This is a genomic window from Litorilituus lipolyticus, assembly GCF_006439335.1.
GTDB classification, from domain to species: domain Bacteria; phylum Pseudomonadota; class Gammaproteobacteria; order Enterobacterales; family Alteromonadaceae; genus Colwellia; species Colwellia lipolytica.
Genome location: NZ_SAWY01000001.1, coordinates 115,344 through 173,014, shown reverse-complemented (window position 1 = coordinate 173,014; position 57,671 = coordinate 115,344). Strand labels below are relative to the sequence as shown.

Annotated in this window: 54 protein-coding genes (2 of these 54 cut by a window edge); 26 read left to right on the top strand and 28 right to left on the bottom strand. The window is 37.7% G+C overall.

All coding sequences use genetic code 11. From position 1 onward, the window contains the following. Positions 1-1,663, top strand: the 3' portion of a protein-coding gene (gene hscA, locus EPA86_RS00805) for a Fe-S protein assembly chaperone HscA (RefSeq protein WP_140600920.1). It extends 200 nt beyond the left edge of the window; 1,663 of the gene's 1,863 nt are visible here — the last part of the coding sequence; its start codon lies off the left edge, out of view; its stop codon occupies positions 1,661-1,663. Positions 1,664-1,669: 6 nt separating this feature from the next. Then, on the top strand, positions 1,670-2,008 hold the full coding sequence (fdx, locus tag EPA86_RS00800) for an ISC system 2Fe-2S type ferredoxin (RefSeq protein ID WP_140600918.1): 339 nt from the start codon (positions 1,670-1,672) through the stop codon (positions 2,006-2,008). A gap of 229 nt (positions 2,009-2,237) precedes the next feature. On the opposite strand, the gene EPA86_RS00795 is transcribed toward fdx, so the two are convergent. Beyond that, on the bottom strand, positions 2,238-3,833 hold the full coding sequence (locus tag EPA86_RS00795; RefSeq protein WP_140600916.1) for an AbgT family transporter: 1,596 nt from the start codon (positions 3,831-3,833) through the stop codon (positions 2,238-2,240). A 287-nt stretch (positions 3,834-4,120) separates the two neighbouring features. Continuing rightward, positions 4,121-4,927, bottom strand: a complete 807-nt coding sequence (locus EPA86_RS00790; protein WP_170309522.1) for a TIGR02285 family protein — start codon at positions 4,925-4,927, stop codon at positions 4,121-4,123. A 729-nt stretch (positions 4,928-5,656) separates the two neighbouring features. Here EPA86_RS00790 and EPA86_RS00785 point away from each other — a divergent pair. The 3 genes from EPA86_RS00785 to EPA86_RS00775 all read left to right on the top strand — a co-directional run bounded on the left by EPA86_RS00785 (position 5,657) and on the right by EPA86_RS00775 (position 9,634). Next, positions 5,657-7,528 carry a methyl-accepting chemotaxis protein gene (locus EPA86_RS00785; RefSeq protein ID WP_140600912.1) on the top strand — a complete coding sequence of 624 codons (1,872 nt, stop codon included), beginning with the start codon at positions 5,657-5,659 and terminating at the stop codon, positions 7,526-7,528. Between the two features lie 76 nt (positions 7,529-7,604). Then, positions 7,605-8,747, top strand: a complete 1,143-nt coding sequence (locus tag EPA86_RS00780) for a porin (protein WP_140600910.1) — start codon at positions 7,605-7,607, stop codon at positions 8,745-8,747. Between the two features lie 119 nt (positions 8,748-8,866). Continuing rightward, positions 8,867-9,634, top strand: coding sequence for a substrate-binding periplasmic protein (locus EPA86_RS00775; RefSeq protein WP_140600908.1), 768 nt, complete (start codon positions 8,867-8,869; stop codon positions 9,632-9,634). A gap of 55 nt (positions 9,635-9,689) precedes the next feature. On the opposite strand, the gene EPA86_RS00770 is transcribed toward EPA86_RS00775, so the two are convergent. The 4 genes from EPA86_RS00770 to EPA86_RS00755 all read right to left on the bottom strand — a co-directional run bounded on the left by EPA86_RS00770 (position 9,690) and on the right by EPA86_RS00755 (position 14,388). Then, complete coding sequence (locus EPA86_RS00770; protein WP_140600906.1) at positions 9,690-10,310, bottom strand: hypothetical protein; 621 nt, start codon at positions 10,308-10,310, stop codon at positions 9,690-9,692. 494 nt (positions 10,311-10,804) lie between these two features. Further along, positions 10,805-11,926 (bottom strand): glycine cleavage system aminomethyltransferase GcvT, encoded by a 1,122-nt coding sequence (gene gcvT, locus EPA86_RS00765; RefSeq protein ID WP_246058184.1) that lies wholly within the window; start codon positions 11,924-11,926, stop codon positions 10,805-10,807. A gap of 59 nt (positions 11,927-11,985) precedes the next feature. Beyond that, positions 11,986-13,368: an alanine/glycine:cation symporter family protein gene (locus EPA86_RS00760; protein ID WP_140600902.1), complete on the bottom strand. Its 1,383-nt coding sequence runs from the start codon at positions 13,366-13,368 to the stop codon at positions 11,986-11,988. A 390-nt stretch (positions 13,369-13,758) separates the two neighbouring features. Beyond that, positions 13,759-14,388 (bottom strand): helix-turn-helix domain-containing protein, encoded by a 630-nt coding sequence (locus tag EPA86_RS00755; RefSeq protein WP_140600900.1) that lies wholly within the window; start codon positions 14,386-14,388, stop codon positions 13,759-13,761. A gap of 493 nt (positions 14,389-14,881) precedes the next feature. On the opposite strand from EPA86_RS00755, the gene EPA86_RS00750 reads away from it, so the two are divergent. The 12 genes from EPA86_RS00750 to EPA86_RS00695 all read left to right on the top strand — a co-directional run bounded on the left by EPA86_RS00750 (position 14,882) and on the right by EPA86_RS00695 (position 29,885). Further along, entirely contained in the window at positions 14,882-16,177 is a 1,296-nt protein-coding gene (locus tag EPA86_RS00750) for a serine hydroxymethyltransferase (protein ID WP_140600898.1), read from the top strand. Between the two features lie 129 nt (positions 16,178-16,306). After that, the gene (gene gcvH / locus EPA86_RS00745; protein WP_140600896.1) at positions 16,307-16,693 is read left to right on the top strand and encodes a glycine cleavage system protein GcvH; all 387 of its coding nucleotides are present in this window, start codon (positions 16,307-16,309) and stop codon (positions 16,691-16,693) included. A 50-nt stretch (positions 16,694-16,743) separates the two neighbouring features. Beyond that, entirely contained in the window at positions 16,744-19,602 is a 2,859-nt protein-coding gene (gene gcvP / locus EPA86_RS00740) for an aminomethyl-transferring glycine dehydrogenase (RefSeq protein WP_140600894.1), read from the top strand. Positions 19,603-19,689: 87 nt separating this feature from the next. After that, positions 19,690-20,805: a porin gene (locus EPA86_RS00735; protein ID WP_140600892.1), complete on the top strand. Its 1,116-nt coding sequence runs from the start codon at positions 19,690-19,692 to the stop codon at positions 20,803-20,805. A 252-nt stretch (positions 20,806-21,057) separates the two neighbouring features. Next, on the top strand, positions 21,058-21,444 hold the full coding sequence (locus tag EPA86_RS00730) for a BlaI/MecI/CopY family transcriptional regulator (protein WP_140600890.1): 387 nt from the start codon (positions 21,058-21,060) through the stop codon (positions 21,442-21,444). Then, a complete protein-coding gene (locus EPA86_RS00725) occupies positions 21,444-22,412 on the top strand; it encodes a M56 family metallopeptidase (RefSeq protein ID WP_140600888.1) in 969 nt (322 codons plus the stop codon). Before EPA86_RS00730 ends, EPA86_RS00725 begins: the two co-directional genes overlap by 1 nt. 155 nt (positions 22,413-22,567) lie before the next feature. Beyond that, complete coding sequence (locus tag EPA86_RS00720; RefSeq protein ID WP_140600886.1) at positions 22,568-23,842, top strand: TolC family protein; 1,275 nt, start codon at positions 22,568-22,570, stop codon at positions 23,840-23,842. A gap of 10 nt (positions 23,843-23,852) precedes the next feature. Further along, on the top strand, positions 23,853-25,094 hold the full coding sequence (locus tag EPA86_RS00715) for an efflux RND transporter periplasmic adaptor subunit (RefSeq protein WP_140600884.1): 1,242 nt from the start codon (positions 23,853-23,855) through the stop codon (positions 25,092-25,094). A 15-nt stretch (positions 25,095-25,109) separates the two neighbouring features. Next, positions 25,110-28,253 (top strand): efflux RND transporter permease subunit, encoded by a 3,144-nt coding sequence (locus tag EPA86_RS00710; protein WP_140600882.1) that lies wholly within the window; start codon positions 25,110-25,112, stop codon positions 28,251-28,253. Positions 28,254-28,299: 46 nt separating this feature from the next. After that, positions 28,300-28,968, top strand: a complete 669-nt coding sequence (locus EPA86_RS00705; RefSeq protein WP_246058190.1) for a HupE/UreJ family protein — start codon at positions 28,300-28,302, stop codon at positions 28,966-28,968. A 20-nt stretch (positions 28,969-28,988) separates the two neighbouring features. After that, on the top strand, positions 28,989-29,501 hold the full coding sequence (locus EPA86_RS00700; protein ID WP_140600878.1) for a hypothetical protein: 513 nt from the start codon (positions 28,989-28,991) through the stop codon (positions 29,499-29,501). A gap of 24 nt (positions 29,502-29,525) precedes the next feature. After that, entirely contained in the window at positions 29,526-29,885 is a 360-nt protein-coding gene (locus EPA86_RS00695) for a DUF6488 family protein (protein ID WP_140600876.1), read from the top strand. A gap of 94 nt (positions 29,886-29,979) precedes the next feature. Here EPA86_RS00695 and EPA86_RS00690 read toward each other — a convergent pair whose 3' ends face one another. Beyond that, a complete protein-coding gene (locus tag EPA86_RS00690; RefSeq protein ID WP_140600874.1) occupies positions 29,980-30,822 on the bottom strand; it encodes an isopenicillin N synthase family dioxygenase in 843 nt (280 codons plus the stop codon). Positions 30,823-31,131: 309 nt separating this feature from the next. On the opposite strand from EPA86_RS00690, the gene EPA86_RS00685 reads away from it, so the two are divergent. After that, entirely contained in the window at positions 31,132-32,679 is a 1,548-nt protein-coding gene (locus tag EPA86_RS00685; protein ID WP_140600872.1) for a methyl-accepting chemotaxis protein, read from the top strand. A gap of 119 nt (positions 32,680-32,798) precedes the next feature. Here EPA86_RS00685 and EPA86_RS00680 read toward each other — a convergent pair whose 3' ends face one another. From EPA86_RS00680 to EPA86_RS00670, 3 genes are all read right to left on the bottom strand, one after another. Then, a complete protein-coding gene (locus EPA86_RS00680; protein WP_140600870.1) occupies positions 32,799-33,317 on the bottom strand; it encodes an NUDIX hydrolase in 519 nt (172 codons plus the stop codon). Between the two features lie 2 nt (positions 33,318-33,319). Then, on the bottom strand, positions 33,320-34,426 hold the full coding sequence (locus EPA86_RS00675; RefSeq protein ID WP_140600868.1) for a YCF48-related protein: 1,107 nt from the start codon (positions 34,424-34,426) through the stop codon (positions 33,320-33,322). A 152-nt stretch (positions 34,427-34,578) separates the two neighbouring features. After that, a complete protein-coding gene (locus EPA86_RS00670; RefSeq protein WP_140600866.1) occupies positions 34,579-35,445 on the bottom strand; it encodes a LysR substrate-binding domain-containing protein in 867 nt (288 codons plus the stop codon). 174 nt (positions 35,446-35,619) lie between these two features. Between EPA86_RS00670 and EPA86_RS00665 the strand changes: the two genes are divergently transcribed. Then, a complete protein-coding gene (locus EPA86_RS00665; RefSeq protein ID WP_140600864.1) occupies positions 35,620-36,750 on the top strand; it encodes an S-(hydroxymethyl)glutathione dehydrogenase/class III alcohol dehydrogenase in 1,131 nt (376 codons plus the stop codon). Between the two features lie 37 nt (positions 36,751-36,787). After that, the gene (gene fghA, locus EPA86_RS00660; protein ID WP_140600862.1) at positions 36,788-37,627 is read left to right on the top strand and encodes an S-formylglutathione hydrolase; all 840 of its coding nucleotides are present in this window, start codon (positions 36,788-36,790) and stop codon (positions 37,625-37,627) included. Positions 37,628-37,712: 85 nt separating this feature from the next. On the opposite strand, the gene EPA86_RS00655 is transcribed toward fghA, so the two are convergent. Together EPA86_RS00655 and EPA86_RS00650 are read right to left on the bottom strand one after the other, a co-directional pair. Next, positions 37,713-37,916: a helix-turn-helix transcriptional regulator gene (locus EPA86_RS00655; protein WP_140600860.1), complete on the bottom strand. Its 204-nt coding sequence runs from the start codon at positions 37,914-37,916 to the stop codon at positions 37,713-37,715. Beyond that, positions 37,913-38,323: a hypothetical protein gene (locus tag EPA86_RS00650; protein WP_140600858.1), complete on the bottom strand. Its 411-nt coding sequence runs from the start codon at positions 38,321-38,323 to the stop codon at positions 37,913-37,915. The genes EPA86_RS00655 and EPA86_RS00650 overlap by 4 nt, the downstream gene beginning before the upstream one ends. Positions 38,324-38,540: 217 nt before the next feature. Here EPA86_RS00650 and EPA86_RS00645 point away from each other — a divergent pair, with 217 nt between their 5' ends. Next, positions 38,541-38,927 (top strand): response regulator, encoded by a 387-nt coding sequence (locus EPA86_RS00645; RefSeq protein WP_140600857.1) that lies wholly within the window; start codon positions 38,541-38,543, stop codon positions 38,925-38,927. A gap of 31 nt (positions 38,928-38,958) precedes the next feature. Here EPA86_RS00645 and EPA86_RS00640 read toward each other — a convergent pair whose 3' ends face one another. The 10 genes from EPA86_RS00640 to EPA86_RS18510 are packed head-to-tail and all read right to left on the bottom strand — an operon-like array spanning position 38,959 to position 48,559. Next, positions 38,959-40,194 (bottom strand): EAL domain-containing response regulator, encoded by a 1,236-nt coding sequence (locus tag EPA86_RS00640; RefSeq protein WP_140600855.1) that lies wholly within the window; start codon positions 40,192-40,194, stop codon positions 38,959-38,961. A gap of 16 nt (positions 40,195-40,210) precedes the next feature. Continuing rightward, positions 40,211-41,260: a protein-glutamate methylesterase/protein-glutamine glutaminase gene (locus tag EPA86_RS00635; RefSeq protein ID WP_140600853.1), complete on the bottom strand. Its 1,050-nt coding sequence runs from the start codon at positions 41,258-41,260 to the stop codon at positions 40,211-40,213. Next, positions 41,250-41,747: a chemotaxis protein CheD gene (locus tag EPA86_RS00630; protein ID WP_140600851.1), complete on the bottom strand. Its 498-nt coding sequence runs from the start codon at positions 41,745-41,747 to the stop codon at positions 41,250-41,252. Before EPA86_RS00630 ends, EPA86_RS00635 begins: the two co-directional genes overlap by 11 nt. After that, positions 41,741-42,595, bottom strand: a complete 855-nt coding sequence (locus EPA86_RS00625; protein WP_140600849.1) for a CheR family methyltransferase — start codon at positions 42,593-42,595, stop codon at positions 41,741-41,743. The genes EPA86_RS00630 and EPA86_RS00625 overlap by 7 nt, the downstream gene beginning before the upstream one ends. 17 nt (positions 42,596-42,612) lie before the next feature. After that, the gene (locus EPA86_RS00620; protein WP_211664882.1) at positions 42,613-44,325 is read right to left on the bottom strand and encodes a methyl-accepting chemotaxis protein; all 1,713 of its coding nucleotides are present in this window, start codon (positions 44,323-44,325) and stop codon (positions 42,613-42,615) included. Between the two features lie 59 nt (positions 44,326-44,384). Continuing rightward, the gene (locus EPA86_RS00615) at positions 44,385-44,897 is read right to left on the bottom strand and encodes a chemotaxis protein CheW (protein WP_140600847.1); all 513 of its coding nucleotides are present in this window, start codon (positions 44,895-44,897) and stop codon (positions 44,385-44,387) included. 13 nt (positions 44,898-44,910) lie between these two features. Next, positions 44,911-47,094 carry a chemotaxis protein CheA gene (locus tag EPA86_RS00610; protein ID WP_140600845.1) on the bottom strand — a complete coding sequence of 728 codons (2,184 nt, stop codon included), beginning with the start codon at positions 47,092-47,094 and terminating at the stop codon, positions 44,911-44,913. Next, on the bottom strand, positions 47,091-47,432 hold the full coding sequence (locus EPA86_RS00605) for an STAS domain-containing protein (RefSeq protein ID WP_140600843.1): 342 nt from the start codon (positions 47,430-47,432) through the stop codon (positions 47,091-47,093). The genes EPA86_RS00610 and EPA86_RS00605 overlap by 4 nt, the downstream gene beginning before the upstream one ends. Before the next feature lie 32 nt (positions 47,433-47,464). Further along, positions 47,465-47,827 (bottom strand): response regulator, encoded by a 363-nt coding sequence (locus tag EPA86_RS00600; RefSeq protein WP_140600841.1) that lies wholly within the window; start codon positions 47,825-47,827, stop codon positions 47,465-47,467. 36 nt (positions 47,828-47,863) lie between these two features. Beyond that, a complete protein-coding gene (locus tag EPA86_RS18510; protein ID WP_425462558.1) occupies positions 47,864-48,559 on the bottom strand; it encodes a methyl-accepting chemotaxis protein in 696 nt (231 codons plus the stop codon). 903 nt (positions 48,560-49,462) lie between these two features. Between EPA86_RS18510 and bfr (EPA86_RS00590) the strand changes: the two genes are divergently transcribed. Next, on the top strand, positions 49,463-49,951 hold the full coding sequence (gene bfr, locus EPA86_RS00590) for a bacterioferritin (protein WP_140601063.1): 489 nt from the start codon (positions 49,463-49,465) through the stop codon (positions 49,949-49,951). Between the two features lie 8 nt (positions 49,952-49,959). Then, positions 49,960-50,427, top strand: a complete 468-nt coding sequence (gene bfr / locus EPA86_RS00585; protein WP_140600837.1) for a bacterioferritin — start codon at positions 49,960-49,962, stop codon at positions 50,425-50,427. Positions 50,428-50,434: 7 nt separating this feature from the next. On the opposite strand, the gene EPA86_RS00580 is transcribed toward bfr (EPA86_RS00585), so the two are convergent. From EPA86_RS00580 to EPA86_RS00560, 6 genes are all read right to left on the bottom strand, one after another. Further along, positions 50,435-50,629, bottom strand: coding sequence for a (2Fe-2S)-binding protein (locus EPA86_RS00580; protein ID WP_140600835.1), 195 nt, complete (start codon positions 50,627-50,629; stop codon positions 50,435-50,437). 176 nt (positions 50,630-50,805) lie between these two features. Then, the gene (locus tag EPA86_RS18275) at positions 50,806-51,120 is read right to left on the bottom strand and encodes a hypothetical protein (protein ID WP_246058183.1); all 315 of its coding nucleotides are present in this window, start codon (positions 51,118-51,120) and stop codon (positions 50,806-50,808) included. A gap of 117 nt (positions 51,121-51,237) precedes the next feature. After that, on the bottom strand, positions 51,238-51,675 hold the full coding sequence (locus tag EPA86_RS18270) for a hypothetical protein (protein ID WP_246058182.1): 438 nt from the start codon (positions 51,673-51,675) through the stop codon (positions 51,238-51,240). Positions 51,676-52,041: 366 nt separating this feature from the next. After that, positions 52,042-54,108, bottom strand: a complete 2,067-nt coding sequence (locus EPA86_RS00570) for a M13 family metallopeptidase (protein ID WP_140600834.1) — start codon at positions 54,106-54,108, stop codon at positions 52,042-52,044. Positions 54,109-54,344: 236 nt separating this feature from the next. Further along, positions 54,345-54,968, bottom strand: coding sequence for a TetR/AcrR family transcriptional regulator (locus EPA86_RS00565; RefSeq protein ID WP_140600832.1), 624 nt, complete (start codon positions 54,966-54,968; stop codon positions 54,345-54,347). A 35-nt stretch (positions 54,969-55,003) separates the two neighbouring features. Further along, positions 55,004-56,230 (bottom strand): threonine/serine exporter family protein, encoded by a 1,227-nt coding sequence (locus EPA86_RS00560; RefSeq protein WP_140600830.1) that lies wholly within the window; start codon positions 56,228-56,230, stop codon positions 55,004-55,006. A gap of 136 nt (positions 56,231-56,366) precedes the next feature. Between EPA86_RS00560 and EPA86_RS18160 the strand changes: the two genes are divergently transcribed. The 3 genes from EPA86_RS18160 to EPA86_RS00550 form a co-directional block, all read left to right on the top strand. After that, positions 56,367-56,543 (top strand): hypothetical protein, encoded by a 177-nt coding sequence (locus EPA86_RS18160; protein WP_170309521.1) that lies wholly within the window; start codon positions 56,367-56,369, stop codon positions 56,541-56,543. A 114-nt stretch (positions 56,544-56,657) separates the two neighbouring features. Continuing rightward, positions 56,658-57,428: a class II aldolase/adducin family protein gene (locus EPA86_RS00555; RefSeq protein WP_140600828.1), complete on the top strand. Its 771-nt coding sequence runs from the start codon at positions 56,658-56,660 to the stop codon at positions 57,426-57,428. Between the two features lie 52 nt (positions 57,429-57,480). Then, a protein-coding gene (locus tag EPA86_RS00550) for a mandelate racemase/muconate lactonizing enzyme family protein (protein ID WP_140600826.1) crosses the window boundary here: on the top strand, positions 57,481-57,671 show its beginning. It continues 985 nt past the right edge of the window; the window shows 191 of its 1,176 coding nt (coding positions 1-191); its start codon is at positions 57,481-57,483; the stop codon falls past the right edge of the window.

The window sequence follows — 57,671 nt, the reverse complement described above, 5'->3', positions numbered from 1 at the left end:
CTATCAAGCACAGCAGCTTAGTGTTAAAGACGCAAAAAATACCATTACTTCGGCGAAACGCTTAATTGGCCGTTCTTTATCAGATATTCAAAGTAAATATCCTTCTTTACCTTATGACTTTTGTGGTGATGAAAACCACCCAGAGATTGTGACTAGACAAGGTAAAGTTAACCCTATTCAAGTTTCATCAGATATCCTAAAAACTTTAAATGCCCGTGCAGAATCAGCTTTAGGCGGTGAATTAACGGGTGTGGTTATCACTGTACCTGCTCATTTTGATGATGCACAACGACAAAGCACCAAAGACGCCGCTAAACTTGCTGGAGTTAATGTACTGCGTTTATTAAATGAGCCTACTGCTGCAGCAGTGGCTTATGGATTAGATTCAGGGCAAGAAGGGGTTATTGCTGTTTATGATTTAGGTGGCGGTACGTTTGATATTTCCATTTTGCGTTTGAATAAAGGGGTTTTTGAAGTATTGGCCACAGGCGGTGACTCCGCATTAGGTGGTGATGATTTTGATGTAGCCGTTGTTGATCACCTTATCGAACAAGCAGGATTAACAAGACCTTTCTCGCCAGAATTAGAGCGCCAATTAATGCAGCAAGCTTGTGCTGCCAAAGAAAAATTAACAACAGCTGATGTAGTAAATATCACTTTAGCTTTAGATAATGGCAATACTTGGCAAGGTGATTTAACGAAAGATACCTTTAACCAGTTGGTTTTATCATTAGTGAATAAAACGTTACGCGCTTGTCGACGAAGCTTAAAAGATGCCAATATTAGTGTTAATGAAGTTATTGAAGTTGTCATGGTTGGCGGTTCTACACGTGTTCCTTTAGTGAGAAGTGAAGTTGAAAAATACTTCAAGAAAACTCCGTTAACGTCGATAGACCCTGATAAAGTTGTCGCAATAGGAGCCGCAATTCAAGCCGATATATTAGCAGGTAATAAACCAGATAGTGACATGTTGCTGCTTGATGTTATCCCGCTTTCTCTTGGGTTAGAAACCATGGGTGGCCTAGTTGAAAAAGTTATCCCACGTAACACCACAATACCTGTGGCTAAAGCACAAGAATTTACCACCTTTAAAGATGGTCAAACGGCAATGGCTGTTCATGTTTTACAAGGTGAACGAGAATTAGTAGACGACTGTCGTTCATTAGCACGTTTTGAGTTGCGTGGTATTCCAGCGATGACAGCAGGTGCAGCTCATATTCGTGTAACCTTCAAAGTAGATGCTGATGGTTTGTTGTCTGTTTCAGCCATGGAAAAATCTACCAAAGTGGAATCAAGTATTGAAGTTAAGCCATCGTTTGGTTTAGACGACAGTAAAATTAGTCAAATGATCAAAGATTCAATGACCAATGCAAGCGAAGATATGCAAGCACGTATGTTAAAAGAGCAACAGGTTGAAGCTGCGAGAGTTATAGAGTCGGTTCAAGCAGCATTGGCAGATGACGGGCGCTTATTAAGTGCTGAAGAAGTAACAGTCATAGAAAACGATTTAAAAATGTTGGCTCAAACAAGCCAAGGTAACGATACCAAAGCAGTAGAAGATGCTATTGAAGTGGTTAATCAAAGTACGGCAGTTTTTGCCGAAAGACGAATGGATAGCTCGATAAGTAAAGCGCTATCAGGACAATCAGTAGATAAGGTTTAGTACACCATGCCAAAAATAATATTTTTACCTAACGAAGACTTATGCCCTGAAGGCGCTGTTGTTGAAGCAGAGAAAGGCGAAAGCGTACTGAACGTCGCTTTAAAAAACGATATTGGCATAGAGCACGCTTGTGAAAAAGTGTGTGCCTGTACTACATGTCACGTTATTATCAGAGAGGGTTTTGATTCTATTGAAGAAAGTGATGAGCTTGAAGATGACATGCTTGATAAAGCATGGGGTTTAGAACCTGATTCTCGTTTAGGCTGCCAAGCCATCGTTGCAGATGAAGATTTAGTAGTAGAGATTCCAAAGTATACGGTGAATATGGTCTCTGAAAGTCACTAGTTAGTTAACTAGATAAGTTTTTTAGAAAGGGCAATAACAGCGATGTTATTGCCCTTTTTTTGTTTATGATTGATATGGGCGTTATAGTTCTTTAACGCTATGCTTTTTCGTTTTAGATACCTAAGTCAATTCAAACTATAAGTATCGATAAATTATATTTTGGCGTTAGGAAACTGTTATATTTCTGAACATTAAGCCGCTACATAGCGGCTTTATAAAAAGTTACCTATTAAGGCTGATAATAAATCGGTGATGCAGGGCCTACAGGTAAGCCAAAACCAAAGACCCATACATAGAATAGTGTAACCCAGCCAACTAAGAATACGATACTGTAAGGCAGCATAGTCGCAACTAATGTACCTATGCCCACATCTTTTTTGTACTTAGCTGCAACGGCTAAAATCAAACCAAAATAACTCATCATTGGTGTGATCAAATTTGTTACTGAGTCCCCAATTCTATAGGCCGCTTGAATGGTTTCAGGTGCATAGCCAATTAACATTAACATTGGAACAAAAATAGGAGCTGTTGCTGCCCATTGCGCTGATGATGAGCCTAAACTTAAATTGATTAAGGCACACATTAAGATAAAGCCAATAAACACTTCTGGTCCGGTTAAGCTTAATGCTTGTAGTAGCGCTGCTCCTTTAATAGCGATGATCGTACCAAAATTTGTCCATTTAAAGAATGCAACAAATTGAGCTGCAAAAAATACCAATACAATATAAAGTCCCATCGAACTAATGCTTTTTGCCATTGCGTCAATAACATCACGATCATTTTTCATTGTGCCTACTACTTTTCCGTAAACAAAGCCCGGAATGGCGAAGGTAATGAAAATAAATGACACAATGCCTTTTAAAAAAGGCGAACCGGCAACTAAACCTGTTTCAGGATTACGTAATATCCCGTTTTCTGGCACGATACTTAGTGCTAATAAAGCACTCATTAGCAAGAAAGTCACTCCAGCCCAGCGGAGTCCTTTTTTCTCTAGTGGTGAAATTTTTTCAACCGTATTCTCTGATAGATCTATGCTGGCTTCACTTGGGTCATATTTACCTAAACGTGGTTCAACAATTTTTTCTGTAATTACGGTGCCTAAAATAGCAATGAGAAACGTTGAAACTATCATGAAGTACCAGTTGGCTTCAGCACCAACAACGTATGTAGGATCTATCATTTGTGCTGCTGGTGTGGTTATTCCAGCAAGTAACGGATCAATTGTGCCAAGTAGCAGGTTAGCGCTGTAGCCACCTGAAACCCCAGCAAATGCGGCTGCTAAGCCTGCAAGGGGGTGTCGGCCAAGGCTGTGAAATATCATTGCCGCTAAAGGAATGAGTACAACATAACCTAACTCGGATGCTGTATTTGATAAAATTGCCGCTAAAACTATCATAAAAGTAACAAGGCGTTTAGAGGCGCCCATTACCATATTTCGCATTGTCGCAGACAATAACCCTGAATGTTCGGCTACACTTACCCCTAATATAGCAACCAGCACGGTACCTAGTGGAGCAAAGCCTGTAAAGTTGGTGACCAAACCAGTAACAATTCGATGTAAGCCATCAATTGACAAAAGGCTAACCACTTCAATGACTCCATCAGGTGCTCTGCCTTTTGCGCCAATTGGTCGAGGATCTACAGCGCTAAGACCAAACCAATCTGCAATACCACTGCCAACGATTATGGCTACACAAAAAATAGCGAAAAGGGTAATAGGGTGTGGAAGTAGATTTCCAAGAAATTCAACAGTAGATAAAAAGCGATTAAACAAACCATTTTTATTTTCATTATTGGGATTGTTTTCAGTAACCGAAGAACTCATAAATTAGTTTTCTCACATTATTAATTTAGTGAGAGAAGATAGCATGAACTGCTCTGCTGCTCTAGTCGTATACTATTAGTAACTAGGTATCTTATTAATTAAGCCTTAAATGTTTCGTTGTATTTAAATAATTGATTTTTATTCAATGATGGGAAGTACGTCTAAAACCGTGGAAACTAAAGTCTATTTAACTGCTAAAACTACAGTATTACTTGAAGCATTCATTACTCAACTGGTCGCTGTTTTAAAAGCTTTCATCAATTTCGTTACGCTTTAGTGTTGAGTCGTTATTGCGCATTCAAAAAATCATGGCGATAAAACTGTTTAAACGCTTCTTTGTTAGTTTCTTCTGGCCACCAATGGTTCATCCTAGAAATAAAATCTGCTTGCTGACGCTGTTTTAATAATACTTTATTAACTTTTCCTATTACTGACTTACCCCAAGCGGTTTTGCTACAAGCTACACTGCCAAGGGTGTATTCGCTTAAACCCTTAATGGTAAATGAGCTGAAATCAGTACTTTGATGGTATGTTTGAAAGTAATTGAGTTCAAAGGGATAAGCAAAAGTAAAATCGATCCGATTTTTTTCAAGTAACCGAAATAGTCTAGTGTTGTCTTCAGCACTCATTTGGGCATGAGAGTAATTATTTTTTTGCTGCTTAATTGCTTCATCAATGAATGCACCATATGAGCGACCTTTTACCGTCGCAAATATTTGTCCACTCTTAAAAAGAGTTTTCAGTTCGATGGGTTCTTTAATGTTTTGTTCATTAGCCCGTTTTGTGGTCATAACTACTCGCATAGAAGGCGTAATTGTAACTGGAATAGAAAAGTATGCGTGTTGTTTTCTTTGCTTAGTAACAAATAACAAAGGGTGACAAATGTTCTTCCCAAGTTTCATATCATGAAATAATTTATCTAAAGCGCTGATTGATGTTAGGTGTTGATATTCATTAAGGTTCTCTATTAAAGAATCTCGTATTTGGTCGATAAAGCCCTGTCCTTGATAGGGACCATGCAAAATGGAAGCAGGAGGTCTATGGTCTGTTTGCCAATAAATAATACCCTCTTGAGCAGAAATAGTCGGAGTCATAACCAGCAGATAAACTAGTAATAGGCTTTTAAAAATGCGGTTTCTTTTATGGTAGTTGATAGGAAACATTAATATGAATTAACACCTCAAACGCGGCTATTTCTGATAATAATCATCTTATGAAAATAACTTTAGTCTTGCTAGTGGTCAAAATAAAGGTAATAGAGTATTGATAATGCCATGTAATAGTCAATTTTTACAAAAGTTAATGGAAACAGCTATTCACAAGAGTGATTTATCTGCGGATTGATAGTTATAAAGTTGTCTGTGGATTCTTTAATCGTCGCTATGAAAAAGGTGAGTGTTATTTTTATATACTACAGGTGAATAAAACGGACTGTTATTAATTCGAAAGAAAATTAAGTTAAAGTTGATTCGCTTAAACAGGCAAGAATAAAGCATTGTTTATGATGTTTATAACTTTAATATTGATTGCATTATTTATAAATAAGCGTTGAATCAAATAGCATGCTCTACATTTTCAGTATTTTTTCTCTTGAAATAACAACATGGTTTGAATGATAAAAACAATATGTGATGTGAAAGTAGCCAGAGTAAAAGTTTTATTTTAAAAAATTTTATGCCCTTATCAGTAATTAAAAAATACTCAACTATAATCAAATGTAACTTAGATGTAACCTCTCTAAATTCTTGGAGAATAGTTAGTGTTCTATTGTATATCTAAAAGACACAATAATTTTCAAATTAGACTTTTGTTAAGGAAATAATATGAAGTTTGTTCATAAAATTGCCGCGGCATCTTCAGCACTATTGATTATTACTATTACGTTATTGAATACCACGCAGTATTTGAACTTAAAGTCAGAATTAAATACCACAACCGATGAAAGTATCGTTGATATTGTTCACGGTGTAAAAAATACTATTGCAGCCGAACTTGCAGGTAAAAAAGCTATTGCAAATTATGCTACGTCAATAATTGAACAAAACCCTACACGAGAAAACATAACGCAAATAATAAGAATGCCTGATATAAAGGAAGCCTTCCTACTAATAGGTGGGGGTTATGAATCTGATGGCACTAATTTTAAGAGTAATCCTAATTGGGATCCCGGAGAAGGCTGGGACCCAAGAGTTCGTCCTTGGTATATTGAAGCTAAAAAGAAAAATCAACTCATAATCACTGAGCCATATGCTGATTCTGCAACAGGTGAAATATTGATTTCTATCGCGACTCCAATAAATCAGTCAAACAACTTCTTTGGTGCAATATTTTTTGATTTAAGTTTATCGAGTTTGTCTAAGCTAGTGAATAGTGTGAAATTATTTGATGCTGGCTATTTGTTTATTGTTTCTGAACAAGGCGTTGTTATTGCTCACCCTGAAGGGAAATATAATGGAAAGAAAATGTCGGAATTCTTGCCTAACTCTTCGATAAACACTGGCAAAATGAAATCAGTAATAATCAATGATGAGGAGTATGATCTTCGCTTTGTAAAAGTGCCGAATCAGGACTGGTATATTGGTGTATTGTTAAATGAAAAAGTAGCTCACCAATCTGTTTATACTATGAGAAATAATGCGATAGTTTATGGGGTAGTCGCCTTAATCATAAGTATTATCACACTAAGATACTTAATGCGAAAACTATTAAAACCGTTAGATGACCTAAATGATGCGATACAAGATGTGGCATCAGGTAATGGTGATTTGACGAAACGTTTATCAACAAAAACAGATAAAGAGTTTGCGGAACTTGCTTCAGGCTTTAACGTATTCACAGGTAACTTACAGGAACAAGTTAAACGATTGAAATCTTCAGGGAAAGATATACTCGAAGGCACTGAAATTACAGAGAGAGGGGCATCTCAATCAAACGAGGCTATGACAACTCAAATGCAAGAAATTGAACTTCTTGCTACCGCAATGCATGAAATGGCAACAACAGCTTCTGACGTTGCTGCTAATGCTCAAAATGCAGCTTCAGCTGCTCAAGAAGCTGAGGATTCGACTCAAATGGGATCCGATATTGTTAATAAAACGACAGAATCGATTAATGTCTTATCCGATAAGATTGAACAAGCCGTAAAAGATGTTGTGATATTAGAAGATGCTGCTCACAGTATTGAAACAATTTTGCAGGTTATTAATGATATTGCTGAGCAAACAAATTTACTCGCCTTAAATGCCGCAATTGAGGCTGCACGTGCTGGCGAGCAGGGAAGAGGTTTTGCTGTTGTTGCCGATGAAGTTAGAACCCTTGCTTCAAGAACTCAAGAGTCTACTACTGAAATAAGAACCATGATTGATAAGCTACAACAAGGCACATCTACTGTTTCACAAGCAATGAAATCAAGTCAGGATGCAGCAAGCGGCACCGTTGAACAAGCTGAGAAAACAGGTGCGGCACTGCATAGCATCTATGATGCAATTAAACTAATTAATGATATGAACATTCAAATTGCATCTGCTGCTGAAGAGCAAAGCTCTGTGGCGGAAGAAATAAACTCAAACACAGTTAAAATTAAAGATTTATCGAATTCAGTATCAGAGCATACCCATAGAACGAATGATGCTATTCAAATGCAAACAGTTAGTGTTAGAGAACAGAACGAAATATTGGATAAGTTTAAGGTTTAATTCGCTTGAATTATTGAGAATCATTTAAGTGAAAATTAACCATAATTAATAGTACTTTTGACCCAGGAGTCTAGGTATGTTGCTTAACAAATTTAGCTTGGCTTTAATCCTTTCATCTATGGCTTTTTCTGCAAATGCTAATACAACAGAAAAAGAAATTGAATTATTAAAGCAACAATTAAAAGCGATCAATGAAAAACTATTACAGCTAGAACAAAAAGAAAAATCTGAAAAAAACACTTTGCCTAAAAGTGAAAAAAATGAAGTTATAAAAGCAAAGGTTAATAATGCTTTTGTGCCTAATCGTGATGTGAAAGTCTATGCATCATTACGCCCAACTTTTGGGTATATAGATGAGTACGGCGAAAAGTTTTGGGATGTGCGTGATGCTCTGTCAAATGCAGGGTTAAAATCTACTTATAACTTTAAAGAGGGTTGGCAAGCGACTCTACATGGTGAGTGGAGTATTGATCTCTCTAACAATGCTGATTTTGGTAAAGCTAGACAAGTTTATGTCGCACTTGATAGCCCAATGGGTAAGTTTGGTATTGGTAAGCAACGCCCTGTCCAGTATACGTTTATAGCTGAGTATGTTGATATTTTTAACCATAGCAGAAGCCCATTCGCGTATGATCGTGAAAGTCCATTTTTTGTTAATAATTTAGTTACATATCAGAAAAAATATAATTATTTTACCTTTATGCTTGCAGGTCAGTTTGATGGTGCAGGTGGCAACGATAATGATGATTTTTTTAATGGCGGTATAAGTTATGATGTTGGAAATCTGCACTTAGGTGTGGGCTACATAAGTAAAGATGTATTAACTGATAATGATTTTACAGTGGGAGAAGACAAATTTTATGCTGCGTCTTTAGCCTACACTTTTGATAATGATTTATATATCGCTATGGCATATCAAGATGTTGATTATCAAAGGAATACATTAATAGACAGAGAGGGGCACACTTTTGATGTGAGTTTAGCTTACCCTATTAATCGTTTCTTTAAAGTGAAAACTGGCGTGTTTGACTTTGAAGATGGCTATAACGACATTCAAACTCAGGATCATCATGGCGCAAACTTGACATTTGAATGGTTACCCGCTGATAGTTTAAAATTTCATATAGAATACCTCTACCGAGATTTCGAACAAATGGCTGATTTTAGTTCTATTTCTGTTGGTTTTCGTTATGATTATGCTCAAACATGGAAATTTTAATTAATGTTCAATTTACACTCTGTATTTGTGTAAAAAGTACTCATTCGTTTGTCAGTATTTGCTAGGTAATCACTTAGCTTACTGAATATATTCAATGAAGGTACTCTTTATGAGGTGATATGAATAAGATACTTCTCGTTATAATTTTAAGCTTTTACTCTGTTTCAACTCAAGCGTGTAACGAACATGATGCCAAAACGCTTTTAAGTGAGCTGCAATGGCAAACAGAAGACTACCCACCATTTAATTTTCGTGATGAAACAGGCAGATTAGTTGGTATTTTTCCTGAAATATTATTGCTTGCCTATCAAGACCTCAATATTTCTTTGTACACAGAAGAGATAGATATTATTCCATGGGCAAGGCTATTGTTTAATATGAAGCATTACAGTAAGTATGCTGCTTTTTCTATGGTAACGACTAAAGAGCGGGCGATTGAATACCAATTATTGCCCTTACCTTTTGTTGTGAAGTCGTCCATTATGGTGCTCAAAGCAAATAAAAAAAAGTTTAAACAAAAGAATTTAGATGAATTAGCTATTGGTGTAGTTAGAGGCGATATAGGGCAAGCATTACTAGACAGAGAGAAAATCAAAGCGTTCCAAGTCGAAACCAACTCAGCGTTGAGTATGTTAAAAATGCTAAGTTTACAGCGTGTTGATGCTATTGCTTATGCTGAAGATGTTGCTTATTTTCAGTTTAATAAATTAGCCATTGAAAAAGATTCAATTGTACCTTTTATTTCATTAGATGAAGGATCGAATATCAATTTTGTTTTTCATAAAAGCATGCCAAAGTGTGCCATTGAATTATTAGCAAAAAGTATTGAAAAACTACATAAACAGGGAAAAGTGGACAAGATTAGAATGAAGTATATTCAATCATAATCAATAGTATAATCACTAAGCTCTATTAATCTAAATGATAGATGTGTAAGAATTCCTACTCATTACATGTTAAAGCAATAAAGTCTTCTCGTTGAAACAAGTTATCATATCTACTTTCTAAGTATTCAGTTTGAATAGTCCATTCATTAATCATATCTTTAAGCGTAATAAAACGTTTTAAAGGAGATGTATCCACTAAGACTTTAAGATCAATGATAGAACTGTTCATTCGTTGAACTATCATTTTATAGCGATCTTCTTGGTAATCGATAAGGGCACCAATTTCTGTGGCTAATTCAAAATTAGCATATACTAGATAACCAGATTCCCCAGCCAGTGTCCAAGCTGAATAACGAAGTGGTTCTGTTAGCAAAATTTCTTGAAATTGATTAAGTTGAATTTTTGTTTTTGATTCTGCTTTTAATTCAAAAATAGCGGCTTCTGAAAGAGATAACATCCCCTGTTGACGTGGAATATAATCATTTTTTAATAGCTCTTGATTAAAAATTAATTCTGACTTGACGTTACATAAAGCAATCATTGTACGATGTTCAATATCTTTATCTTCATCCCAGTCTTGCAGCGCGAAAGCAAGTAAAATACTCGCCCCAATAAATGCTGATTCAGCAAAAATCGCCCGCCACTTTATTGGAGAGTGTATATACTTCAATGGCATTTAAAAATCTCCCTTTCGTCAAGGCGTATATAGTGGCTTAAATTAACACGTCAGATACTTTTTCAAAAGTTTAATCTATTAGTTAATCTGAAGATTACTAAACAAGTCGTTATTATATAAATACGTATAGGTTAATAGTTCTAAAGAGTTAGGCATTTTGAGCGCTAAGTGGCAGGAGAAATATGGTAAGTGTTAATGCTATCTAGCTAAGACATTATTACGATAAAACTGTTTAAAAGTGGGCTTGTTTTTTTTCGGTCCACCAATGATTCATGGAGTCAAAAAAATCTGCTTGTTGGCGTTGTTTTAAAAGCATTCTATTAACCTTTTCTATAATTGATTTTCACTATTTATTTGAACACAGCTCAGTATTTACATGTAAAGTCTGAGTTGAATTCTTACTCAGGTGAAAATGCCTTTAAATAAAAAAGGTAATAATATAAGAAATATTATTACCTTTTATTGGCATTTAATCTTGATGGATATCTGTTTAATTACCCTCGGTGATAGCGTTGTGTAACAAAAGGCATTTTTTGAATTAGCATAGGTAATTTTTTCCCACGAACTTCGGCAAAAATTTCAGTATCTAAAACCGCATATTTTGTTTCAACATATCCCATAGCAATAGGATAGCCTTTTGAGGGGCCCGCCGTACCACTGGTGACAACACCAATCATATCGCCATCACTATTAAATAGTTCAGCCCCTTCTCGCACAGGGGCTTTTCCTAAGCCCAGCATGCCAATTCGTTTACGAGTAACCTCTTTAGTGGCAATTTGTTCAAGTATAATTTCTGCACCGGGGAAGCCACCCTCACGTTCGCCACCAGTTCGCCTTACCTTGCTAATTGCCCATAGAAGGCTGGCTTCAACAGGGGTAGTTGTTTGGTCAATATCATGGCCATATAAACATAAGCCTGATTCTAAACGCAGAGAATCACGTGCGCCTAACCCAACCCACTCAACTTCCTTTTCAGCAAGTAATAAACGGGTAATATGTTCAGCACGCTCTGCAGGAATTGAAATCTCGAAGCCATCTTCACCAGTATAACCAGCTCGACCTATAATACATTCAGCACCTTCAAAATTTACCACTCTTGAATCCATAAAGATCATATCTGCGCTTTCTGGCAGTAGGCGCTTTAATACCTCAGCGGCTTTAGGTCCTTGCAAAGCTAATAATGCTCTATCTTCGAGTAGCTCAATCTCGATATCTTCAGGCAAATTAGTCTTCAAATGAGCAATATCTTGAGCCTTACAAGCTGCGTTTACTACAACAAATAAATGATCACCAAAGTTACTAACCATCAAGTCATCTAGCAAGCCGCCTTGTTCATTAGTAAAGAGCGCATAGCGCTGTTTACCTTGTGGTAAATCAATGATATCTACAGGCACTAACGTTTCTAACGCGGCAGCTGCATTTTTTCCTATTAGCTTTAATTGCCCCATATGCGAAACATCAAATAAGCCCGCTTGAGCGCGAGTATGCAAATGTTCTTTTTTTACACCTAGAGCATATTGGACAGGCATTTCATAGCCCGCAAAAGGAACCATTTTGCCACCAGCTTCTAGGTGAAGATCGTAGCAAGGGGTTTTTAAAAGATTTGAATTTATCATGGTCATTCCTAAAGTCGCTCTAATAGAGCGACTTTACATAAAGAGAGGAAGGGAATTAATTAGCTTTCTTGGTTTTCCATGTCAGCAGGTACTTTACCACCACTAACAAAGTATTCACGAGTTAACTGAATAACCACTGGGCTAAGTAAAACAATGGCAATAAGGTTTGGAATAGCCATTAAAGCATTCATAGTATCTGCAAGTAACCAGATAAACTCTAAAGAACCAACAGCACCCACTGGCACTATGATTATCCAAAGTACTCTAAAAGGAATAATTGCTTTTACGCCAAAGAAATATTGAACACATTTCTCTCCGTATACGCTCCACCCCAAAATAGTCGTAAATGCAAACACTGTAAGTGCGATAGCAACGATATAGTTACCGAATGGAATCGCTGAGGCAAAGGCATTAGACGTTAATTCCGCACCCGTTGCACCTGAAGTCCACTCACCCGATACAATAATAGCTAGACCGGTGATAGAACAAACGATTAATGTATCAATGAAAGTACCTAACATGCCAACTAAGCCCTGTGCCACAGGGTTATTAGTTTTTGCCGCAGCATGCGCAATAGGCGCACTACCTAAACCAGCTTCATTGGAGAATACACCACGCGCCACACCAAATCGAATTGCAGCCCAAACTGCAGCACCAGCAAAACCACCTTCAGCGGCCGTTGATGTAAATGCACTTTCAAAAATTAAAGCAAAAGCTGCTGGGATTTCAGATGCTTGCATTAGTAAAACAATAACACCTGCACTGATATAAAAAATGGCCATTAGTGGTACAAGCTTACCAGCCACATCACCAATGCGTTTAATGCCACCCATCAAGACTAAACCAACAAGTATCATTAGAATCACACCCGTTAGCACAGGGCTAATACCAAAGTTACTTTCTAGTGCATTAGCTACAGAATTTGTTTGAACTGTATTACCAATACCAAAAGCTGCCACAGAGCCAAAGAATGCGAAAGCACCACCTAACCAGCCCCAACGACTAGATAAGCCATTCTTTATATAATACATTGGACCACCGCTGTGATTGCCGTTTTCGTCTACTTCACGATAACGTACAGCTAATACTGCTTCGGCAAACTTGGTGGCCATACCAACCAATGCCGTACACCACATCCAAAATAGTGCGCCTGGCCCACCAAGGAAAATAGCCGTAGCAACACCTGCAATATTACCAGTACCTATAGTGGCTGATAATGAAGTCATTAAAGCATTAAAAGGACTTATTTCCCCTTTGGCATTCTTGTCTTTGTCAGGAATTCGACCTGTCCATAGCAATTTGAAACCTGTCCCTAAATTGATAATTGGCATAAATCGCAAGCTTACTGTTAAAAATAAACCGACACCAAGTATCATAATCAGCATAGGTACTCCCCATACTATGCCGTTAAGACTGGAAATTAAACTTGTTAAAAATTCCATAGTAACCTCAATTGAATTGTTATAATTTTATATTCTTTCACCAACTCTGACATTGGCTCTTTTGATTATTTATTAATTGAAAAGTGCATAATTAAGCGTTTCCAATAGGAAACAAACTAGTCTTTCGGGAAACGTTTAGCAACCTTTAATTAACATTTTTTAACATGTTATCAGTTTGTTTTTTCTTAACTGCATGATTTTTAAGTTTTTTACTGTGTGCGCTAGATGCTGTGGTCTTACCAGATATTAACAATTGTGGTCGGTTTTCAGCCTAAGCTGATCATTTTTGTGTGTTTATCAAGTTGCTGTTGAGGTTTGTTAGAGGGGGGGAGTAAAAAGTGAGAGCTTTTTATTAAAACTCTCATATTTTCTTGAAGGTGGCTTTTTTTGTTAAGAAGCTGTAACCCATAAGATAACAGCATCTTCTTCACTGACGGATATAACTAAATGTCCCATGGTGGCATCGTAATAGACATTGTCGCCTTTTTTTAGTGTTGTCGCTTCATAAAATTCGGTTAATAGTTGGATCTCGCCTTCAAGAACAAGTAGAAACTCTTCTCCTTCATGACGAACCCATTCACCAAAATCTTCGAAACTCCGCGCATAAACACGACTTTTATAGGGCATCATTTTCTTATTACTAAATTGAGTTGCCAGTAATTCATGCTCATAAGTAGATGTGACATGAGACTTCCCTGAACCGCTCAATGTAATATCTCTTCGTCCTGTGGCCTGCTTTTTTTCTGGCTTAGTGAATAATTGAGGGAGTTCTATATCAAGCCCAGTAGCTAATTTTTGCATCACAGTAAATGTTGGCGAAATTTGTTCATTCTCAATTTTAGATAGGGTTGAGCGTGCAAGGCCAGTTCGTTTACTGGCTTCTTCTAAAGTTAATTTATTATTTGTTCTGATAGCTTTAAGTTGTGCACCGATCGTGATTTTTTCTATAGCTTTCACATTATCTTGGCTATCTGCAATGACCATTGATGGGTAAACATCAACACTTTTTTGCCCGCTCATTTTGTTTGCTGCCCTGAAATATATTGATTGTTTTCATTGTTGCACATCTCTGGCAGCTGCAAAACCTTAATTTCTAAAAATAAACATTGAGTGAAATCAGTAGTTAAAGAGGAAATGAAAGAAAAAAGTTTCCGATAGGAAACTTTTTTCTTGAAATGGGGATTGGTGACTGCTATGTTTTAAAAAGTTATGACGCTTTTGTGAATTTTAATGCTGTTCACCTAAGGTAAAAAAGAAACTGAATGTCTCAGTCGATAAGCTAAATTAATTAGTCATTTAGGCGTATGAAAAGTAGACCTCGCATAGGTCTAAAAAATTTCATTATTTTTGTGGATTAACTAATTGATAAATCGGTTCACTAAAAAATGCAGTAGCAATAGAACAATATTAGATAAAGCAAGCACCTAAAGGTAAGTCGCTTTATTTGAAAGCATTAGGTAATGCTCATCGTGTATATAGCTAGAATGGCTAGCTCAAGTAAAAGGCAATTATTATGAAAAGTAAGTATCAATCGTTTGAATTAGAACATTTCTTCTCAGCTCAGTTATCTGTGACTGATGGCGCAGTTGAAATGGCCATGCAACTTGAAGCCAAGCGACAAGAGCAACAAATTGAATTAATTGCCTCTGAAAATATTGTATCAAAGTCAGTTATGGAAGCTCAGGGGTCTTTATTAACTAATAAATATGCAGAAGGGTACCCAAAGCGTAGATATTACGGTGGCTGTGAGCATGTAGATATTGTTGAAACATTAGCGATAGACCGAGCTAAGTGCATTTTTGAAGCGCAATATGTCAATGTGCAACCACATTCTGGTGCACAAGCTAATGGTGCAGTGATGCTAGCGTTAGTCCAGCCAGGAGATACCATTTTAGGTATGTCATTAGATGCTGGTGGACACTTAACTCATGGTGCACGTCCGGCACAGTCAGGCAAATGGTTTAATGCGATTCAATACGGTGTTCGCAAAGACAACATGCTGATTGATTATGATGAAGTACTTGCATTGGCTAAAGAGCACAAGCCAAAAATGATAATTGCTGGGGGCTCTGCAATACCGCGCGAAATAGATTTTTCAGTGTTTAGAAAAATAGCTGATGAAGTCGGTGCCTTATTAATGGTGGATATGGCTCATATAGCGGGTCTCGTTGCAACTGGACATCATCAAAATCCCTTACCTTATGCAGATGTCGTTACGACAACAACTCACAAAACCTTACGCGGACCTCGTGGTGGCTTGATCCTAACTAACAATGAAACTATCGCGAAAAAAATAAACTCTGCCGTATTCCCTGGATTGCAAGGTGGCCCATTAATGCATGTTATTGCTGCAAAAGCCGTTGCATTAGGGGAAGCGTTAGAGCCTGAATTTCATGCTTACATTAAAAATGTATTAAGTAATGCAAAAGTGCTGGCTAGCACACTGAAAACACGCGGTTGCGATATTGTAACTGGTGGAACTGACACTCATCTGATGCTGGTTGATTTAAGACCAAAAGGCTTGAAAGGTAATATCGCCGAAGAAAGCCTAGAGCGCGCCGGCATTACCTGTAATAAAAATGGTATCCCTTTTGACCCAGAAAAACCCATGGTGACATCAGGAATTCGCTTAGGAACACCAGCAGGCACCAGCCGAGGTTTTGGCAATGCAGAGTTTGAATTAATTGGCCACTGCATTGGTGACGTTTTAGATGGTTTAGCTGCAAACCCTGAAGATAACAGTGTAGCGGAAGCAAAAGCCTTAGCGCAGGTACAAAAACTTTGTGAAGAATTTCCATTGTATCGCTAGAAATTTGTATCGCTAGAAAATCATTGAACAGAACAATAAGGAAAAGCTGAATAGTTACGCTTTTCTGAGTTTAAACACACCCTAAAAATAGTGTTTGAACTGTAATAAATAGAATTTTGGAGATAACAAATGAGTACATCAGATAACAATTATAGATTCGCCTCTAGCCATGAATGGGTAAAAGATCATGGCGATGGCACTGCCACTATTGGTGTGTCGCATCATGCGCAAGAGTTATTAGGGGATGTTGTTTTTGTTGAATTACCAGAAGAAGGTGAGGACATTACCGCAGGTGCAGTTTTTTCTCTTGTTGAATCGGTTAAGGCTGCTTCAGATGTATATGCGCCCGTAACGGGTGAAGTCATCGAGATCAATGATGCGTTGGAAGATAACCCTGAACTGATTAATGAAGCGGCACAAACTGAGGGTTGGATTGCAAAAGTGAAATTATCAGATTCAGCAGAACTGGATAATTTATTAACCAGTGAAGCATATCAAGCAAGTCTTGAAGATTAATTTCATTTAAAAACAACAAGGTTATGACCCTAAAGGGTTGGGAGATATTAATGAGCAATCATAGTTTGTTAACACAATTAGGTAATGAGTCGGATTTCATTAGTCGTCACATTGGCCCAAACTCACAGCAAGAACAACACATGTTAGAAGCGCTGTCATTAGATTCTACGGAGCAACTTATTGAAAGTACTGTGCCTGAGAATATTCGCCTACCTCAACCTATGAATTTAGCTAAGCCGTTAAGTGAAGAGGATATGCTTAGCAAGTTGCATGAAATTGCAGCTAAAAATAAGGTCAATAAAAGTTACATTGGTCAGGGGTATTACGATACGCATGTGCCAAATGTTATTTTACGTAATGTCTTTGAAAACCCTGGTTGGTATACAGCTTATACCCCTTATCAGCCAGAAATTTCCCAAGGCAGGCTTGAAGCGTTATTAAACTATCAGCAGATGATTACTGACCTAACGGCAATGGAATTATCTAATGCTTCATTGCTTGATGAGGCAACAGCCGCAGCTGAAGCGATGAGCTTGTGTAAGCGTGCGAGTAAAAATAAAAGTAATAGCTTCTTTGTCGCAGATGATGTTCACCCACAAACCCTTGATGTGGTTTTAACTCGAGCAAACTACTTTTCTTTTGATGTTATTGTTGGACCAAGTAATGAACTTGAGCAACATGATGTCTTTGGTGCACTGGTTCAGTATCCTGGTACTACAGGTGAAGTATGCAACTTAGAGACGCTTATTGCTAAAGCTCATAGCAAGAAAACATTAGTTACTGTCGCAACGGATTTATTAGCGTTAACGATATTGAAACCACCTGGGGAAATGGGAGCAGATGTTGTCATTGGTAGTGCACAGCGTTTTGGTGTGCCTATGGGGTTTGGTGGGCCTCATGCTGCATTTATGGCGACGAGTGAGAAATATAAACGAACTATTCCCGGTCGAGTGATTGGTGTATCAATTGATAGCAGAGGGCAACCTGCACTTCGTATGGCCATGCAAACTCGAGAGCAGCATATTCGTCGAGAAAAAGCGAATTCAAATATATGTACAGCGCAAGCACTATTAGCAAATATGGCTTCATTTTATGCGGTATATCATGGACCAAACGGACTGAAAAAAATTGGCCGTAGAGTAAATCGATTAGCGTCAGTGTTGGCACAAGGGATTAAACAGTGTGGATTTACTTTAGTTCATGAACACTTCTTTGACACTGTAACCATTGCCACAGGAGATAAAACACAAGCGATTTATCAGCGAGCGCTACAGCAAGGGCTTAATCTACGCTTATTTCCTCAAGAGTTAGTCATTAGTCTTGATGAAACAACCACTCAAGCTGATGTGGAAGCATTACTTTTGGTTATTACAGGTACGTCCCTTGATATTGAAACAATAGAGCAATCTTTAGAAGAAGAGTTTTGTAATATTCCTAAAGAATGTCGTAGAAAAAGCGAATACTTAACTCATCACGTCTTTAATAGTTATCACAGTGAAACACGTATGTTGCGTTATTTGAAAAGTCTTGAAAACAAAGACTTTTCATTAACTCATGGCATGATACCGCTAGGCTCTTGCACCATGAAGTTAAATGCTACTGCGCAAATGTTGCCTGTTTCTTGGTCTGAATTTTCTCAAATGCACCCATTTGCACCCAAAGAGCAATGCCAAGGTTATCAAGAATTAGCACAAAGCCTTAGTGAAATGCTGTGCACTGTGACAGGTTATGATGCTTTTTCATTACAGCCAAACTCAGGTGCGCAAGGTGAGTATGCTGGCTTAATAGCTATTCAACGTTACCATGAATCTCGCGGTGATCATCATCGTAATATTTGCCTCATTCCAAGTTCAGCGCATGGTACTAACCCAGCAAGTGCTGCCATGGTGTCAATGCGTATTGTTATTGTCGCTTGTGATAAACAGGGCAATGTCGATATGGATGACTTAGCAACGAAAGTTGAAGTACACCAAGAAAATCTTGCTGCGATAATGATCACTTATCCTTCAACACATGGTGTTTATGAAGAAAGCATTAAAGATATTTGTCAATTAGTGCATGAGGCAGGTGGTCAGGTTTATCTTGATGGTGCCAACATGAATGCACAAGTTGGGCTGACATCTCCTGGCTTTATTGGCTCAGATGTTTCTCATCTTAATCTACATAAGACCTTCTGCATTCCTCATGGCGGTGGCGGCCCTGGCATGGGACCTATTGGTGTAAAATCACATTTAGCAGAGTTTCTACCAGGACATGTTACAGAGCAAACTTCAGGCGCTGTATCTGCTACTTCCTTAGGTAGTGCATCAATACTGCCAATTTCTTGGGCTTACATTGCATTAATGGGCGCTGACGGCTTGAAGAAGGCAACAGAGCTAGCCATTTTAAATGCCAATTACATCATGGAGAAACTTAGTCCACATTATCCGATCCTATTTCGCGGAGAAAAAGGGCGCGTAGCTCATGAGTGCATCATTGATATTAGACCCTTGAAAGAATCGTCAGGCATTTCTGAAGAAGATGTTGCTAAACGCTTAATGGACTTTGGATTTCACGCACCCACTATGTCATTTCCTGTGGCTGGCACATTAATGATTGAGCCTACGGAAAGTGAATCGTTAGAAGAGCTCGATAAATTTATTAATGCGCTCATCGTGATCAGACAAGAAATTGCAAAAGTTGAGAGCGGGGAGTGGTCATTAACCGATAACCCATTAGTCAATGCTCCTCATACCCTGAGTGATTTAAGTGATGAAGACTGGTCTCATTCATACTCACGCAAAATAGCCTGTTTTCCTAATGGCTCACCGAGCCAATCAAAGTTTTGGCCGACAACGAATCGAGTCGACAATGTATACGGGGATAGAAACCTAATTTGTAGCTGCCCGCCCATTGAAAGTTATTTGTAAGGCAAATTGAATAAATTTTTTATTACAACAATAAGCTTCATAAGAAGCATTTAACAACACACAACATAAATACAATAAGGTGAACAAATGAAAAATTTTAAACTTAAACCTGTATTACTACCGTTAATGTTAGCAATGCCCGTTTTTGCAGCTAACGCAGCCGATAGTGGTGAGCAGAAAAAAGCATCAGAGCAAGATGTTCAAAGTCAGTTAGAAACACTACAGAGACGTTTGGCTGATCTAGAAAACAAAGATAATAAAGAAGCGCAAAGAAAAGAAAACTATGGTGTCACGCTATACGGTAGCTTAAGGCCAGCATTAACATACAGTGACTTTGGTGATGGAGAAAGCAGTACTGATGTAACTGATTTCTTCTCTCGAGTAGGCTTTAAAGGCGATATAGCTGTTAATGAAAGTATTACAGCTTTTTATCAAGGTGAGTGGGATATTGATGTAGAAGCCGATGCAGATTTTGGCGATGCACGATTAGGTTTTGCCGGTTTAAGAGGGAGTTTTGGTCAAGTTGCAATCGGTAAGCAATGGAGTCCACATTACAATATAGTTGCCGAAGTAACAGATATTTTTAATAACCGCTCAAGTCCGTTTGGTTATGATGAAGCAAGTCCGTTTAGAACAAACCAAATGGTGACTTATTCTTATACTAAGGGTGGTTTTAAACTTGATGCAGGATTGCAATTCAATGGTAGTGCGGAAAACTCTGCTGGGGGAGATAACTCTCAAGCAAACGATGTAGATCACGTTGATTCAGGCTCTATTGGTGTCGGTTACAGTTTTGGTGATTTCTATGTGGGTGCGTCTTATTTAGATCAAGAACTTGGTGGACTTGAGGAAAGGGATTTCCGCTCTATTGCGGGTAGTTGGAAAGTCAATGAAACTATTTATTTAGCTGCCACGTATCAAGATATTGAGCGAGATACCGGAGCGATGGTATATAACCAATCTTCTTTTGATGTGGCCGCTTCTTTCTCATTACCAAAAAACTATACCTTTAAAACCTCTTACTTTGATTGGGATGGTGATGGTCAAGGTCGAACGTTTGATGGTTATAACTTAACACTTGAAAATCAATTAAATGATTCTGTTCGTGTTTTTGTTGAGTGGCTAAGTCGAGATATCGAAGATGCTAATACTCAAAATCATTTAAGCGTTGGTATACGCTACGATTTTGAAGGTTTGTTCTAAAAGTAGTTTAAATGCTCAGGGGCTGAGTGCCCCACTTTTAAGCTCAAGTAGTGCTTAGTAAGTTTACTTACAGCTCTGCTTGAGCTTTTTTTGTTTGTCATTTAGTAAATATTTTTAAACTCATTAACCAAGCATATAATCACTCCACAGTTGTTATTAAATGTAACCTTAAGGATAAACCCATTGACAGTAGGTTTTAGCTTGTTAGAATAAAACCCATCAATAATAGGTTTTAAGTCTTGAAGGTGAAGTATGCTGTTAGGTGAGTTAGAAAAACTTGTTCTACAATATCTGTGGCAAAAAAAATCCGCTGATGTGAAGCAGGTCTTCGCACACTTTGAAAAGGTGCGAGGAGGTAGTTTAAATACTATTCAGACCACTTTAGATCGCTTGTATAAAAAAGGCTTATTATCTCGTCATAAAGAAGGCTACGCTTTTCAATATCAACCTAAAGTAGAACGTCACGAATTAATTGCACAATTAATTAAGTCTGTTACCAATGACTTTATCACCGAAGATGAAAACAGTTTAGTCGCGGCATTTTCTTCAATATCAGATGACTTTAATGAAGAACAGCTAAATAGATTGGAAGCGCTTATTGAAGCAAAGCGTGAAAAGTTAAAGCAGGGTAACCGCTAATGATTGAAGGTGGCTTAGCGGTTTTATTGAATATATTAGCAATTGCTACCATTACCTTTGTACTGAGCAATATTGCTGTTTCGGCTGTTGTAACTTTACTGGCGCAACGCTTTGTTGGCCTTGAAGTGCAGTCTCGAAAAGTTATTTTGTGGTTACTTGTCACTGCGCCTTGGTTTGCCGTTTTCTGTGTTTCAATTTGCTTCGTTTACCCATTTTATTATACCAATGCTTTCTTTAATGATAATTCGATGGCCCACTGGCATCATATGACAAGTTTTGAACTGCTTAGTTGGCACAGTGTTACCTTAGTTATTGCTTTTTCATACATAGCTTATGTTTTTATCAATAAAATAGTGACGCTGATTAAACATAAAAACGAATTAAAATTACTGACGAGTTATTCCCAACAGTTAGAGCAAAATACTTATAAAATTGATTCGCCAATGCCCAATGCGTTTACCAGTGGTTTTTTTACCAAAAGCTGTTTTGTTACCAGCGGAATTTTGGATAAGACGACAGCTGATGAACAAGATATTATCTTTCGTCATGAGCAGGCTCATGCCGCTTATAGTGACCCGTTGAAAAAGTGGGTGTTTAGTATTTTTTCAGCATTCTTTTTGCCCTTCATTGCTAACAGATTAAAACTTCATATGACCTTAGCGATGGAACAAGCAGCCGATTTAAAAGTGTTAAATGATGGTACGTCACCGACCTTAGTGGCATCAACATTGGTAAAAATAGCGAAGCTCAACGCGAACAATCAGCAGGGCATTGTACTTAATGGCGATTTGGTGGCTAATTTTGGCATCGAGGTGTTAGAACAACGGGTATATTTTCTCTTAGGTCAGCTAGAGTTAACGCCAGCTAATCGCTTGTTAACGTTCATGTTTCTCGCAGTTACTGTTGTATTGAGTATGCTTTCAATTGATGGTGTTCATCACTTAATGGAAACGGTATTTAATCATTAGTTATTGAAAAATTTAATTATAAAACCTACTTGAAATAGGTTTTAACTTTGCCGCAGGTTTAGCAAGTTATATTTGTTTTATAGTCGGCGATTTTTTTACAGATAAAACCTATTGGGTCTAGGTTTTAGTTTACAACGTAATAGGTAGGAAGGTGTATGCCTTATATAAAATCTCAAACATTTAAGCCATTAAATTATTGGCTAAGAGGTGGTGTGGCAGCGCTCACCTTAAATTTATTCTTGGGTAATCCATTTGCCTATGCACAGCAGGAAGTGACATTAAAAGATGCCGTTCTCTTAACATTAAATCAGCATGCTGAATTGCAATCGTTTGTTCATGCGCAAAATGTAAACCAAGGCTTAATTCAACAAGCGGGCGTGAGTTCACCTTTGTCGTTAAGGGTTGAAGTTGAAGATGCTTTTGGCACTGGCAGTTATTCAGGTTTATCGGCGATGCAAGCAACTGTAGGTGTTTCTTGGCTTCTTGAAAATGATGTCATTAACTCTCGAGTTGGCGTTGCTAATGAGCAATCTGCATGGGTATCACTTCAAAAGGAAATTAAAGCTCTTGATGTTGCTGCTGAAACTGCCAATATTTTTGTGGTGCTTTTATCACAGAAAGAGCAATTAACTTTGGCTAAACTGGCTCAGCTACAGGCTAAAAAGGTACTTGAGGTAATCTCTAAGCAAGTTGATTTAGGCAAGGCGAATATTATTGATCAATTACGAGCCAAAGCTGATTTGTCGACAAAAGCACTTGAAGTTGAAGATCTTATTCATGAGATTGAAGCTTCAAAAGCACAACTTGCCGCTCAATGGCAGGGGAATATGAACTTTACAGTGTCTGGGACATTGCAACGAATTCCAACAGAAACACAGTTAGATTTAGCTAACGAGCAACTTATAAACCACCCTCGAATAAAGCTTTATGCAACAGAGCAAAGGATCGCCGAGGCTGAAATCGCTTTAGCTAAAGTGACTGCGAAACCATCGTGGCAAGTTTTTACAGGGGTGAAAAGAAATGAAGCTGAAGATGATTTTGCATTAACTGCCAGTATTTCAATTCCGCTGGGTAGTGAAAACCGCAATCAAGGGGAAATCATTGCATTACAAGCCAAAGGCAGCCAAAAGCAAGCTGAGTCTGAGGCTTTATCACAGCGTATTTCCACACAGATTTTATTGTTAACACATAAATTAAAGCATAACCGACATGTTATTGAAGGGCTGTCTACAGAAACGATCCCTGCACTTGAACAAGCCAATGAAAAAGCAAAACAAGCTTATCAAATTGGCCGTTATCGCTACAGCGAGTGGAATGATATTCAGCAAGACTTATTAGATGCTCAAGCAGAATTAATCCAAGCATTTACCAATATTCAATTATTCAATATAGAACTAGAGCGTTTAACAGGGCGCTCTATTATGAAGTAAGAGAGATTTTATGAAAATTAGCAACATATTAGCTAGCTTGCTAGTGGCAAGCTTAACGTTGTTTTTAGCAAGTGTTAGCGAAGTCGCCTTAGCTGGTGATCATCATAAGCAAGAACAGCAAGAAGAGGTCGAAAAGGGAGTAAATAATGGCCGAATGCTTCGTGATGGAGATTTTGCCATAGAATTGAGCCTTTTCGAGCAAGGCCTAGCACCAGAATATCGCGTTTATGCCACTATGGCTGAAAAAATGTTACCAGCAGCAGAAGTTGATGTAAGTATTAAATTAACGCGCTTAGGTGGCGTGGTTGATGACATTAACTTTAGCAATGAAGGTAACTATTTACGTGGTGACATGGAAATATATGAGCCTCATTCTTTTGTTGTTGACTTAACAGCCAGTTATCAAGGTAAAAAATATCATTGGTCTTATGAAAGCTTTGAAGGAAGAACTTTTATTCAAGATGCTATGGCTAAATCAATGAATATTGAAACGGAGATTGTTTCTAGCCAAGAGTTGCAAGAAACTATTACGGTTTATGGCCAGTTAGCTTTACCCAAAAGTGCTATTCGACATATTCGAGCTCGTTTTCCTGGTGAAATAATTTCATTAAATGTTGCTTTAGGCGACAAAGTTTCCAAAGGTCAAAACTTAATGGTTGTTGAAAGTAATGAAAGTCTACAAAGGTACACGATTAAAGCACCCCTTAGTGGCGTTATCACATTTCAAGAAGCTGGTGTTGGTGAGCAAACAGGCGAGCAAACATTACTGACCATTACAGATAACAGTAAGTTAACAGCTGAGTTAAGCGTATTTCCAATGGAACAAGGTAAAGTAACCGTTGGCGATAAAGTGAATATGACCGTCGCTGGTAGTGATGTTCTTTATTCAGCAAAGATAAAAGATGCCTTAGTTAGTGTTAACAATCAGCAGGCAAAAATATTTAGAGCTGACATTGATAATGCTTCAGGACGTTTGCAAGTAGGACAATTTATTCGTGCCAAGATTATAGTAGATACATACACCGTACCGTTGGCTGTTAAATCAGCAGGGCTGCAATCATTTCGTGATTTCACCGTAGTGTTTGCCAAAGTAGGCCAAGAGTATGAAGTAAGAATGCTGAATTTAGGTAGGGCCTCTGGCCCTTGGCGTGAAGTACTTAGCGGGATAAAAGAAGGCACTGAATACGTAACTGAAAATAGTTACATCATAAAAGCCGATATTGATAAATCTGGCGCAGCACATGACCACTAAGTAAGGCTGAAAAGTATGTTGGAATCTATTTTAAAAATTTCGATTGAGCGAAGTAAGCTCATTCTAGTGTTTGTTGTTGGCCTGGCTTTGTTAGGCGCTTGGAATTTTACCAAGCTTCCTATTGATGCTGTTCCTGATATTACTAATGTGCAAGTGGTTATTAACACTGAGGTAGCAGGTTTTACTCCATTAGAAGTAGAGCAGCGAGTTACTTACCCACTTGAAACTGCTCTAGCGGGCGTACCTAACCTTGAATATACTCGTTCAGTATCTCGATATGGTTTGTCTCAAGTGGTCGCTATTTTTAGCGATGAAACGGATATTTATTTTGCTCGACAATTAGTGAGTGAAAAGCTAAACAGTGCAAAATCAGAATTACCTTTAGGCGTTGAACCTGAGTTGGGGCCAATTTCAACAGGGTTAGGTGAAATTTTTATGTTCACGGTTGATGCAGTGCCAGGAGCACTAAACCCTGATGGCAGTGTTATTAATTCAACCGATTTAAGAACTGTGCATGATTGGATTATTCGTCCACAACTCATGCAAGTTGAAGGTGTGGTTGAAGTTAACCCTATTGGTGGCTTTGAACGAGAAATACTTATTGCCATTAAACCAGAGCAACTCATTGCGTACGGTTTAACCCAGCAAGATGTTATTAAGGCAATCTCTGAGAATAATCAAAACCAAGGTGCAGGCTTTATTGAACGAAATGGCGCGCAATGGTTAATTCGAGTACCAGGCCAGCTAGAAGATTTAACTCAGCTAGCTAATGCGTCTATCAAAACCAAGCAAGGGCAATACTTACGAATAAAAGATGTTGCTGATGTGCAAGAAGGTAAAGAGTTACGTTCTGGTGCAGCCACACAAAATGGTCATGAAGTGGTATTAAGTACCGTCTTTATGTTGATTGGTGAAAATAGTCAAAAAGTTGCTAAAGATGTCGGTGAAAAGCTTAAAGAAATTAATAAGAATTTACCCAACGGGGTCGTGGCAAACGCCGTTTATGATCGCACTAAGTTAGTCAATAAAACCTTAGATACGGTCGAAATGAACCTTATTGAAGGTGCAATATTAGTGATTGTGGTGCTGTTTTTACTGTTAGGTAATTTTAGAGCCGCGTTACTTACCTCAGCGGTTATTCCTTTTGCCATGCTAATGACAGTAACGGGCATGGTGCAAACACGAACGAGTGCAAACCTGATGAGTTTAGGGGCGTTAGATTTCGGTTTGCTCGTTGATGGTGCCATTATTATTGTTGAAAACTGCATGCGCAGGTTAAGCCATGCATCTCAAGGTAAGATTATTCCAGTAAAAGAGCGACTTGTTTTAGTGTTTGAAGCAACCCGTGAAGTAATTCGACCTGCCTTGTTTGGTGTATTTATTATCACTGCGGTGTATTTACCTATATTTGCTTTATCAGGTGTGGAAGGAAAAATGTTTCACCCAATGGCTATTACGGTGGTTATTGCCTTAGTCAGTGCAATGATCTTATCAGTGACATTTGTCCCTGCCGCCATTGCCCTTTTATTTAAAGGCCCTGTGGTTGAAAAAGAAAACCTCATCATGAAAGCGAGTGAGTCATTATATCGCCCTATATTATCTTTCGTGTTAAAAGCAAGGTGGTTAGTGATTATCGTGGCTCTTGTATTAGTAGGCTATGCAGGGTTTCTGGGCAGTAAACTCGGTAGTGAATTTGTACCAAATTTAGATGAAGGTGACATTGCTATGCATGCTTTACGCATACCAGGGACGTCACTCAGTCAGTCTATAGAAATGCAAATGGTTTTAGAGCAACAAATTAGAGACTTGCCTGAAGTTGAACGTATTTTCTCAAAAATAGGTACACCTGATGTCGCCACTGATCCAATGCCACCAAGTGTTGCCGATACCTTTGTTATTTTGAAACCTAGAGAGCAATGGCCTGATCCTAACAAAGCGAAACTTGACTTGGTTAAAGACTTAGAAGCCATTGTTAGCCCTGTACCAGGTAATCGCTATGAGTTTTTACAACCCATACAAATGCGCTTTAATGAGCTACTTGCTGGTGTAAGGTCTGAGCTAGCTGTTAAGGTTTTTGGTGATGATTTTAATACTCTTGCGGAAGTCGGAAAAAACATTGAGCAAGCGATTAAAGGTGTTGAAGGTATACGTGATGTACAACTAGAGCAAACGAAAGGTTTACCTGTGTTAACTATCATACCAAATATTGAGCAGCTTGCTTTATATGCTGTGTCTAAATCAGAGTTACAAGCACAAGTTGCTATTGCTATGGGGGGGCAAAATGTTGGTAAATTCTATCAAGGAGATAAACGTTTTGATATTACCGTCAGGCTTAGTGAAGCACAGCGACAAGATATTAGCGCATTGGCTAAACTGCCCATAATGCTTTCAAATGGAGGGTATGTACCTTTACAAGAAATTGCCCTTATTGAAAAAGTTGATGGTGCAAATCAAGTGAATCGTGAAAATGGTAAACGAAGAGTAGTGGTAACTGCAAACGTTAGAGGGCGTGATCTCGGTAGCTTTGTGAATGATGTACAGCAATCAATTGAGCAAAATGTTACTTTGCCTGCTGGCTATTGGGTTGAATATGGTGGCACCTATCAAAAGTTACAATCTGCTTCACAGCGCTTAGCTGTTGTTGTACCGGTCACTTTGGCTTTGATCATCGGGTTACTATTATTGGCACTAGGCTCATTTAAGGACTCAATGATTATTTTTACGGGAGTTCCTTTAGCATTAACAGGTGGTATCTTCGCATTAATCTTACGAGATATTCCATTTTCAATTTCAGCAGCCGTTGGCTTTATCGCCTTGTCAGGAATTGCCATATTAAATGGTTTAGTCATGGTGTCATTTATTCGCGAGTTAAGAAAAGAAAAACTCGCCTTAGATGAGGCGATAATAAAAGGCGCAATCACTCGTTTAAGGCCAGTATTAACCACCGCATTAGTTGCTTCTTTAGGATTTATACCCATGGCACTGAATACGGGGATAGGCTCTGAGGTTCAGAGACCACTGGCTACAGTAGTTATTGGTGGCGTCATATCTTCAACGCTGTTAACGTTGTTTGTATTGCCAGCTTTGTATCGATTATTGCATTCTCGAGTGCAAAAACAAAGCGCTCCTAGTCACACATTAATAGAAGACAAGGCTTAATAGAATGTTTACCAAGGTTAATCCCGATAAGAAAATTAGTTATTTGATGTGCTTTCTTGTGATGCTTTTAGCCACGACTTCTTTGGAAGTTATGGCGCATGGTGTCGATGAAAGTACACGTAACTTCTTACTGAATAATACAGGCGTTCAAATCATCCCTTTTATCTATATTGGCGCAAAGCATATGGTGACAGGGTATGACCATTTGTTGTTTCTTGTAGGTGTTTTATTCTTTTTGCATAAAAGCAGAGATGTGTTGCTTTATGTCAGCATGTTTACACTTGGTCATAGCTTAACGCTTATGACTGGAGTATTGGCTAACATTCAAGTTAATGCTTATTTAATTGATGCCATTATAGGTTTATCTGTTATTTATAAAGGCTTTGATAATTTAGGCGGTTTTAAGCACTTTTTTGGAAAACAGCCAAACCCTAAGCAGGCAGTATTGATATTTGGTCTATTCCATGGTTTTGGTTTAGCAACCAAAATTCAAGAGTTTCAGCTGCCTAGCGATGGTTTAGCCGTCAACCTTTTATCATTTAATTTGGGTGTGGAGTTAGGCCAGTTCCTCGCGTTGATGTTTATACTCTTAGCCATCAATGTGTGGCGACAATTCGACAGTTTTAATAAATTTGCTACCGCAACGAATACCGCCTTAATGAGCGCGGGCTTTATGCTTGTTGGTATGCAACTCACCGGTTATTTTGTTAGTTAATTTTAATGAGAAATATTTTTATGGAATCCAATAAGCAACGTCGTTCACTAATACGGGCGACTCTATTATCAATAGTTATAGCGGCTATTACTTTAGTGTTATTTATTTTACCTGCTGAGTACAACATTGACCCTACAGGTGTTGGTGAAAAACTCGGATTGACGGTTTTTAACGCAGAAGTACCGTCAAGTGAGAAAGCGACAATATCAAAAGGTGGAGAAGATACTGTTGTTGTCGTAGTTCCAGCAGGACGTGGGGTTGAGTATAAGCTTACTGTTGAGCAGTTTAGTAAGGTGACTTATCAGTGGGCTACAAGCGAAAGTGAACTTTATGTTGACCTACATGGTGAACCAGAAGGGGACACTACAGGTTACTTTGAGTCGTATACCATAGCGACTGTAGATAATATGAAAGGGAGCTTTACCGCACCTTTTACAGGCTCCCATGGCTGGTATTGGAAAAATAACAGCGATAAAGATATTGAAGTTCAAGTGATCTTTAGTGGTGATTATGTCATCGAAGGTCTTAAATAGTTTTAAATTTATAGGAAAGTAAATATGAAAAATTTTAGTGTTATCGTTTTTTTAACATTGCTTTTGTGCTCAAGTCTAGCTTTTGCTCATACAGGTGGACACGGTAAAGTTAACCAAGAAAAAGCCGTTGAAATAGCGCAAAATGCCGCCAAGATGTTGACCTTTAAAAGTTATGGAATGGCTATTGGAAAGATAGACTCGTCATGGGCTAGTGTGAAAAAAGCAAGCTATCAGGTCGTTAAAGAAGGTGATGACAGCTATATCATTGAAGCAACTAATGATGAAAAGTCGCAAACGTTATATTTCGATATTGGTAAAAATGGTGAGATTAATGCAGTAAAAGATGCTGTGGATTTTACGAAAAAACATGATCACAGTCATTAGTATTTCATGAGAAAGAAACATATAAAACGGAGCGAAAGCTCCGTTTTTAATTTCAATATAGTCAGGCTTTAATAGCGTGTTATTTAAAACTTTATTAAGCTTTCACCCCTAACTCTCTTAAGCGCTCTAATAAATAACTCGCTTGTGTGTGCTTTTCAGAAAGAATAACTTCACTGCGCGGGTGTAAAAATAGGGGTAATGAAATACGAGATTTATCACTGCCTTTCCCTGATGGGTTAATTACTCTGTGACTGGTTGACGGGAAGTATCCACCAGAAGCTTCTTGTAGCATATCGCCAATGTTGATGATTAAGTTACCAAAGTCGGCAGGTACATCCATCCATTCGCCATTTTGTTGTTGTACTTGTAAACCGGGCTCATTTGCGGCTGGTAATATTGTTAATAGATTAATATCTTCGTGTGCAGCGGCTCTAATGGCACCAGGCTCTTCATCACCTGTTAATGGCGGGTAATGTAAAACGCGTAAAAGGGTGTTTGGCGTATCTTTTATCATATTCGATAATGCTTCAGAATACTTTTCAGATACATTTGCAGGGCTATGTGCTTCAACCCAGTCCAATAGTTCTGCAGCGAGCTCAGATGTAGACTGATAATAGGCCAGTATTTCATCTTTCAGTTGGCTAGGGATCCTACCCCAAGGATAAATATGGTAATACTCTTTAATATCTTTTTTACTATGCCCTTTGGCGTTTTCTGATACTTCTGGTGAGAAATAACCATCTTGTTTCTGTGGATCAAAGGCAAAACTGTGTTTTTCTTCTGTTTGAAAAAATTCATGCCAATTTTTATAAATTGACTCTACCAAGCTTTGTTGAATAGGGTGATTGACTAAAACACCAAAGCCAGTAGTTCTAAGGCTCTCTACAAATTTTTGTGGTGCATCTTCAGCAGTATAATCTACAACTTGTACTTGCATAGTTTTCTCATAATAAATTCTTGACCATTTGGTAAGGTTTATTTTACTGGATTTGATAAATAGTTCAACTGTGTTGATGTAAACATGTCATTATCAAAAAACTCTCTTAATTCTTTGATCGTAAATATGTTATTGACAGAAGTTAAGACATTCATATAGAAATACTAGGTAAATATCGTTAATATTTCGCTCAATGCTTTGGTTTTAAAGGGAATTAACTCTTATCGATGAAATGTGTTCTTTGTTGTGTTGGTTAAGCATTACAAAGCACTATACGTTTAGTTATGTTTCGTAAAAGGGGTATTTCCTTTGAGTAAAGAAGTTAAGTTTAAAGAATCTGAAATTCTTCTATCGACCACAGATTTAGATAGCCGAATAAAGTATGCTAACAAAAGTTTCTGCGATATTGCAGGCTATTCGTTAGATGAAATGAGCAATAATCCGCACAACATGGTACGACACCCTGATATGCCTAAGGCCGCCTTTAAAAATTTATGGGGCTTTATTCAGTCAGGTAAATCATGGATGGGACCCGTTAAAAATCGCTGTAAAAATGGTGATTATTATTGGGTTAATGCTTTTGTCACCCCGATAAAAAACGAACGTGGTGAAATATTTGAATACCAATCAGTCAGAACAGCTCCTGATAGACAAGTGGTTAATCGAGCTGACGCTTTGTATGAGCAGCTGAACCAAGGGAACACCCCCAAGAAAGTTAAGTTTCAAACAGATATTTCCTTATGGGTTCAATTACTTTTACTTGTTATTGTTGTTTTATCTACATTAGCTATTTTTACCTCAGAGGCAAGTTTATGGCTATCGATATCTAGTCTTTTTGTTTCTTTTATTGCTTTAGTCATCTTTTCTTTTTGGCGCAAAAAATATGTAGAGGTTGTCAATCAGGCAAAGTCGGTATTTGATAATCCTTTAATGAGTTATATTTATTCTGGTAACAATGATGATATTGGCGCAATTAGTCTCGCTCTTAAAATGAGACAAGCTGAATTAAATGCGATTGTAGGTCGCGTTAGTGATGACTCTGCTTCGATTAGTGAGACAGCTAAAGAGTCCTCTGACAGTGGTAATAATGTGGCTAATATTTTAAATGATCAAAAGTGTCAAACTGAACAAATAGCCACGGCCATTAATCAGATGTCGTCAACCGTTCAAGAGATAGCTCAAGTCGTTGCTACGGCTTCTACTAGCGCACAAGAAAGTTTGGATATCAGCAATGATGGGCAAAGTGTCGTGAAAGAGACCATTGTTGCTATCAGTGAGCTGACAGAGCAATTAACAGAAGTTGAAAGTGCAATTAGTCGATTAGTCAGTGGTAGCCAAGCAATTACTACAGTTCTTGATGAAATTAGCAGTATTGCCGATCAAACAAACTTACTTGCATTGAATGCTGCTATTGAAGCGGCTAGAGCAGGAGAGCAAGGTCGAGGCTTTGCCGTTGTTGCAGAAGAAGTCAGGGCACTTGCGATGAGGTCGCAACAGTCAACGGAAGAAATAAGTAAGCTGTTAGCACAACTTCAAGTTGAGTCAGATTCAGCCACATCGGCGATGAATAAAGGTAATGAGCTATCACAAAATTGTGTTGAACGAGTTAATCAAACAGGCGATTCTTTAACTAATATTACAGCGGAAGTCTCAGAGTTAGCGAATATAAATATTCAAATAGCTACTGCTGTTGAAGAGCAATCTGTGGTTGCTGAGCAGATCAATCAAAACATTATCACAATAAGTGATATGTCGGCAGAAAGTGAAGAGCACGGTAAACATGCTGTAGTTTTAAGCCAAAGCTTGCTAGAGCGATTAAACCAACAACATAGCTTGGTTAAGCAATTTAGAAAGTAGCACTCTAGGCGCTTATGGTTATTAATAGGTAATTCAAGGGGGCGAAAATCACCTTGTCAATAAGGGTAAACTTTGTCGTTTAATGCGAAAAGTTTACCTTTTTTATATATTACTACTTGTTAGTTCACTAACTCTTTAACGATTAACTTAAGTAAAAACGTCTCTCGTTCAATTGACATGCCCTTTTTATTACTGTGCGCTATAGTATGTTCGTTATGAGCTATAGCTTCATGAATGTTTATCCACGTTGGATGCATGCCATTAGCTATTTCATGACTTTCTAGTTCTGGATTGAGTAGCTCATCATCAATGGTACAGGTGTAGCAATATGACACCATATGAACAATATCAAAATCATCTTTATACCAAGGGCGGTACTCTTCATACTTTCCAAAGGCTTTTATATGATTGATATTGTGCGCGCCTGTTTCTTCTTTTAATTCTCTAACTAAGCCGCATATATTGGTTTCATGTGCATCTATACCGCCACCGGGCAAACTGTAATCATGGTAACGTTTGGTATAGAGTAAAAGGATATCTTCCCCTTTTAAAACAACCGCTCGGCTGGCTTTTCGGGTAAATTGTGACGCTGATAAATCAGTAATATCAGCGTGCGTTGTCGTTTTTAGTAAGCGCATAATTACAAGTTTGCTTTGAGTGTTATCACCGCGATATTACCTTTTGCTCCTGCTGCTAAAAAAGTATTGTTATCACTGGCTAACGTATAAAAGCCTTGGTCTGTTGTTGATAAAGTCGGCGATTTTATAGTGTTTATAGGCTTTTGGCTATGACTTGGTCTTTTTAAAACTTGCCAGTTGTTACCATTATCAAAGGAAATATCTGAACCGAGCTTCCCTGTGCTGATACAGATGGTTTGCTGACACGTCATAGCGGTTCTTAAGCCGTGATTACCTGTATTTGTGGTTTGCCATGTATTGTTTCTTAGTTGGGCAGTATTGTGATAACTGCCGTCACGGGTTAAATAATCCCCTCCGAGCACAAAGATTTCATTAAGGCTGTTTTTGCCAAGGGCATAGCCGCCAGAAGTTTGAGTTGTTTGATGAATCGGCACAGCAGTTCGTTGCCAAGTTTCTCCATAATCATCACTATGATATACCCATGCAGAAAAGCCACCTGTGGTAAACCATGCTTTGCCATTTTTACCCGTGATTAACGTGTTACCACTGGCAGCAAATGCGGCTTCTTTTTCTTTTAGTGCTGGTAAATGCTGTTTATTGATCCTCTGCCAAGTTTTCCCACCATCTATGGTCTTTTTAATGACGAAATAACCATCAATAGGGTCACCCATCAATAAACCTTGCTGATTGTCCCAAAACGCAATGGAATCAAAAAAGCCCTGCTTATGTGGTGTTTGGTAAATAGCGTGCCAACTATTACCACCATCAATGGTTTTAAAAAGCGTAGATAGCTCACCTGAGCCTGCTCCCATCACAATAGCTGTTTGGCTATCGAATAATGCAATATCTCGAAAGTCAGTGATTGTGCTGTGATTCACTGATTTATCATGCCAAGTTTTCCCACCATCTTGACTGACAAAAACGGTATTATTTGAGCCAGACACCCATAATGAACTTCCCATCATGGCACTGCCACGTAGTGAAGCATTTTTAGGGAGTTGTGTTAGTTGCCAGTCTAATGTGTTTTCGCAGGCGTGTGCTATGTCGGCAAATGATGTGGCTAGTAGTATTGTGAGCTTCGCAAAAGTGCGTAGAATTATCGATTGCATGGTAGATATCAATTATATTTTTATGGTTGTTAAGGAGCCATCTTACCGTTTTAAATGGTGATATAAAATATACCAAGCTAAAGGTTTAGCATTTTTTGCTATGCGTTTAGTTATCTAAAGAACCAGCTGAAAAGAACTAGTTGATAGTTTTGTTAAGCGATATGTGCTTTCAAATAATCAACTAAGGCGTTAATTTTTGGTGAGCGCTGCCTATTAAAAGGATGTACCGCCCAAACATCTTCGTCGGGCTCTTGGAATTGGCTGAGTAGAGTGACTAATTTCCCAGCTTTTATTGAAGGCTCCACATAGTAATCAGGAAGTTGTACTATGCCAATGCCTTTTAATGCTGCATCTAATAATGCTTGCCCATTATTACATCGCAAAGTACCAGAAACGCGCATATTCACCTCTTTTGTGCCCTCATTAAAGCGCCAGAAATCTCGGGTACCTAATAAGCAGTTATGGTGTGTTAACTCAGATAAGGTATGAGGAGTACCAAACGCCTGTAAGTAGCCTGGCGCAGCACAAAGATAAATTTTACGTTGAGTGATTTTACTTGCCATTAAGCTGGAATCTTTTAGTTTTCCTAACCGAATTGCCAAGTCATAACCTTCATTAACCAAGTCAAGTTGATGATTTGTTAAGTTTACATCTATTGAAATTTCTTTATGGCTAATTAAAAAATTGTTCATGATAGGAAGAATTTTTTTTTCACCATAAGTTGCTGGTGCCGTGAGTTTAATTTTACCTTGAGGTTTGCTTTGTAAGTTAACAATAGCACGCTCTGCTTCTTGCAAGTTATTTAATACTTGTTTGCAGTGCTGAAAAAAGACCTCACCTTCAAAGGTTAAAGATACTTTTCGAGTGGTTCGATACAAGAGCTTAATATTTAATTTTTGCTCTAACGCGGTAACTTGTCGACTCACTTGTGCCGTTGAAATAGCCAGCTTTTTTGCTGCTTTAGTAAAACTGTTGTTTTCTGCCACCGCAACAAACTCACTAATACCTTGCCATTCCATATTGTTACCTATATGTAAAAGTTATTTGTTAAAGTGGTATATTATCATCTGTTGTGAAATAAATATAATGACAATATAGTCAGCTTAGCCATTAAGTTAGTTTGAGCTAAGCTTATGAGAATATATTTTTGCTAAGTAAATTATTAACCCTATTCAAGGGAAGTGGAGTTAACTATGTCAGATCAGTTTATTAAATCGAGAGCCGCAATTGCTTGGGGCCCAAATCAACCATTATCTGTTGAAGAGGTTGATGTTATGTTGCCGAAGAAAGGTGAAGTGTTGGTAAAAATTATTGCTTCGGGTGTGTGTCATACCGATGCTTTTACCCTATCAGGTGAAGATCCAGAAGGAATATTCCCGAGTATTTTAGGTCATGAAGGTGGCGGTATAGTTGAGCAGGTTGGTGAAGGGGTAACTAGTGTAAAAGTGGGGGATCATGTTATTCCACTTTATACACCTGAATGCGGCGAATGTAAGTTTTGTTTGTCAGGTAAAACCAATCTTTGTCAAAAAATTAGAGAAACGCAGGGTAAAGGTTTAATGCCTGATGGCACAACCCGTTTTTATAAAGATGGTCAACCTATTTATCATTATATGGGCTGTTCAACATTTTCAGAATATACTGTCTTGCCTGAAATATCTTTAGCAAAAGTAAATCCGTCGGCACCACTTGAAGAAGTCTGTCTTTTAGGTTGTGGTGTTACTACAGGTATGGGCGCTGTGATGAACACCGCGAAAGTAGAAGCAGGTGATACTGTTGCTATTTTTGGTTTAGGTGGTATTGGTTTATCGGCTGTGATTGGCGCCACTATGGCTAAAGCATCACGCATAATCGTGATTGATATTAATGAATCAAAATTTGATTTAGCGCGAAAACTAGGCGCAACTGATTGTATTAATCCAAAAGATTACGATAAACCAATTCAAGAGGTGATTGTTGAGCTAACCGATGGCGGTGTGGATTATTCCTTTGAATGTATCGGTAACGTAGATGTTATGCGCTCAGCTTTAGAATGTTGTCATAAAGGTTGGGGTGAGTCGGTGATTATTGGGGTTGCTGGTGCAGGGCAAGAAATATCGACAAGACCATTTCAGTTAGTAACTGGTAGGGTATGGCGAGGTACTGCTTTTGGTGGTGTTAAAGGCCGTTCAGAGTTACCTGATATTGTTGAACGTTACCTTGCTGGTGAGTTTAAATTAGATGACTTTATTACCCACACTATGGGCTTAGAAGCAATTAACGAGTCTTTTGAGTTAATGCATCAAGGTAAGAGTATTCGCAGTGTTATTCACTTTGACAAATAGTAGCGAGCAATATTGATTCGCATAAAAAGGGTTTAATATGATTGATAATATAAGTAGTAGTAAAGTATTTTCAGGTTGGCACAAACAGTATAGCCATCAATCGAGTGTCCTTAACTCTGCGATGCGCTTTGCAATTTATTTACCACCACAAGCAAGTGAAAGTCAGAAAGTGCCCGTGCTTTATTGGTTATCTGGTTTAACTTGCAGTGATGAGAATTTCATGCAAAAAGCGGGAGCATTTAAAGCCGCTGCTGAGTTAGGTATTGCCATTGTCGCGCCAGATACTAGCCCTCGAGGTGAAGAAGTAGCTGATGATGATGCCTATGATTTGGGACAGGGAGCAGGCTTTTATGTTAATGCCATTCAAGCTCCTTGGCAGCAACACTATCAAATGTATGATTATATATCTGCTGAATTGCCTGAGTTAATTGAAGCAAATTTTCCTGTGTTGTCAGACAAAAGCATTGCTGGACACTCTATGGGTGGGCATGGTGCTTTAGTTATCGGCCTGAGAAACCCTGAACAATATAAATCTATATCGGCGTTTAGCCCGATCTGTAACCCTATGAATTGCCCATGGGGAGTAAAGGCATTTACTGCTTATTTAGGTAGTGATAAATCACTTTGGCAACAATATGATGCCTCAGCGTTAATTACTCAACATAATGTAAAGCAGCCGATAATGATTGAGCAAGGGTTGGCAGATCAATTTTTAGCAGAGCAACTTAATATTGAACAATTTGCTGATGCAGCTAAAAAGGCAAATTACCCCGTAGAGATTAATCAACATGAAGGGTACGATCATAGTTACTATTTTATTGCGAGTTTTATTGAAAAGCATTTAGCTTTTCATAGTAAGGCATTACTAAACCAATAGTATTTAATTCAATTTAATTTTTATTAACTTAACGCCTAGTATAAATGACCATGACTTTACTAGGCGTTCATTCTGTTCAATCCCTCTACTGTTCTTCAGTATCTTCTTGAAAGATTTCTTCAATGGGCATTTTAAATAGCCTTGCTGCTTTAAAGGCTAACGGTAAACTGGGATCAAACTTACCTTTTTCAATGGCATTTATCGTTTGTCTTGAAACATTTAATGCATCGGCAAGCTGTGCTTGAGTCCAGTCTCTTTCTGCTCTGAGAACTTTTAATCGATTTTTCATTGGTACTTCCTGTGACCTTTGATATTAGCAATAAGGTAAGTGATCGCCATAACAATCACGACATGAGAAATCTCAGGTTCAGAGTTGATTAGTTTTATATCTTCAAAAAGCTCATAACTTAGCCCAAATACTAAGCCAACACCGAGAGTAAGGCCCATAGCTTCTAACATAATTTTACGTTGCATTTCGTCAAGATCGATAAGGTATTGCCTATTTGCTAATAACATACCTAGACCTGCAGCTATATTAAGTAATACGCCAATAATTGTTAACGTGGTATTAAAATCCCAAATGAACCTTGGTGCAAAAGCTGCGATTGCCATTGATATGACCCAAGCTGCTGTCCAAAACATGAGTTTTTTTGTGTTTTTTTGATTTACCGTGGTGTAGTTTTTAACTTTATTCATTGGTAAAGCTCCTTTGATTTAATGTAAAGTTGACTTTACTTTACTTTAGGGCGTGTCGGAATGAATGTCAAGTGTATTTTACATAAAGTATGGTTTTGTACTCTTTTTGTCAAGGCTATACAAATCAAAAATATAATGACATTTTCAAATATTTCTCGAAATATATGGTTATTTCACTATACTTTTAGGTGTTGCTGACTTCAGAAGGACTTGATTAATGAAGATACTTGTTGTTGATGATATGGCGTCTATGCGCAATGTAATGGTTCATATGCTAAAAAGCTTAGGTCATCATAATAATGATGAAGCTGAAAATGGCTTGCAAGCTTTAAAAATGCTTAGACAAAGTCACTATGATTTATTGGTTACTGATTTACATATGCCAAACCTAAATGGTAAGCAATTACTTGAAAAGGTTAGGGCGGATCAAAAACTGCATGATTTACCAGTGCTTATGGTAACGAGTGAAGATGATAGAAGTGTTGTGATGTCACTGATTGCTGAAAAAGTGACTGGTTTTATCGTAAAGCCTTTTAAATTAGAAACATTGAAAAAACAGTTAAGCAAAATTAATTATCAGAAGGTAGCGACAGTTAATGCTTAATAAAGATAGGCTAGTGTTACACTAATTAGTGTCATGATGAGCAATTATTTTTCGTTTCAGCTAATTTTTCTTGTAATGTTTTTCTAATCTTTGCCAAATCTTTTTTCAACCAGCTTACTAAGGCTGTGCTATCCATAGGTTTTGCAAAATAGTACCCTTGAACCAGATCTACACCCAAGTCTGAAACTAACGTAAAATCTTCATAGTTCTCAATACCTTCAGCGACGGTGTTTAGGGTTAAATCTTTAGCTAAATTTACTGTGCTTTTTAAAATAGCCAGCTGCTGGGGCCTTGTAGCTACATTATCTACCAGAATCCTATCGAGCTTTAATTCAGTGGCAGGCACTCTAGAAAGTTGTTGGGCGTTTGCAAACCCTGTACCGTAATCATCAATTGCTAATTTAAAGCCAGCTAACCTTAGCTTAGCAAGAGTTTCGATGGCACTTGATACTTCACCACAGATAGCATTTTCTGTGACTTCTAATACTATATCCTTTGCATCAATTTGATAATGGTTAACTTGTTGTGAGATTTTCTCTGCAAGATCGCAATCGGAAAGTGATAGCGGAGATAAATTAAAGGCTAAATGAAAGTTTACCCCGTGCTTACGCCAGTTAGCTTTTTGCGCTAAGGCAAGTTCAAATAGGTAATGGGTTAACTGAGAAATAACATTAAACTGCTCAGCCGCAGTAATAAACTCTACTGGTGAGACAAAACCTAGTGTTGAGTGCTCCCATCTAGCGAGTGCTTCAACGCCCTTTAATAATAAGCCTTTGCAAGTAAGTTTAGGTTGGTAAAATAAGGTGATTTCTTTATTCTGAACACCTTGCAAGATATCTTCTTTTGTCAGACGATTATAAAGGGTATGGCTGTCTGTTTTTACTTTCCTCGTTGCAAGCATCTTTAAACTTGTTTCGAGATCTTTAACTTGTAATGGTTTTTTGAATGTACCTAATACATTTAAACCATCCGACTCAGCCATAGTGCCAATACTTAAAATTAAAGATGGATCTTTTGAACTAAGAATAATGACAGAACCAGCAAGCTCATCTTTAGCAATTTTTCTAGCTAATTCAACACCATCCATCACTGGCATTTCTAAATCAATAAACACTAAGTCATATTGTGTGAGTTTTAGTTTTTCAATAGCGACTAGACCGTTTTCAGCACCATGCACTTGCTGTACTTTCTGCTCAAGGCACATGTTGATTACGTGGTTACGTTGTACGTTACTATCATCAACAACTAGGATACTCAGAGAGTTCATATAGTCTTCCGTTAAGTTAATATTTTACTAATGCTGCTATGTCATTCAAGTCAACAATTTGCTCCGCTGCGCCGAGTTTAATGGCTTCTTTAGGCATCCCAAAAACAACACTAGAACTTTCATTTTGTGCAATGGTTTTACAACCAGCCTGTCTCATTGCCAGTAAACCTTTTGCCCCATCATTTCCCATTCCTGTCATTATGATGCCTGTTGCATTTTGTTTAACATTATCTGCTAATGATTTAAACAGAACATCTACTGATGGGCAATGTCTATTTACTGCTGGCCCTTCAGACACAATAGTAATGTATTGCGCACCAGAGAGTTTTACTTGCAAATGTTTTCCTCCTGGCGCTATTAAGGCTCTACCAGGAATAATCCTATCACCTGAGCTTGCCTCTATAACTTCAATATCACATATAGAGTTTAGTCTATCTGCGAAAGCTTTAGTAAATTTTTCAGGCATATGCTGTACGACGACAAGCCCTGGACAGGTGGGTGGTAATGCGCTGAGTACTGTTTCAAGGGCAATAGTGCCACCAGTAGACGAGCCAATACCAATAACGCTGTCAGTTGTTAGGGTTATAGACGTTAGTTTAGGCTCTACGAGTTCTTGGTTGCTTTGCGCTGATAGCGAGTGTGCTTTATGTTGCGCGTTAAAATAGATATTTGCAGATGCAGCAGCGCGAACGATGTTTTTAATCTCATTGCCTGTTTGCTCAAGAAAACCTTTAAGACCAATTTGAGGCTTAGTGATGATATCTACAGCCCCAGATGCTAAAGCACTTAGTGATAATTCAGTACCTTTTTGCGCTAATGAAGAACAAATGATCACTGGGGTCGGTCGCTCAGCCATTATTTTTTTAAGAAAAGTAATGCCATCCATTCTGGGCATTTCAATATCAAGTATGATGACATCTGGCCATTGTTTCTGCATTTTTTTAAAAGCAAAAATAGGATCATTCGCTACGTCATAAACTTCAATATCATCTGAACTATTCAGGATTTGTGATACAACCTGCCTAACAACAGCAGAGTCATCAATTATCATGACGTTAATGGTCATTGTGCTCTACCTTGTTTTGTTGATATTGCTGAAGTTCTACATTACCAGTGGCCAGATCAAAGATGATCGAACGTGATACATTGCCAAGAATTTCTATTTGTTTAAATTTTAGTTGATAAGATTTGGCCCATTGCTTGGTAAAGTGAGCATTTTTTTCACCTACTGTTGGTTTAGAGCGAGAAGAATACATGTTAGCTCCACCAAAGAGTCTTAATTCGAATTCGTTTAACGGTGCGTACTGAGACATTTCTTTCATTAAAAATGTTAAAGCGCAGTCACCGTACCGATAATTTTGGACTTTTGCTTTATGTTCTTGTTGATGATTGGCAATTAAAAAATGGCAAATGCCACCCACTTTCAAGTGTGGATGCCATACCGTTACTGCAATACATGAACCGAGTATTGTTCTAACAATAAGTGGCTTTTCAGTGAAAATGATTTCACCTGGAGATAATAAGGTGATGTCGCTATTTCGTGCTGTTACCATTTATACACCTTTTTATCTGAATTTTTTAATTGATAAACAGCAGGTTGGATTGGTTCAAAATTATGCTGTAATCCGTGTAGTGTTTCAGAGTGGCTGATAAACATGTAACCAGCGGGTTTTAGCTTTCTACTAATACTATTAATGATATGTTGTCTAGTATCATCATCAAAATAGATCATGACATTTCTAATAAATATAACGTCGAATTGCTCTAATTCATCCATAGGGTTAATTAAATTAAAGCGGAAAAATTTCACTCTTTCCCGTAAAGAGGGTTTAACCCGTATATAACCTTCAAATTCATCAATACCGCGAGAGCAATATAGCTTTTTATAATTCTCAGGTAGTTGCTTTGCTCTGTCATTAATATAAATCCCTTTTTGTGCATGGGCCAGAACCGACTGGTTTACATCTGAAGCAGAAATTGACCAAGGAGCGTGATATTTGTCGCTTAATAGCATTGCGATACTGTAAGCTTCTTCTCCAGTTGAACTAGCAGCACTCCATATTTTCAACTCTTTATTACGACTTTGTTCAGGTAGAATTACTCTTTCTAAAAAATCAAAGTGTTGCTGCTCTCTGAAAAAAAATGTTTCATTGGTGGTAATTAATTCAAGTGCTATTTCAAGCTCTTGAAAATTATCTGGTAAGTTTATGTATTGAAAATATTTGTCAAAAGTTAAGTTTTGAGTGTGTAAAAGGCGTTTTGATAAGCGATGACCTAGCATTAAACGTTTTTGCTTAGACAGGTGTATACCCAACTTAGTTTGAACTAATTGTTGAAACAGTATAAACACCTCAAATGAAGGTGTTGTCTCAATAACGCTTGGACTATAGGTACTTTGCATATTGGCAGATTGAATCTTTAATCAAAGTTAACGAACTTTTCGTCATCACTGTCTTTGCTTGATGAACTATGCACCTGACTTGCCCTGTTATTTTTTTCAGACGGTTTTTCTTTATAATAATCTTTCGAAGTAGACGGGTTGTTAGGGAAACTCTCATTATATTGGCTAAAAGTATTGTTTGGTTTTGACTGTTCTACCTCGTCAAAGCGAAAATAATTTACGGAATCTTGAAGTTGAACTGCCTGAATGTTCATTTCTTCTGAGGTTGCACTTAATTCCTCTGAGGCTGCAGCATTGTGTTGCATGGTTTGGTTTACTTGAGCAATGGCTTCATTGATTTGATGAACACCACTGGTTTGCTCTGAGGAAGCCGCGGCAATTTCTTGTACTAAATCTGCTGTTTTGTTAATCGAGGGCACCATATCTTGAAGTGAAGTTCCTGCAACCTCTGCACGTTTAACACTTTCTTTTGCCAGTTCACCAATTTCTTGAGCGGCAAATTGACTTCTTTCTGCCAATTTACGTACTTCTGAAGCAACCACCGCAAAACCTTTACCGTGATCTCCTGCTCGACCTGCTTCTATAGCAGCATTTAAGGCTAGCAAATTAGTTTGATAAGCAATGTCATCTATGACACTAATTTTTTCTGCAATTTTTTGCATTGCCTCTACTGTTTCAATAACTGCTTTTCCACCTAAAGTAGCTTCATTTGAAGCTTGTTGCGCCATACCATTAGTGATGCCAGCATTTTCATTGTTTTGAGCTATGGATGCTGACATTTGTTCCATTGAAGCTGAAGTTTCCTCGACACTTGCAGCTTGAACGGATGCTCCTTTTGCAATTGTTTGCGCTGTTGAGTTCACTTGTGTAGATGCTGATGCAAGGGCATGAGAAGAAGCCCTAACTTCGTGAATAATCGATGACAGTTGTTGCTTCATGTTGGAAATACTAAAGAGCAATGACTTTTTGTCATGTTTAGCTAAGCTTATATCAACACTTAAGTTACCGTTTGCTACCTGGTTGCACACATGGGCTGCGTAACGAGGATCTCCACCTAAAGTTTTAAATAAATCGTAGAAAATGATGATCATTAAGCTAATTAAAATTGTGGCAATAGTTGCGGAGAACCAGATAAGCGCTTGTTTATCTTGATGGTATTCTTCTTCCATCATTTGATTAGATGATATGATTAATGATTTAAATGATTTTTCGGTTTGTTCAGCAAGACTGCTCATACCTTTACTTGCTGGCCTGTCAACGCCACTAACCAACTTGTCAACTTTCTTACCCGTTAATTCATCACTTTGGTCAAAGGTTTTTAATGCCTTTAAATAAGCTGATTTCAAATTGGCATGCTCATTTTTAACTTTTTCTAAATCACTGACGTTTAGGTTTAGTGCTCTGGCTTTTTCTAGAGCATTTTCGAGATATTTTTGTACTGTGTCTGAGTTTTCCGAAAACCTTGCTGAATATTTATTATATTGATTAGCGTCATTGCCTCGAATAAGAATGTTTTTCCATTCTTGTACTTGTATTTTAAAGATAACATGAGCATTTGTTATGTCTGTTAAAATGTTGACGTTTTGTTCTATTTCAATAAGTCCTTTTGCTGTTGATTTATGAAATTTAGATAACTCATTCAATGACTCTAAGCTTAATAGTGTGAGTGAAGATGCGACTAAAAAGCTGAGAAAAATAATTTTTGCTTTTAAGCTTATTTTATCTAACATTACCCAGTCCTCTGATATGTAAATTTTAGTACTCGTTTAGGTCATTGAGTACTTATGTATTATTTTAATTCTGCTTCAACCAAGTGAGCTAACTCTTTGGGGGAAAGTGTTTTTTCAGCATCAAGTAGTATGATGAACGTTTCGGCCTTTTTAGCTATCCCAAGAATGAATTCAGGGCGTATTTTTGCACCAAATGCGGGTGCGTCTTCAATATCTTGTTCAGGAATTTCGATGACCTCATTTACCGAGTCTGCTAGTAAACCCAGAACACAGTGTTGTGAAGATTCATGTAATTCAACAATAATTATGCATGTTCTCTTATGTAAAATAATTGGCTTACGCTCTAAGCGAACACTAAGGTCAATAACGGGTACAACTTCACCACGTAAATTGATAACGCCCGATAGAAATTGAGGCATGAGTGGTACTTGGGTTACACCATCGTATTCTAGTATCTCTCTTGTTTGGTGCAGTTCCATTCCAAAGTGCTCCTCACCAATCGTAAAAGTTAAAAACTGTCTCGTTTCCTGTTGGGATAGTTTTTTATCTCGTTGATGCAATAACTCAGACATTATTTTACCTTGCTTAGTTTGCTAAATGGCGATGTGACAAGTCTCGATTTATCGCCATTTCAATTAGTTGTGGAATATCTAAAATAAAGGCAATATCGCCATTTCCCAAAAGTGTAGAGCCACCTATACCTTTTAGTGAATTAAAGATAGGTCCTAGTGGTTTTACAACGGTTTGTATTTCACCATAAAGCCTATCAACAGCAATGCCAGCAATATCGTTGCCAAATTGAACGATAACTAATTCTTCTCTTGGTATAGATTTTTTGTTGGGCATCTTTTGATTTGGCTGCCCATTAAGCATGAATATCTCGCTGATATTTAGAAAGGGGATCATTTCACCACGTAAATCAATGCAATGCCTACCTTCTATGTGTTGATGACTTGTTAAATCAATACATTCAGTGATAGTTGTTTGAGGGATAATAAAGTGTGTATCTTGGCTTTGAACATGGAAACCATCAATGATAGCTAAAGTGAGTGGTAATCTTATTTTAAATTCTGAACCTTTACCTAGGGTAGAGTTTATCTCAATACTTCCTTGGAGTGACTCAACATTGCGTTTTACGACATCCATGCCAACCCCGCGACCTGATAAATTTGTTACTGTGCTGGCGGTAGAAAAACCAGGATGAAAAATTAAATGGAATAGTTCATTATCGGTTAATTTCATTTCAGCTGAAATGATGTTTTTTTCAATAGCTTTTCTTCTAATAACTTCTATATCTATGCCTTTACCATCATCACTAATGGCTATCACAACATGACCTGCTTCATGATAAGCTGCTAGTTTAAGTTGTCCGGTTGATTGCTTACCAACAGAAACCCGTTGTTCAACAGGTTCAAGACCATGGTCCATGGCATTACGTATAATATGGGTTAGTGGATCACCAAGCTTTTCAACCATCAATCTGTCTAATTCAGTTTCAGCCCCTTCAATATGCAATTCTATTTCTTTATTGAGTTCTTGAGCTGTATCTCGCACTACACGTTTAAACCGCTGGAAAATGCCACCAATTTGCACCATTCTCAACTTTAATGCTGCATCCCTTATTTGTTCAGTAAAGCCTTCAAAATCATCAACAGCTTCAAGTAAGTCTGGATTTTTACTCGTACTAGCTAGTAAATCAATTCGTTGCTGGTTTATAACAAGCTCACCGATAAGGTTAATTAAATTATCGAGGCGGTCTGAGTCTATTCGAATTTGCTTGTTACTTTTTCTTTCATTAGTACTTTTTTGCTGCTGTAAATCTGAATTTTTCAACGTTTCTAATAAAGCTTTTGGTTGCGGGGGTACTTCGTCACGTTGTGATTTGCTATTGAGTGCCTCTATTTCTTCTTTATTTTTATGGGCTTGCGCTAAGGTTTGCTCTGTTAGTGAGCCACATTTTATAAATACATCTCTTAAGCGTTGATTATCTTCTGGTAATGCATCAATTAACGCCAAGTAATCATCCACGGTTGCTTCTGGTGAAAGTATCGTGATGTCTGAATCATCTTGAACAAACATAAATGTATTTTCTATGGTAGCTAAGTCAGCGTCTGTGGATAAAGATATCTCATAAGCAAAATATAAAGTTTCAGCATCATAGTTATTGATACTTGGAAAGTTATCCGTAATGGTTTCAATATGCTTAATTTCACCTAAACCTGATAAAAAAGTGATGAAAGAAATGGGATCCATCCCATTTTTTAAACAGTCTGAAGAGAGTCGCAATGAAATGTGCCAACACTTCTGTTGAGTTAAATTTTCTTGGTTTATTGCAGGCAGTTTTTCTTCTGCTTCATTTTGAGTTGAACTAGGCTCTTGTTCATTTATCCAAGGAGAAAGTTGCGTTAATAAATTTGCCCCTGATTCTTGCAGCGAAATGTTGTCATTGAACTCCTCTGAGGATGTTTTAACTAAGGCTTGAATATGATCGCGACATTGAAATAATAGATTAACTAATTTAGTTTCAATCGTTATTTCATTTTCTCGAGCTCTGTCCAGAACATTTTCTATTACATGGGTAAATTCAACAATATGCTCAAGAGCGAATATGCCTGCTGAGCCTTTAATGGTGTGAGCTGAGCGAAATATATCGTTTAGTGTTTCATCATTATATTCGCCTTCATCAAGTTGCAATAAAATGTGCTCCATTGATTCTAGGTGTTCTTTTGCTTCGGCGTAAAATGTTTCTAGAGCGGCATCTAAACTCATGGGTTTTCACCTGAGTTACTTTTTACCTTGTCTTTTGTGACAGTAAAATAATGATGTAATTGAAATAATTCACAATAGTCTTTAATGGCGACACTTAACGAAATAATACGAATACTAGCGGTGAGTTCTTGTGCCTTATTGAGTAACATAATAAGTACTTGAATGCCCGCAGTGTCGACTTCTGTCAGTTTGGCGAGTTTTAAATTAAGCTGCTGTTGAATAGTTAATGGTTGTATATGCTCAGTAAAAAAGCTTTGTGCTTCATAAATTGTAAGCTCACCACTAATAGTCACTTCAGTGGTGTTATTACGTTTTTGCACAACTTTAATCTCAGGCATTCAATGACTCAATAAATAAATGAAGTAAAGGGCTATGTAAGCATATTGACAGCTTGTAACATTTGCTCTGGTTTGAACGGTTTTACCATCCAGGCTTTAGCGCCAATGGCTTTACCTTGTTGTTTCATTTCCTCTGAAGCTTCTGTCGTTAACATGATGACAGGAGTAAATTTATACTTAGGTAATTGTTTTATCTCTTTAACCATGTCAATGCCTCCCATTATGGGCATATTGACATCGGAAATAATGAGATGAACTTTTGTTCCGTCAAGTTTTGCTATACCTTCTTTGCCATTTGTTGCTTCGATAACTTCAAAGCCAGCTCCTTTTAATGTAATAGTGACGACTTGCCTTATACTGGCTGAGTCATCAACAATTAAAATTGTTTTACTCATTATTTCCCTACCGTATCTTGATTCTTTACTTAAGCATTAAAAGAAAGTTATGTTATTGTCAATTTTTACTTCAGCTTGTTTATCACCATCATGACGAGCAACTTGCTCAAGGGTTGTGTATGTTTGTTTTATATTATTTAGCCACTTTTTGCTGTTTATTGGCTTTATTGTTTCACCATGAATGAGACTCGATTGACACGCTTGATAATATGGAGATAGCTTATTCATATCGTCTTGGATGTGCCCAAGTATTTGGCTAACTCTGTCTTGAAATTGTAATGAAACAAGTACGTCATCAATGGCGAGTTGCACAGCAGAGTTTTCTTGTTCAAGTTGGTGAGCGCCATGAATAATTTTTTCACCTGATTGAGTGTATTGTTCAATGACGTCTTTAATGATGTTTTCTGCATTATGTATTAACGCACTGTCTTGTTCAGAGAAGTTTTGTGTTTTTTCTAATGTGTTTTGTAAGGTTGCGTTGACTTGTTCAATAGTTTCAGTAATCCGCGCCCCTGTTTCTCCAGATCTTGTTGATAATGTTCTAACTTCATCTGCGACAACAGCAAACCCTCTGCCTGCTTCACCTGCTCGAGCAGCTTCAATTGCAGCATTAAGTGCCAGTAAATTGGTTTGTGAGGCGATACCTGCTACATCATCTCCCATTTTAGATAACTCTTCGGCAATGGCAGAGAGCTTACTGATTTCACTTAAAATCTGATCTCGACCTAGCATGGCATCATTCAAAGAAGTGATGATGTCATTTAGCTCTTGCTCTGATGTCGCTATTACTTGGGTAAGACCTGTTGTGCCGCTCATCTCGCCAGATGTTTCTTTTGATGTTTGAATAGCTAATGCTAGCTGCTCTTTGATTTGTGCAAAATTATTAGCGAGTTGATTAACATTGTCATCACCTTGTTTTTTGGCAAGTTCGGTTTGTCCTGCCCAAATATTGATAATTTCGTATGCTAATAGGAGGTATTGCTCTACCTGTTGCGTGCCGTCTTCTTCGCTACTTTTGGATTGTTCATCTAAATGCAAGGTATGCTCTAAATGAATGTTGATTTGTTTAAATAATGTCCATGAAGTGATGCTGCTAATAACCGCGACAATTGAAATGACTAAAGTGATTAAGGGCGAACTTTGGTTATCCCAGAGAGCAAAAATAATACTGAGTAATAAAAACGAAAAACTTAAAATCAGTTTTTGTTTTGTTTTGATTAGCATTTTGCATCCTATTTTGGTCAGGAAAGAATGATGAAGCTGATTAATATGTCCAGTTAATAGACTAGTCAATGATTTGAAATTTCACAAGAAAGTGAAATATTCGTTAGGAGCGTATTCATTATATATTCGATTCACGTGCCATCTTGGAGGTAATGGTAAGAGTAATTCATTTTCAGATTATATTTACAGTTTAAGAAACGATTAATCACTCAGTAATAACTTTTGATTTTTAGCTTGTAATGTATGTTGATTTGGAAGCAATTATAAACAAGGCATTGGTTATATTTATTAGGCACTTGCACTTATTTAAAGCTGAAGAAAATAACCTTGTTTTTAGTTATTCGACATTAGCGGTTTTATATATCCTCTACTAGTATTGAGAGACGAATGACTACTATTTTGGAGCGAATAATGAAAGGCAACGATAAAGTAATTGCTAGTCTTAATGGTTTATTACACAACGAACTCGCCGCGATAGATCAATACTTCACTCATTCAAGAATGTATGAAGATTGGGGGCTACATGAGCTATATGAGCAACTAAACCATGAAATGGAAGAAGAGATTACACATGCAGATGCATTAATTAAACGTATTCTTTTTTTAGAAGGTGTACCTAATTTAAAAAATCGTCGAGACCTTTTAATTGGTAGCGATGTTGAAGAAATGCTGAAAAATGATTTGGTCTTAGAAATGGAAGTTGTCGACGCATTAAAAGCTTCTATTGCCTTATGTGAAGCAGAAGGAGATTATCAAAGTAGGGAGGTATTGCTGACATTATTAGAAGATACAGAGGAAGATCATGTTTATTGGTTAGAGCAACAAATTGGTTTGATAGGTCGAATAGGGTTACCTAATTACATTCAATCTAAGATGGGCAAAGAAACTGATAAAGCATAGGAGGCTCTATGAAAGGTAATAAACAAGTTATTGCATTACTTAATAAAGCATTAGCTATTGAATTAATAGCGATAAACCAATATTTTTTACACGCTAGAATGTATAAAAATTGGGGGTTAGAAGAGCTTGATGAAGCGGATTATAAAGTTTCGATTATAAAAATGAAGCAGGCAGATAAACTCATTAATCGAATTTTATTTCTAGAAGGGCTACCTAATTTACAAGATTTAGGGCGTTTACATATTGGTGAAAATACTGTGGAAATGATGCAAGCCAATATGGATCTAGAATACCAGTCTCGAGCGGCCCTACAAGCTCTTATCGCTTTGTCTGAAGCAGAGCAAGATTATATTAGTAGAGATTGCGCTGAAGAGATTTTAAGTAATGTAGAAGAGCAAATTGATTGGATTGAAAGCCAACAATACTTAATTAAGCATGCTGGCATCGAGAATTATTTAGAATCGATGATGCGATAAGTTTGAATTACGCAGCAGCAGGTTGTGCTTCAGAGATTTGCATTAACTTGCTGCTGAGAACTTTTTTTGTACATTGGCAACATTTTCCACACTGAGATCCCACACTTAATTCTTGGCTAATTTGTTTCATTGAGTGAGCACCATTATCGATGGCTGATTCAATCTGACTATCTGTGATACCGTGGCAAAGGCAAACGTACATAACGATTTCTTGTAAATTTTGTTAAGATTGCAGATATAGTAATCTAAATGATAATGGTTATCAATAGTGCTTAGGTTGTTTTTTACTAACATTAAGTAAAACGTTTGATCTTAATCATAAAATAGTTTTGTTTATCATTTAAAAGCTAGGGCAATCTAGGCAGGAAGTAAAATGAACTACTCTATAAGTTTACTTTTATTTATTATATTCCAGTGTTGAACTTGCTTATTAAGAAAGCCTGATTGCTGGTAAGCTCTCGTTATCTCACCGCGTTGCCTTAGTATTGCTAGTCCCTTTTGCAGGGCAATAAATGTTTCTTTTGAGTTTGGGTGCTTTTTTGAGATTACGAAGTGCCTACTATCATTTAGTGCAACTTTTGCTCCGTCAATAGCCTTGATGAAATATCCCTGTCCTTGATAGTTAAACGGATAGTTGCTAGTAAATGGGGCTAGCATCACATCAACCCAGCCTTTACTTACTATTTTTGCCATAGATAGCCATTCCTCTTCATGCATTAGTGATTTAGGGGCTATTGTTTGCAATGTTGCCCAATCAACGGGCCAGTTTTTATTTGATACGACGGTGAGTTTTTGAAGATCACTGAGCCCTTAAATTGTTATTTTCGCGTGGTTTTCTTTTGAAGTGTATATGCCTGCCATATATTCACCTTTTTCAATAATAGGCGCTGAGATAAAAAGCTCATCGGCAAACTGGTTTACATGTGAGTGCCACATGGAATCAAAACTTATCAGTAAAAGTCCGCTTCTTAATAACTTAATATTTCTTGCATCATAGTTACCTGTAGTGATGGAAAATTTTAGCTCTAAACCACCAAGTGCTAAGGCTTTCTGTACAAGGATAAACTCAACGACATCACGTTGTGAGTTTGGACTCGCATAGTTAGTTACCTCTATAGCAGGTCGCCCTTTGAGAATTTCTTGAGCGTACTTGTAGGTATCCGTTTCGACAGAAACATTAATGACCTCTTCTTGTGCGAAGGCATTAAGCGTCAAGAAAAGTAGGGAAGCACTTAATCGGTTCAACATGGCACATAAACAAAATGTTTTAGTGTAAGTATAGCTAGGGACTGGTGAACTTTGTTGATATTTTCAGCATTGGCTATTTTTATCAATCGCAAAGCGGTGTGTGAACGTGGTTTGGTTATTCCAAATGAGAGAAATGTGAATGTAGCTAGTGTTAAAAATAACCATTGCCCTCGGGCTTAGTCTAAAATCGCTTCACTCTGTGTTAAAAATGACTGATTTCGGTGACTCAATGATGCAATTTTTGCTTTGATTAAGGCGATTTTATTATTCAGCTGCATTAATAAACAAAGATCAACTGCTCATAAAGTTTAAAAGATAAAAAAAAGGAGCCGAAGCTCCTTTATTACAAACTTATTTCAGGTTGTACTACCAAATTTTAACGCGCTTCTCAGGTGCAATGTACATTGCATCGCCTTCTTTTACGTCAAATGCGTCGTAAAACTCGTTCATATTTGACAATGAACCTAAAGCACGGAACTCACCTGGAGAATGCGGGTCTGTCGCAACACGGTTACGCATTGATTTTTCGACAATTTTTGAGCGCCAGATTTGTGCATAGCCCATAAAGAAGCGTTGATCGCCAGTTAAACCGTCAATCACTGGGGCTTCTTTACCGTTTAAAGAAGCTTTATAAGCTTTATAAGCAATAGTAACACCAGATAAATCACCAATGTTTTCACCTAATGTCAATTCACCATTGACGTTTAGATCTTCAAAAACTTGGTAATTAGCATATTGTTCAACTAACGCTTTAGTACGGTTAGCAAACTCTTTAAGATCTTGCTCTGTCCACCAGTTGCGTAAGTTACCATCAGCATCATATTTACTGCCTTGATCATCAAATCCGTGACCCATTTCGTGACCAATAACTGCACCGATACCGCCGTAGTTTACTGCGTCATCAGCTTGCATATTAAAGAATGGTGGCTGCAAAATAGCGGCAGGGAATACAATTTCATTAGCTGTAGGGCTATAGTAAGCATTCACTGTTTGAGGAGACATGTGCCATTCCCAATCATGAATAGGTCCACCTAATTTGGCAACTTCTTTGTCATGACCTAAACGTGATGAACGCATTACATTGCCCACTAAATCATCTGATTCAATGTTTAATGCAGAGTAATCTTCCCACTTATCTGGGTAACCAATTTTTGGTGTAAATGCTGCAAGTTTTACATGGGCAGATTTTTTCGTATCACCCGACATCCACTCTAAACCATCGATGCTGTCACCATAGGCAGTACGTAAGTTTTCAACTAGTTCACTCATGCGTGCTTTTGCTTTTGGTGTGAAATGACGACTTACGTATATTTTACCAATCACTTCGCCTAAGTTACGGTTTACTACACTAACACCGCGTTTCCATTGTGGGCGTTGCTCTTTGCGTCCGCTTAACTGTTTTGAATAAAAGTCAAAGTTTTCATTATCAATGTCAGCACTTAAATAAGGAGCAAAATTACTTAAGGTATGGAATGTTAGGTATGTTTGCCAATCTTTTAGTGGTGTTTCAGCAAATATTTTACCAAAACCTTCAATAAAGTCTGGTTGGTTAATAATGATATCTTTTTGTTTAGCTACGCCTTGAGCTGATAAATAAGCAGACCAGTCAAAAGCATCGGTTAACTTAGATAAATCACTAACTGCAAACTTATTATAGCGCTTTTCGCTGTCACGAGTTTGTACGCGAGTCCAGTGGTAATTAGCTAATTTAGTTTCTAAAGCCATAATGGTTTTAGCCGCTTCTTTACCACCTTTTAAACCAGCAAGATCGAACATTTTTTCTATGTGTGCTACATAGCCAGCGCGTAATGCTGTGAAACGTTCAGCTTCATTAAAGTAGTAATCTTTATCAGGTAAACCTAGGCCACTTTGCCAAATATGTGTTGCATAACTGCTTGAGTCTTTTGCATCGATGCTGATATAGAAAGCTAATGGGCTACCTACACCAACAGCTTGGTACTTACCGAAAAATTCAGAAAGTTCTGATGCATTGCTAATGTTATTAATGGCATCAAAAATTGGTTGAATTGGCTTGCTACCTAGCGCATTTCGGTTTTCAGAATCCATATATGAACGGAATAAATCAGCGACTTTTTGTTCATCGCTACCCATTTTCAAGTTATCCGTTGCTGCTAACTCTTCAATTATGGCTTTAACGTCATCGTCAGCTTTGTCGCGTAAATCATAAAATGAACCAATAGCGGTTTTATCGCCTGGCACTTCATTGTTCTTCATCCAGCCGCCGTTAACATAACGGTAAAAGTTATCTTGAGGTCTAACGGAATTATCAATATTTGCTTTTTCAATACCTGAAGCTAGCGCGGTTTTTTGGGTACTAATGGCACTGTTTGATTCATTATTCGTCATTTGGCTGTTGCAGCCAGTAATAAGTAACAATGAAGAACAAATTGCACTGGTTAAAATTGCTTTCATGGATATGTTCTCAATATATTATTTTAATAAAAGTGTTCGTGCGTTTTGACTGAAACATCAAAGAGACCTTTAAGCAGAGTCATTAAAGTTCTTGCACAATGCCCCCATGTTACGAGTTATGTTGCGACATTTCTAGCAATTGACACATCTATTTACATTTTATTATTCACTAATAGTTTTGCCTGTAAAGAATACATTGCACCTAAGGTGGAAACATTATCGATATAATGTGTTAACTATTTGTTTACAATTTGGTTTTGTTCGCTAGTTAAAAAAAGATTGACTGCACACTGACACATTTCTTCAAGATGGCTTGCATCAGCATAAATTCCATCTATAACTAATTGTGCAATTCCATGTAGGGTCGCCCAAGTTACTTGAGCTAATCTGAGAGGATCTTCGGACTGTGGTAGTAACCCTTTAGCTTGTAAGTTTTTTACTAATGCCACTTGGTATTGAAAGCTAGGGTAAGCTACCGACTTTAGCTCTTCTGAACTTTGGTTATTTTTCCAGAGTCGGCTGCCAAACATTAGCTGGTAGACCGCAGGGTTTTTGTGAGCAAATTCTACATAGTCGTGAACAAATTTTTGGTATTTTTCTCGACTTGAATATTCAGGCTCATCAAAGGTTTTCTCTGCTTGTTGCTGCCAAGTCAAAAATCCTTGCGCGGCAATCGCTGAAAGTAAGTCGTTTTTATCCTTAAAGTGATGATAAGCCGCTGTACGCGATACACCAATTCGCTCGGCTAGCTTTCTCAAAGATAAAGCTTCAATGCCGGATTCTTGCAGTATAGTGCTGGCAGTCGTCAGTAAACTATTACGTAAATTGCCATGGTGATAGCTTGCTTCATTCGAGCTCATGCTTTCGCTTCTTACAGATAGTGTTCATGGGTAAATTAGAGATTTTTCCTATGAGGTAAAGCTACATTAGAAAATATAATCCCTGCGACTAATGACATAAATATAAGAAATGTTTGAGAGCCTAAATCAGCGATATTTAACATTTGCTGGCCAGAGACTAGAGTATTTAACCCCATATAAACCTTACTTCCTGGTACCAGTACAACCAAACCGAGTAAACGTACAATGCTAGAAGGCAAATTCATAACCCGAGAAAATAAATTACTATATAAACCTAGAGCGAAAGCACCGACAAATGCTCCTAAGGCAACGCCCAAATAAGTACTTGCCCAAACACTCATGCCAAAAGCAATATAACCAGAAATAATCCCCCAAGGCGCATCTTTTATACGTGCTTTAAATAAAATAACTAAGCTGATTGATAATATCGTTACTGCTATCCATGATGTCCAAGTAGGCATGACTTCAGGTGGCACAAAAGTAACTTCTCCCCACATTAATTTACCAAGAGCCATTCCTAAAACACCACCGAAGTAGAGTTTGAAAAGCACCATAACACTATCCATAATACGAGCCGTACCAGACATTAAGTGTCGGGCTGCTAGCTCTGATAAACCTACTGTTAAGGAAAGGCCTGGAATAAAAACAATGATGGTTGATAAAATAACCATAGGGATGTTAATGCTTGGGTCAATTAGCGATATTGCTGAGGCTAACAATGAAGCGGTTAGGGCAGAAAGTGGTTCTAATAGTTCTGTTACCCGTTTAGAGCGTTCAGCCCAAATCACAAAGAGAAAAATAACGAAACCAAGCAAGGTTGCCCAAAATACATCATTCCAACTGGTATGCATTAGCATAGCAAATGCACCACTTGACGCGCCAAAAGCAAGGAAGGTTAGGAACACGCCATAAGGTGCTGGTTTGTTATTGACCTCTGTTAACCTCTCGGTTGCCTCTGCCAATGTTCTTTCGCCATTAATTAATTCATCAACTAATTCATCAATTCTAGCTAATGAACCCAAATCGATATCACCAGGCGTTACTCTAACAAGGTGATTGTACTGTTGATCATCTTCGTCATCAGATAAGATAAATGTTAAGGCTGTAGGGGTGATAATAAATGACGCTCTAATATCAAGAAACTTTGCAATTGAAAGTAGATTATCTTCTAAACGGTAAGCGGTTGAGCCTAGCTTGTGTAATGCTTTACCTAAACGAATGATAAAGCGGCGTTTTTGATAGAAATCATCAGTTTGCGACATAAATATAGAAAGAAATAACGGTTACTGTAATATATGGTAATTGATTTTGTTACTTAAGTGAATTTTAAATAGCTATTCTAAAGTTAATAATTGGAATAATAACAGCGGCACTTTAACCGAGTATAGTGAGAGACTTATGACCCTATTGGTAATTTTAGCTTGTGTATTTTTGGCGGTATTTTTGATGGTAATTTTTGGTGAAAAATATGCTAAGCCCATCAGTGTTGAGCAACAAAGTAAATACAGTAAATTAATCTGGATTTTGGTCTTTGTGTTGATTATCGCAGCTATTATAAAAAACCTTGTGAGTTAATCAGTACATTTACTTATAAGTCAAAAGTAAAACAGCTTTATTGGCTGTTATTCATCGGATAAAATTGCCTGAATGGCCATTTGTCACAATCACTTTTTTTAAAAGGCACGAAATATGTATCCTGTACCTAAGTTAAATTTAAAAAATAAAGTATCAGCGCAAGAATGGCAGATTAGAGTTGATTTAGCGGCATGCTATCGATTACTTCATATGCATGGTTGGGATGATTTAATTCATACTCATATATCTGCGCGTATACCTGGTACCGAGCATATCCTAATCAATGCCTTTGGTTTGGCGTTTGAAGAAATCACCGCATCAAACCTCGTTAAAATAGATATTAATGGAAAGGTTATCGATGCTGATTGCCCTTTTGAAATTAACCCCGCGGGTTTTACTATTCATAGTGCTGTTCATGAGGTACGTCATGATGATATTTGTGCTTTACATGTTCATACTAATGAAACCATTGCCGTGGCAAGCGCCGAAGAAGGGTTGTTACCCCTAAGTCAGTATTCAATGTTCGCTCTTGCGTCAATGAGTTATCATGATTACGAAGGTTTAGCCGTTAATGCTGATGAGAAGCTACGTTTGCAACAAGATTTAGGCACAAAAAACTTTATGCTATTGCGAAATCATGGCGCTTTAACCATGGGGAAAACCATAGGTGATGCGTTTATGCATATGTATGATTTAACCCGCGCTTGTCAGGTGCAATTGCAAGTTATGGCTACGGGAATGAAACCTGTTTATGCTCCACAAAGCATTATTGATGGCATCAAAGCGCAAGCTAATATTGTGCACGACGGTGAAACAGGCGGTCAAAAAGCTTGGCCTGCCATGGTGAGACGCGTTTATCGTAATGATCCTAGTTTTGCTGAATAAAATTTACCTAAGTTATATAACTTAAGAATGACTCGACTTTAGAAGAAAATTTATGAAAATAACCCACATTGAAGTGTTTGATATTCACTGCCCTAAGCGTCCACCTTGGAACCCTGTTTTTGTCCGTATTCATACTGATGAAGGCATTACTGGTGTGGGTGAAGCAGGGCTTGCCTATGACTGGGGACATAGTGCCGCAGCAGCGATGATCAAAGAGATTAGTGAAGCAGTATTAATAGGCTT

Coding starts and splice junctions, on each gene's coding strand:
- EPA86_RS00780 (WP_140600910.1), top strand. CDS start 7,605: ATGTTGCTTAACAAATTTAGCTTGGCTTTAATCCTTTCATCTATGGCT.
- EPA86_RS00695 (WP_140600876.1), top strand. CDS start 29,526: ATGAAAAATTTTAGTGTTATCGTTTTTTTAACATTGCTTTTGTGCTCA.
- EPA86_RS00555 (WP_140600828.1), top strand. CDS start 56,658: ATGTATCCTGTACCTAAGTTAAATTTAAAAAATAAAGTATCAGCGCAA.
- EPA86_RS00630 (WP_140600851.1), bottom strand. CDS start 41,747: ATGGTAACAGCACGAAATAGCGACATCACCTTATTATCTCCAGGTGAA.
- gcvT (WP_246058184.1), bottom strand. CDS start 11,926: ATGATAAATTCAAATCTTTTAAAAACCCCTTGCTACGATCTTCACCTA.
- EPA86_RS00600 (WP_140600841.1), bottom strand. CDS start 47,827: ATGAGTAAAACAATTTTAATTGTTGATGACTCAGCCAGTATAAGGCAA.
- EPA86_RS00750 (WP_140600898.1), top strand. CDS start 14,882: ATGAAAAGTAAGTATCAATCGTTTGAATTAGAACATTTCTTCTCAGCT.
- EPA86_RS00785 (WP_140600912.1), top strand. CDS start 5,657: ATGAAGTTTGTTCATAAAATTGCCGCGGCATCTTCAGCACTATTGATT.
- EPA86_RS00795 (WP_140600916.1), bottom strand. CDS start 3,833: ATGAGTTCTTCGGTTACTGAAAACAATCCCAATAATGAAAATAAAAAT.
- EPA86_RS00580 (WP_140600835.1), bottom strand. CDS start 50,629: ATGTACGTTTGCCTTTGCCACGGTATCACAGATAGTCAGATTGAATCA.
- EPA86_RS18270 (WP_246058182.1), bottom strand. CDS start 51,675: ATGTTGAACCGATTAAGTGCTTCCCTACTTTTCTTGACGCTTAATGCC.
- EPA86_RS00760 (WP_140600902.1), bottom strand. CDS start 13,368: ATGGAATTTTTAACAAGTTTAATTTCCAGTCTTAACGGCATAGTATGG.
- EPA86_RS00670 (WP_140600866.1), bottom strand. CDS start 35,445: ATGGAATGGCAAGGTATTAGTGAGTTTGTTGCGGTGGCAGAAAACAAC.
- EPA86_RS00735 (WP_140600892.1), top strand. CDS start 19,690: ATGAAAAATTTTAAACTTAAACCTGTATTACTACCGTTAATGTTAGCA.
- EPA86_RS00560 (WP_140600830.1), bottom strand. CDS start 56,230: ATGTCGCAAACTGATGATTTCTATCAAAAACGCCGCTTTATCATTCGT.
- EPA86_RS18510 (WP_425462558.1), bottom strand. CDS start 48,559: ATGCTAGGTCGAGATCAGATTTTAAGTGAAATCAGTAAGCTCTCTGCC.
- EPA86_RS00615 (WP_140600847.1), bottom strand. CDS start 44,897: ATGTCTGAGTTATTGCATCAACGAGATAAAAAACTATCCCAACAGGAA.
- EPA86_RS00680 (WP_140600870.1), bottom strand. CDS start 33,317: ATGCGCTTACTAAAAACGACAACGCACGCTGATATTACTGATTTATCA.
- EPA86_RS00720 (WP_140600886.1), top strand. CDS start 22,568: ATGCCTTATATAAAATCTCAAACATTTAAGCCATTAAATTATTGGCTA.
- bfr (WP_140600837.1), top strand. CDS start 49,960: ATGAAAGGTAATAAACAAGTTATTGCATTACTTAATAAAGCATTAGCT.
- gcvP (WP_140600894.1), top strand. CDS start 16,744: ATGAGCAATCATAGTTTGTTAACACAATTAGGTAATGAGTCGGATTTC.
- fghA (WP_140600862.1), top strand. CDS start 36,788: ATGATTGATAATATAAGTAGTAGTAAAGTATTTTCAGGTTGGCACAAA.
- EPA86_RS00730 (WP_140600890.1), top strand. CDS start 21,058: ATGCTGTTAGGTGAGTTAGAAAAACTTGTTCTACAATATCTGTGGCAA.
- EPA86_RS00655 (WP_140600860.1), bottom strand. CDS start 37,916: ATGAAAAATCGATTAAAAGTTCTCAGAGCAGAAAGAGACTGGACTCAA.
- EPA86_RS00725 (WP_140600888.1), top strand. CDS start 21,444: ATGATTGAAGGTGGCTTAGCGGTTTTATTGAATATATTAGCAATTGCT.
- EPA86_RS00650 (WP_140600858.1), bottom strand. CDS start 38,323: ATGAATAAAGTTAAAAACTACACCACGGTAAATCAAAAAAACACAAAA.
- EPA86_RS00710 (WP_140600882.1), top strand. CDS start 25,110: ATGTTGGAATCTATTTTAAAAATTTCGATTGAGCGAAGTAAGCTCATT.
- EPA86_RS00635 (WP_140600853.1), bottom strand. CDS start 41,260: ATGACCATTAACGTCATGATAATTGATGACTCTGCTGTTGTTAGGCAG.
- EPA86_RS00775 (WP_140600908.1), top strand. CDS start 8,867: ATGAATAAGATACTTCTCGTTATAATTTTAAGCTTTTACTCTGTTTCA.
- EPA86_RS00645 (WP_140600857.1), top strand. CDS start 38,541: ATGAAGATACTTGTTGTTGATGATATGGCGTCTATGCGCAATGTAATG.
- EPA86_RS00715 (WP_140600884.1), top strand. CDS start 23,853: ATGAAAATTAGCAACATATTAGCTAGCTTGCTAGTGGCAAGCTTAACG.
- EPA86_RS00755 (WP_140600900.1), bottom strand. CDS start 14,388: ATGAGCGGGCAAAAAAGTGTTGATGTTTACCCATCAATGGTCATTGCA.
- EPA86_RS00640 (WP_140600855.1), bottom strand. CDS start 40,194: ATGAACTCTCTGAGTATCCTAGTTGTTGATGATAGTAACGTACAACGT.
- EPA86_RS18160 (WP_170309521.1), top strand. CDS start 56,367: ATGACCCTATTGGTAATTTTAGCTTGTGTATTTTTGGCGGTATTTTTG.
- bfr (WP_140601063.1), top strand. CDS start 49,463: ATGAAAGGCAACGATAAAGTAATTGCTAGTCTTAATGGTTTATTACAC.
- EPA86_RS18275 (WP_246058183.1), bottom strand. CDS start 51,120: ATGGCAAAAATAGTAAGTAAAGGCTGGGTTGATGTGATGCTAGCCCCA.
- EPA86_RS00770 (WP_140600906.1), bottom strand. CDS start 10,310: ATGCCATTGAAGTATATACACTCTCCAATAAAGTGGCGGGCGATTTTT.
- EPA86_RS00565 (WP_140600832.1), bottom strand. CDS start 54,968: ATGAGCTCGAATGAAGCAAGCTATCACCATGGCAATTTACGTAATAGT.
- EPA86_RS00605 (WP_140600843.1), bottom strand. CDS start 47,432: ATGCCTGAGATTAAAGTTGTGCAAAAACGTAATAACACCACTGAAGTG.
- EPA86_RS00665 (WP_140600864.1), top strand. CDS start 35,620: ATGTCAGATCAGTTTATTAAATCGAGAGCCGCAATTGCTTGGGGCCCA.
- EPA86_RS00675 (WP_140600868.1), bottom strand. CDS start 34,426: ATGCAATCGATAATTCTACGCACTTTTGCGAAGCTCACAATACTACTA.
- EPA86_RS00570 (WP_140600834.1), bottom strand. CDS start 54,108: ATGAAAGCAATTTTAACCAGTGCAATTTGTTCTTCATTGTTACTTATT.
- gcvH (WP_140600896.1), top strand. CDS start 16,307: ATGAGTACATCAGATAACAATTATAGATTCGCCTCTAGCCATGAATGG.
- EPA86_RS00700 (WP_140600878.1), top strand. CDS start 28,989: ATGGAATCCAATAAGCAACGTCGTTCACTAATACGGGCGACTCTATTA.
- EPA86_RS00610 (WP_140600845.1), bottom strand. CDS start 47,094: ATGAGTTTAGATGCCGCTCTAGAAACATTTTACGCCGAAGCAAAAGAA.
- EPA86_RS00705 (WP_246058190.1), top strand. CDS start 28,300: ATGTGCTTTCTTGTGATGCTTTTAGCCACGACTTCTTTGGAAGTTATG.
- EPA86_RS00690 (WP_140600874.1), bottom strand. CDS start 30,822: ATGCAAGTACAAGTTGTAGATTATACTGCTGAAGATGCACCACAAAAA.
- EPA86_RS00790 (WP_170309522.1), bottom strand. CDS start 4,927: ATGACTCCGACTATTTCTGCTCAAGAGGGTATTATTTATTGGCAAACA.
- EPA86_RS00625 (WP_140600849.1), bottom strand. CDS start 42,595: ATGCAAAGTACCTATAGTCCAAGCGTTATTGAGACAACACCTTCATTT.
- fdx (WP_140600918.1), top strand. CDS start 1,670: ATGCCAAAAATAATATTTTTACCTAACGAAGACTTATGCCCTGAAGGC.
- EPA86_RS00620 (WP_211664882.1), bottom strand. CDS start 44,325: ATGTTAGATAAAATAAGCTTAAAAGCAAAAATTATTTTTCTCAGCTTT.